Origin of the sequence: Streptococcus massiliensis DSM 18628, assembly GCF_000380065.1 — a bacterium.
GTDB lineage: Bacteria > Bacillota > Bacilli > Lactobacillales > Streptococcaceae > Streptococcus > Streptococcus massiliensis.
This window is the reverse complement of the sequence record NZ_KB904387.1, coordinates 1-55,470: the sequence shown is the minus strand read 5'-3', so window position 1 is coordinate 55,470 and position 55,470 is coordinate 1. Positions and strand designations below refer to the sequence as shown.

General features: G+C 42.5%; 63 protein-coding genes, 1 pseudogene and 1 riboswitch (1 of these 65 only partly in view). Of the genes and pseudogenes, 11 read left to right on the top strand and 53 right to left on the bottom strand.

Annotated elements, in window-relative coordinates:
- The 4 genes from A3I3_RS0105420 to A3I3_RS0105405 all read right to left on the bottom strand — a co-directional run.
- A protein-coding gene (locus tag A3I3_RS0105420; RefSeq protein ID WP_018371719.1) for a RidA family protein crosses the window boundary here: on the bottom strand, nt 1-350 show its 5' portion. It extends 31 nt beyond the left edge of the window; the window shows 350 of its 381 coding nt (coding positions 1-350); the start codon lies at nt 348-350; the stop codon falls past the left edge of the window.
- Between the two features lie 130 nt (nt 351-480).
- A complete protein-coding gene (gene asnS / locus A3I3_RS0105415) occupies nt 481-1,827 on the bottom strand; it encodes an asparagine--tRNA ligase (protein ID WP_018371718.1) in 1,347 nt (448 codons plus the stop codon).
- Nucleotides 1,828-1,845: 18 nt separating this feature from the next.
- Nucleotides 1,846-3,030 carry a pyridoxal phosphate-dependent aminotransferase gene (locus A3I3_RS0105410; protein ID WP_018371717.1) on the bottom strand — a complete coding sequence of 395 codons (1,185 nt, stop codon included), beginning with the start codon at nt 3,028-3,030 and terminating at the stop codon, nt 1,846-1,848.
- Entirely contained in the window at nt 3,030-3,515 is a 486-nt protein-coding gene (locus A3I3_RS0105405) for a cell wall elongation regulator TseB-like domain-containing protein (RefSeq protein ID WP_018371716.1), read from the bottom strand. Before A3I3_RS0105405 ends, A3I3_RS0105410 begins: the two co-directional genes overlap by 1 nt.
- An 84-nt stretch (nt 3,516-3,599) precedes the next feature.
- Here A3I3_RS0105405 and A3I3_RS0105400 point away from each other — a divergent pair, with 84 nt between their 5' ends.
- The gene (locus A3I3_RS0105400) at nt 3,600-4,046 is read left to right on the top strand and encodes a MarR family winged helix-turn-helix transcriptional regulator (RefSeq protein ID WP_174222128.1); all 447 of its coding nucleotides are present in this window, start codon (nt 3,600-3,602) and stop codon (nt 4,044-4,046) included.
- Between the two features lie 67 nt (nt 4,047-4,113).
- Nucleotides 4,114-4,668 (top strand): NADPH-dependent FMN reductase, encoded by a 555-nt coding sequence (locus A3I3_RS0105395; protein ID WP_018371714.1) that lies wholly within the window; start codon nt 4,114-4,116, stop codon nt 4,666-4,668.
- A 46-nt stretch (nt 4,669-4,714) separates the two neighbouring features.
- On the opposite strand, the gene yaaA is transcribed toward A3I3_RS0105395, so the two are convergent.
- Nucleotides 4,715-5,443: a peroxide stress protein YaaA gene (gene yaaA, locus A3I3_RS0105390; protein WP_018371713.1), complete on the bottom strand. Its 729-nt coding sequence runs from the start codon at nt 5,441-5,443 to the stop codon at nt 4,715-4,717.
- A gap of 96 nt (nt 5,444-5,539) precedes the next feature.
- Between yaaA and A3I3_RS0105385 the strand changes: the two genes are divergently transcribed.
- The 3 genes from A3I3_RS0105385 to A3I3_RS0105375 all read left to right on the top strand — a co-directional run bounded on the left by A3I3_RS0105385 (nt 5,540) and on the right by A3I3_RS0105375 (nt 7,978).
- Nucleotides 5,540-5,986 carry a DUF1836 domain-containing protein gene (locus A3I3_RS0105385; RefSeq protein ID WP_018371712.1) on the top strand — a complete coding sequence of 149 codons (447 nt, stop codon included), beginning with the start codon at nt 5,540-5,542 and terminating at the stop codon, nt 5,984-5,986.
- The gene (trhA, locus tag A3I3_RS0105380; protein ID WP_018371711.1) at nt 5,970-6,620 is read left to right on the top strand and encodes a PAQR family membrane homeostasis protein TrhA; all 651 of its coding nucleotides are present in this window, start codon (nt 5,970-5,972) and stop codon (nt 6,618-6,620) included. Before A3I3_RS0105385 ends, trhA begins: the two co-directional genes overlap by 17 nt.
- 89 nt (nt 6,621-6,709) lie before the next feature.
- The gene (locus A3I3_RS0105375; RefSeq protein WP_018371710.1) at nt 6,710-7,978 is read left to right on the top strand and encodes an aminotransferase-like domain-containing protein; all 1,269 of its coding nucleotides are present in this window, start codon (nt 6,710-6,712) and stop codon (nt 7,976-7,978) included.
- Here A3I3_RS0105375 and A3I3_RS0105370 read toward each other — a convergent pair.
- Complete coding sequence (locus A3I3_RS0105370) at nt 7,967-8,647, bottom strand: MmcQ/YjbR family DNA-binding protein (protein ID WP_018371709.1); 681 nt, start codon at nt 8,645-8,647, stop codon at nt 7,967-7,969. The two genes, A3I3_RS0105375 and A3I3_RS0105370, sit on opposite strands and share 12 nt — an antisense overlap.
- Nucleotides 8,648-8,701: 54 nt before the next feature.
- Nucleotides 8,702-9,058, bottom strand: coding sequence for a DUF1304 domain-containing protein (locus A3I3_RS0105365; RefSeq protein WP_018371708.1), 357 nt, complete (start codon nt 9,056-9,058; stop codon nt 8,702-8,704).
- A gap of 180 nt (nt 9,059-9,238) precedes the next feature.
- On the opposite strand from A3I3_RS0105365, the gene A3I3_RS0105360 reads away from it, so the two are divergent.
- Nucleotides 9,239-10,552 carry an FAD-containing oxidoreductase gene (locus A3I3_RS0105360; protein WP_018371707.1) on the top strand — a complete coding sequence of 438 codons (1,314 nt, stop codon included), beginning with the start codon at nt 9,239-9,241 and terminating at the stop codon, nt 10,550-10,552.
- A gap of 73 nt (nt 10,553-10,625) precedes the next feature.
- Nucleotides 10,626-11,099 carry a glutathione peroxidase gene (locus A3I3_RS0105355; protein WP_026129780.1) on the top strand — a complete coding sequence of 158 codons (474 nt, stop codon included), beginning with the start codon at nt 10,626-10,628 and terminating at the stop codon, nt 11,097-11,099.
- Nucleotides 11,100-11,132: 33 nt separating this feature from the next.
- Here A3I3_RS0105355 and A3I3_RS10155 read toward each other — a convergent pair whose 3' ends face one another.
- From A3I3_RS10155 to rpsP, 4 genes are read right to left on the bottom strand one after another with little or no spacing between them, the layout of a single operon-like run.
- Nucleotides 11,133-11,486 carry a GNAT family N-acetyltransferase gene (locus tag A3I3_RS10155; protein WP_240366775.1) on the bottom strand — a complete coding sequence of 118 codons (354 nt, stop codon included), beginning with the start codon at nt 11,484-11,486 and terminating at the stop codon, nt 11,133-11,135.
- On the bottom strand, nt 11,438-11,689 hold the full coding sequence (locus A3I3_RS11050; protein WP_205617687.1) for a hypothetical protein: 252 nt from the start codon (nt 11,687-11,689) through the stop codon (nt 11,438-11,440). The genes A3I3_RS10155 and A3I3_RS11050 overlap by 49 nt, the downstream gene beginning before the upstream one ends.
- Nucleotides 11,690-11,726: 37 nt before the next feature.
- Complete coding sequence (locus A3I3_RS0105345) at nt 11,727-11,966, bottom strand: KH domain-containing protein (protein WP_018371705.1); 240 nt, start codon at nt 11,964-11,966, stop codon at nt 11,727-11,729.
- Between the two features lie 11 nt (nt 11,967-11,977).
- Nucleotides 11,978-12,250, bottom strand: coding sequence for a 30S ribosomal protein S16 (gene rpsP, locus A3I3_RS0105340; RefSeq protein WP_018371704.1), 273 nt, complete (start codon nt 12,248-12,250; stop codon nt 11,978-11,980).
- Nucleotides 12,251-12,482: 232 nt separating this feature from the next.
- Here rpsP and A3I3_RS0105335 point away from each other — a divergent pair, with 232 nt between their 5' ends.
- The gene (locus A3I3_RS0105335; RefSeq protein WP_018371703.1) at nt 12,483-13,325 is read left to right on the top strand and encodes a DegV family protein; all 843 of its coding nucleotides are present in this window, start codon (nt 12,483-12,485) and stop codon (nt 13,323-13,325) included.
- 188 nt (nt 13,326-13,513) lie between these two features.
- Here A3I3_RS0105335 and metK read toward each other — a convergent pair whose 3' ends face one another.
- The 29 genes from metK to A3I3_RS0105190 all read right to left on the bottom strand — a co-directional run bounded on the left by metK (nt 13,514) and on the right by A3I3_RS0105190 (nt 39,050).
- Complete coding sequence (gene metK / locus A3I3_RS0105330) at nt 13,514-14,701, bottom strand: methionine adenosyltransferase (RefSeq protein ID WP_018371702.1); 1,188 nt, start codon at nt 14,699-14,701, stop codon at nt 13,514-13,516.
- 568 nt (nt 14,702-15,269) lie between these two features.
- The gene (gene yihA, locus A3I3_RS0105325) at nt 15,270-15,875 is read right to left on the bottom strand and encodes a ribosome biogenesis GTP-binding protein YihA/YsxC (protein ID WP_018371701.1); all 606 of its coding nucleotides are present in this window, start codon (nt 15,873-15,875) and stop codon (nt 15,270-15,272) included.
- Between the two features lie 9 nt (nt 15,876-15,884).
- On the bottom strand, nt 15,885-17,117 hold the full coding sequence (clpX, locus tag A3I3_RS0105320) for an ATP-dependent Clp protease ATP-binding subunit ClpX (RefSeq protein ID WP_018371700.1): 1,233 nt from the start codon (nt 17,115-17,117) through the stop codon (nt 15,885-15,887).
- 30 nt (nt 17,118-17,147) lie between these two features.
- Nucleotides 17,148-17,318, bottom strand: coding sequence for a hypothetical protein (locus tag A3I3_RS10835; protein WP_018371699.1), 171 nt, complete (start codon nt 17,316-17,318; stop codon nt 17,148-17,150).
- Complete coding sequence (locus A3I3_RS0105310; RefSeq protein WP_018371698.1) at nt 17,319-17,828, bottom strand: dihydrofolate reductase; 510 nt, start codon at nt 17,826-17,828, stop codon at nt 17,319-17,321.
- A 79-nt stretch (nt 17,829-17,907) separates the two neighbouring features.
- A complete protein-coding gene (locus tag A3I3_RS0105305; RefSeq protein WP_018371697.1) occupies nt 17,908-18,747 on the bottom strand; it encodes a thymidylate synthase in 840 nt (279 codons plus the stop codon).
- A 98-nt stretch (nt 18,748-18,845) separates the two neighbouring features.
- Nucleotides 18,846-19,262: a hypothetical protein gene (locus tag A3I3_RS0105300; RefSeq protein WP_018371696.1), complete on the bottom strand. Its 417-nt coding sequence runs from the start codon at nt 19,260-19,262 to the stop codon at nt 18,846-18,848.
- Between the two features lie 68 nt (nt 19,263-19,330).
- Nucleotides 19,331-19,963: an alpha/beta fold hydrolase gene (locus A3I3_RS0105295; protein ID WP_018371695.1), complete on the bottom strand. Its 633-nt coding sequence runs from the start codon at nt 19,961-19,963 to the stop codon at nt 19,331-19,333.
- Nucleotides 19,964-19,997: 34 nt separating this feature from the next.
- On the bottom strand, nt 19,998-20,681 hold the full coding sequence (locus tag A3I3_RS0105290; protein ID WP_018371694.1) for a DUF6994 family protein: 684 nt from the start codon (nt 20,679-20,681) through the stop codon (nt 19,998-20,000).
- A gap of 22 nt (nt 20,682-20,703) precedes the next feature.
- Complete coding sequence (locus tag A3I3_RS0105285; RefSeq protein WP_018371693.1) at nt 20,704-21,663, bottom strand: ROK family glucokinase; 960 nt, start codon at nt 21,661-21,663, stop codon at nt 20,704-20,706.
- 140 nt (nt 21,664-21,803) lie between these two features.
- Nucleotides 21,804-23,669, bottom strand: a complete 1,866-nt coding sequence (locus tag A3I3_RS0105280) for an ABC-F family ATP-binding cassette domain-containing protein (protein WP_018371692.1) — start codon at nt 23,667-23,669, stop codon at nt 21,804-21,806.
- Nucleotides 23,662-24,870, bottom strand: a complete 1,209-nt coding sequence (locus tag A3I3_RS0105275) for a CCA tRNA nucleotidyltransferase (protein ID WP_018371691.1) — start codon at nt 24,868-24,870, stop codon at nt 23,662-23,664. The genes A3I3_RS0105280 and A3I3_RS0105275 overlap by 8 nt, the downstream gene beginning before the upstream one ends.
- On the bottom strand, nt 24,867-25,634 hold the full coding sequence (dapB, locus tag A3I3_RS0105270; protein WP_018371690.1) for a 4-hydroxy-tetrahydrodipicolinate reductase: 768 nt from the start codon (nt 25,632-25,634) through the stop codon (nt 24,867-24,869). The genes A3I3_RS0105275 and dapB overlap by 4 nt, the downstream gene beginning before the upstream one ends.
- 14 nt (nt 25,635-25,648) lie before the next feature.
- Nucleotides 25,649-26,497: a DegV family protein gene (locus A3I3_RS0105265; RefSeq protein ID WP_018371689.1), complete on the bottom strand. Its 849-nt coding sequence runs from the start codon at nt 26,495-26,497 to the stop codon at nt 25,649-25,651.
- A 6-nt stretch (nt 26,498-26,503) separates the two neighbouring features.
- Nucleotides 26,504-26,878, bottom strand: coding sequence for a DUF1149 family protein (locus A3I3_RS0105260; RefSeq protein ID WP_018371688.1), 375 nt, complete (start codon nt 26,876-26,878; stop codon nt 26,504-26,506).
- A 100-nt stretch (nt 26,879-26,978) separates the two neighbouring features.
- Complete coding sequence (locus A3I3_RS0105255; RefSeq protein ID WP_018371687.1) at nt 26,979-28,328, bottom strand: MATE family efflux transporter; 1,350 nt, start codon at nt 28,326-28,328, stop codon at nt 26,979-26,981.
- 96 nt (nt 28,329-28,424) lie between these two features.
- Entirely contained in the window at nt 28,425-29,690 is a 1,266-nt protein-coding gene (locus A3I3_RS0105250) for a nucleobase:cation symporter-2 family protein (protein WP_018371686.1), read from the bottom strand.
- Nucleotides 29,690-30,271 carry a xanthine phosphoribosyltransferase gene (locus A3I3_RS0105245; protein WP_018371685.1) on the bottom strand — a complete coding sequence of 194 codons (582 nt, stop codon included), beginning with the start codon at nt 30,269-30,271 and terminating at the stop codon, nt 29,690-29,692. Before A3I3_RS0105245 ends, A3I3_RS0105250 begins: the two co-directional genes overlap by 1 nt.
- Before the next feature lie 98 nt (nt 30,272-30,369).
- Nucleotides 30,370-30,465, bottom strand: a riboswitch (purine riboswitch).
- Entirely contained in the window at nt 30,457-31,440 is a 984-nt protein-coding gene (gene guaC, locus A3I3_RS0105240; protein ID WP_018371684.1) for a GMP reductase, read from the bottom strand. Its footprint overlaps the riboswitch before it by 9 nt.
- Nucleotides 31,441-31,684: 244 nt before the next feature.
- Nucleotides 31,685-32,404, bottom strand: coding sequence for an acetolactate decarboxylase (gene budA / locus A3I3_RS0105235; protein WP_018371683.1), 720 nt, complete (start codon nt 32,402-32,404; stop codon nt 31,685-31,687).
- A 138-nt stretch (nt 32,405-32,542) separates the two neighbouring features.
- On the bottom strand, nt 32,543-33,754 hold the full coding sequence (locus A3I3_RS0105230; protein WP_280523019.1) for a tetratricopeptide repeat protein: 1,212 nt from the start codon (nt 33,752-33,754) through the stop codon (nt 32,543-32,545).
- A gap of 7 nt (nt 33,755-33,761) precedes the next feature.
- Complete coding sequence (locus tag A3I3_RS0105225; protein WP_018371681.1) at nt 33,762-34,937, bottom strand: AI-2E family transporter; 1,176 nt, start codon at nt 34,935-34,937, stop codon at nt 33,762-33,764.
- A 224-nt stretch (nt 34,938-35,161) separates the two neighbouring features.
- Nucleotides 35,162-35,509, bottom strand: a complete 348-nt coding sequence (gene rplS / locus A3I3_RS0105220; protein WP_018371680.1) for a 50S ribosomal protein L19 — start codon at nt 35,507-35,509, stop codon at nt 35,162-35,164.
- Between the two features lie 116 nt (nt 35,510-35,625).
- Nucleotides 35,626-35,958, bottom strand: a complete 333-nt coding sequence (gene crcB / locus A3I3_RS0105215) for a fluoride efflux transporter CrcB (RefSeq protein ID WP_018371679.1) — start codon at nt 35,956-35,958, stop codon at nt 35,626-35,628.
- The gene (crcB, locus tag A3I3_RS0105210; RefSeq protein ID WP_018371678.1) at nt 35,955-36,329 is read right to left on the bottom strand and encodes a fluoride efflux transporter CrcB; all 375 of its coding nucleotides are present in this window, start codon (nt 36,327-36,329) and stop codon (nt 35,955-35,957) included. The genes crcB (A3I3_RS0105215) and crcB (A3I3_RS0105210) overlap by 4 nt, the downstream gene beginning before the upstream one ends.
- Nucleotides 36,326-36,592 (bottom strand): chorismate mutase, encoded by a 267-nt coding sequence (locus A3I3_RS0105205; RefSeq protein ID WP_018371677.1) that lies wholly within the window; start codon nt 36,590-36,592, stop codon nt 36,326-36,328. The genes crcB (A3I3_RS0105210) and A3I3_RS0105205 overlap by 4 nt, the downstream gene beginning before the upstream one ends.
- Nucleotides 36,593-36,661: 69 nt before the next feature.
- Nucleotides 36,662-36,931, bottom strand: coding sequence for a 30S ribosomal protein S14 (gene rpsN / locus A3I3_RS0105200; protein ID WP_018371676.1), 270 nt, complete (start codon nt 36,929-36,931; stop codon nt 36,662-36,664).
- Between the two features lie 143 nt (nt 36,932-37,074).
- Nucleotides 37,075-38,457, bottom strand: a complete 1,383-nt coding sequence (gene sufB / locus A3I3_RS0105195; protein ID WP_018371675.1) for a Fe-S cluster assembly protein SufB — start codon at nt 38,455-38,457, stop codon at nt 37,075-37,077.
- A 149-nt stretch (nt 38,458-38,606) separates the two neighbouring features.
- Nucleotides 38,607-39,050 (bottom strand): flavodoxin, encoded by a 444-nt coding sequence (locus A3I3_RS0105190; RefSeq protein ID WP_018371674.1) that lies wholly within the window; start codon nt 39,048-39,050, stop codon nt 38,607-38,609.
- Between the two features lie 103 nt (nt 39,051-39,153).
- Here A3I3_RS0105190 and A3I3_RS0105185 point away from each other — a divergent pair, with 103 nt between their 5' ends.
- Together A3I3_RS0105185 and A3I3_RS0105180 are read left to right on the top strand one after the other, a co-directional pair.
- A complete protein-coding gene (locus A3I3_RS0105185; protein WP_018371673.1) occupies nt 39,154-40,095 on the top strand; it encodes a DHH family phosphoesterase in 942 nt (313 codons plus the stop codon).
- 97 nt (nt 40,096-40,192) lie between these two features.
- Entirely contained in the window at nt 40,193-40,435 is a 243-nt protein-coding gene (locus A3I3_RS0105180) for a type B 50S ribosomal protein L31 (protein ID WP_280523008.1), read from the top strand.
- A gap of 233 nt (nt 40,436-40,668) precedes the next feature.
- Here the strand turns inward: A3I3_RS0105180 and A3I3_RS10830 are convergent, their stop codons facing one another.
- The 13 genes from A3I3_RS10830 to rnc all read right to left on the bottom strand — a co-directional run bounded on the left by A3I3_RS10830 (nt 40,669) and on the right by rnc (nt 54,916).
- The gene (locus A3I3_RS10830) at nt 40,669-40,827 is read right to left on the bottom strand and encodes a hypothetical protein (RefSeq protein ID WP_018371671.1); all 159 of its coding nucleotides are present in this window, start codon (nt 40,825-40,827) and stop codon (nt 40,669-40,671) included.
- A 9-nt stretch (nt 40,828-40,836) separates the two neighbouring features.
- A complete protein-coding gene (obgE, locus tag A3I3_RS0105170; protein ID WP_018371670.1) occupies nt 40,837-42,147 on the bottom strand; it encodes a GTPase ObgE in 1,311 nt (436 codons plus the stop codon).
- A 48-nt stretch (nt 42,148-42,195) separates the two neighbouring features.
- The gene (locus A3I3_RS10480) at nt 42,196-42,324 is read right to left on the bottom strand and encodes a DUF4044 domain-containing protein (RefSeq protein ID WP_081600728.1); all 129 of its coding nucleotides are present in this window, start codon (nt 42,322-42,324) and stop codon (nt 42,196-42,198) included.
- 95 nt (nt 42,325-42,419) lie between these two features.
- Nucleotides 42,420-43,559, bottom strand: a complete 1,140-nt coding sequence (locus A3I3_RS0105160; RefSeq protein WP_018371668.1) for a macrolide family glycosyltransferase — start codon at nt 43,557-43,559, stop codon at nt 42,420-42,422.
- A gap of 123 nt (nt 43,560-43,682) precedes the next feature.
- Nucleotides 43,683-45,035, bottom strand: coding sequence for a phosphoglucosamine mutase (glmM, locus tag A3I3_RS0105155; protein ID WP_018371667.1), 1,353 nt, complete (start codon nt 45,033-45,035; stop codon nt 43,683-43,685).
- A 17-nt stretch (nt 45,036-45,052) separates the two neighbouring features.
- The gene (locus A3I3_RS0105150; protein ID WP_018371666.1) at nt 45,053-45,826 is read right to left on the bottom strand and encodes a CdaR family protein; all 774 of its coding nucleotides are present in this window, start codon (nt 45,824-45,826) and stop codon (nt 45,053-45,055) included.
- 1 nt (nt 45,827) lies between these two features.
- Nucleotides 45,828-46,673, bottom strand: a complete 846-nt coding sequence (cdaA, locus tag A3I3_RS0105145; RefSeq protein WP_018371665.1) for a diadenylate cyclase CdaA — start codon at nt 46,671-46,673, stop codon at nt 45,828-45,830.
- Nucleotides 46,674-46,883: 210 nt separating this feature from the next.
- On the bottom strand, nt 46,884-48,239 hold the full coding sequence (gene ftsY / locus A3I3_RS0105140; RefSeq protein ID WP_018371664.1) for a signal recognition particle-docking protein FtsY: 1,356 nt from the start codon (nt 48,237-48,239) through the stop codon (nt 46,884-46,886).
- A gap of 1 nt (nt 48,240) precedes the next feature.
- A complete protein-coding gene (locus tag A3I3_RS0105135; RefSeq protein WP_018371663.1) occupies nt 48,241-49,059 on the bottom strand; it encodes a Cof-type HAD-IIB family hydrolase in 819 nt (272 codons plus the stop codon).
- Nucleotides 49,056-49,853 (bottom strand): Cof-type HAD-IIB family hydrolase, encoded by a 798-nt coding sequence (locus A3I3_RS0105130; RefSeq protein WP_018371662.1) that lies wholly within the window; start codon nt 49,851-49,853, stop codon nt 49,056-49,058. The genes A3I3_RS0105135 and A3I3_RS0105130 overlap by 4 nt, the downstream gene beginning before the upstream one ends.
- A gap of 288 nt (nt 49,854-50,141) precedes the next feature.
- Nucleotides 50,142-50,609 carry an NUDIX hydrolase gene (locus A3I3_RS0105120; RefSeq protein ID WP_018371660.1) on the bottom strand — a complete coding sequence of 156 codons (468 nt, stop codon included), beginning with the start codon at nt 50,607-50,609 and terminating at the stop codon, nt 50,142-50,144.
- Between the two features lie 84 nt (nt 50,610-50,693).
- A complete protein-coding gene (gene smc, locus A3I3_RS0105115) occupies nt 50,694-54,227 on the bottom strand; it encodes a chromosome segregation protein SMC (RefSeq protein ID WP_018371659.1) in 3,534 nt (1,177 codons plus the stop codon).
- Entirely contained in the window at nt 54,227-54,916 is a 690-nt protein-coding gene (rnc, locus tag A3I3_RS0105110) for a ribonuclease III (RefSeq protein WP_018371658.1), read from the bottom strand. Before rnc ends, smc begins: the two co-directional genes overlap by 1 nt.
- A gap of 402 nt (nt 54,917-55,318) precedes the next feature.
- On the opposite strand from rnc, the pseudogene A3I3_RS10825 reads away from it, so the two are divergent.
- Nucleotides 55,319-55,470: pseudogene (locus tag A3I3_RS10825) on the top strand (ISL3 family transposase); the annotation flags it as partial.

Genomic DNA, 55,470 nt, shown 5'->3' with positions numbered 1-55,470 from the left:
ACCTTAACATCACGTGGCAGGCGAGCAACTTCCACCGCAGAGCGAGCTGGAAATTCCTTGGTAAAGGCCGTTGCGTAGATTTCGTTAAATGGCACAAAATCATTCATGTCACTAAGGAAGCAAGTTGTCTTAACAACATGGTCAAAATCCGTCCCTGCTTCTTCTAAAATCGCTTTGATGTTTGACAACACTTGTTTAGTTTGCTCCTGAATCGTTTCACCTATAATCTCACCAGTCTCTGGCGATAGTGGAACTTGACCACTGGCAAATAAAAGATTTCCAACGATTTTTCCTTGTACATAAGGTCCGATTGCTGCAGGGGCTTTATCTGTATGAATTGCTTGTGCCATATTGATTCTCCTTGAAGTAGTATTTACTTCATTATACCATAATTTTTACTCAAATAATATCTGTTTTCATCTCCTTTCAAGAGATGAAAAAATCCCAAATTTAATAGCTAAACTTAGGATTTTCTTTCTTTTATGGTTTAATTCGGTGCAGCATGCGTGGGAAGGGAATGGCTTCGCGGATATGCTTGGTACCTGCTACAAAGGTCACCATGCGCTCCAAGCCCAGCCCAAAGCCTGCGTGAGGGACAGAGCCGTATTGGCGCAGCTGGAGATACCAGTCGTAGTCTTTAGGATCCAGCCCATTTTCCTTGATTTTTTCTAGCAATTTATCGTAATCCGTCTCCCGTTCAGAGCCGCCGATAATCTCGCCATAACCTTCTGGCGCAAGGAGATCGGCACAGAGCACGCGGTCTTCATTGCCAGGCACAGGCTTCATATAAAAAGCCTTGAAACTTGCCGGGTAATTAACGATAAAGGTCGGCAGACCAAAATAATTAGAAATCCAAGTCTCATGCGGTGAACCGAAATCCTCGCCGCGCTCAATATGCTCGTAGTCGGCATCTTCGTCATTTTCATGCTCCTGAAGCAGATCAATGGCTTCATCGTAAGAGACACGCTTGAAAGGCTGCTCAAGATAGGTTTTGAGTAAGTCCGTGTTGCGTTCCAAGATGTCCAAGGCTTGTGGCGCACGGTCAAGCACACCCTGAATCAAGGCTTTGACATAGGCTTCTTGCAAATCCAAAGACTCGTCATGTGTGACAAAAGGATACTCTGCGTCCATCATCCAAAATTCGGTCAAGTGGCGACGCGTTTTGGATTTTTCAGCGCGGAAAACAGGTCCGAAGTCGAAAACCCGCCCTAGCGCCATAGCGCCCGCTTCTAGATAAAGCTGACCTGATTGACTGAGAAAGGCAGGATTGCCAAAATAGTCGGTCTCAAAAAGCTCTGTCGTATTTTCAGCAGCATTGCCAGACAAAATCGGGCTATCAAACTTGATAAAGCCATTTTGGTCAAAAAACTCGTAAGAAGCATAAATCAGGGCATTACGAATCTGCATCATAGCCATTTGCTTGCGCGAACGCAGCCACAGATGACGGTGATCCATGAGGAAGTCCGTCCCGTGCTCCTTAGGCGTAATCGGATAGTCGGTCGACTCGCCAATGACCTCAAGATCCGTCACATCCAGCTCGTAGCCAAATTTAGAGCGCTCGTCTTCCTTGACAATTCCTTTCACCAAGACAGAAGTTTCTTGGCTCAATTTTTTAATAGTATCAAATTTTGCCAAGCCTTCTTCTTCGCCAAATTTTTCGATAAAGTTGGGCTTAAAAGCGACTGCTTGAAAGAAAGCCGTTCCGTCGCGCAGCTGCAAGAAAGCGATTTTGCCCTTGCCAGATTTATTGGCGACCCAAGCGCCAATGGTAATTTCTTGACCGACATGGTCTTTGACATCAATGATTGAAATGTATTTTTTCGACACGTTTTTTCTCTTTTCTCTTTAATTTTCCATAAATTTTTTGAGGCGCTCTACCGCTTCCTTGAGTGTATCAAGGTCGGTCGCATAGCTGAGCCGCACATTTTCTGGCGCGCCAAAGCCGGCACCCGTCACCAAGGCAACACCCACTTCTTCCAAAATAGCCGTCGTAAAGTCGGTCACATCCGTATAGCCTTTCATTTCCATGGCTTTTTTGACATTTGGGAACAGGTAGAAGGCTCCCTGCGGCTTGACCACTTCAAAGCCCGGTACTTCAGCCAGCAAAGGATAAATGGTATTGAGGCGCTTCTCAAAGGCTTGACGCATGGTCTCAACGGTATCTTGTGAGCCAGCTAGTGCTTCAATGGCAGCGTATTGGGCTGCCGCTGTCGGATTGGAAGTCGTTTGCCCTGCTACCTTAGTCATGGCTGCAATAATCTCCGCATCGCCAACCGCGTAACCAATCCGCCAACCAGTCATAGAATAGGTCTTGGACACACCATTGACGACAATCGTCTGCTTACGAATTGCCTCCGACAGACTAGAAATCGGCGTAAATTGATTGCCATTATAAACCAAGCGACCGTAAATATCGTCGGCCAAAATAAGAATATCATGCTCCACTGCCCAATTTCCAATCGCCAGCAATTCCTCTGCCGTATAAATCATACCTGTCGGATTAGACGGTGAATTGAGCACCAAGACCTTGGTCTTGTCCGTCCGCGCAGCTTCCAGCTGCTCGACCGTTATTTTGAATCGATTGGCTTCCTTTGCTTCCACAAAGACTGGCTGCCCTTCCGCCATTTTAATCTGGTCGGCATAGCTGACCCAGTAAGGCGTCGGAATAATCACTTCGTCCAGAGGATTGATAACGCTCATAAAGAAGGTGTAGAGAGAAAATTTAGCTCCTGTCCCCACCGTCACTTGATTGGGCTCAATCTGATAGCCATAGTATTTGGCAAAATAATCAACGATAGCAGCTTTCAACTCAGGCAGACCGCTGGTCACCGTATAAAAACTAGCTCGCCCGTCTTCGATTGCCTGCACTGCCGCATGGCGAATATTTTCAGGCGTCAGAAAATCAGGCTCTCCCAAGGTCAGCGAAAGAATGTCTCGCCCTTGAGCTTTCAAAGCTTTGGCCCGTGCTCCTGCCGCCAAGGTCACACTTTCTTCCATATTTAAAACGCGATTTGATAATTTTAAGTTCATTATTCCTCCTCTTTCGAAGTAATGGCCTTTTCAAAATTAACGATATAATAGTGAACACCCGATTTGACTTCCCAAACCGGCTTGTCATTCAAGCGACCAAAAGTTACCTTATCAATTTGCTTAACACCCTTAGTATGCGCAATCTTTTCTGCCTCTTTTTGGCTGAGTCCTTGCTTCAAATCATAAATGTAAACCTGCTGCTGTTTTTTGTCCAAAAGAACAGCCTTTTCATGCCCCTTCACATTTTTGCCAATCAAACTAGTATAGCTCTCCTTTGCATTGAAAAAATCAATACTTTCTATCGTCTTAATACCTGCTTCTTTTCCCGCAATCCGAGTTATTTCCTGCCTTGCCGCCGCATAAGGAAGTTGAGCCAGATAGACAATCACTCCCAATGATATAATCAAAGACAACAATAGCAAGGCCGAGCCCATACTTAACTGCCAAAACAAGCTCTTTGGAGTTTTATTTCTTCTATTTTTCACCCAATCATTATACCAAAAATTCTCCTACTTTACTAGAATTTTTCTTGCTCTTGCTTTTTTACTATATCGTGATAAAATATCATTATGAAAATGATGAATGAACTTCTAAACCAAAACCAGCTATCACTCAAAACAGCTATTGTCCTCCATAAAGCTTCCCGAACCGTGAGTACACACGAAAATCTAGTTATTAAAGAGCATGGATTAACACCTACTCAGTTCTCTGTGCTCGAAACTTTGTACAGCAAAGGCAACCTTCGCATTCAAGACCTCATTGACAAAATGCTTGCTACTTCTGGCAATATGACTGTCGTTATCAAAAATATGGTAAGAGACGGTTGGATTTTTAAAACTTGCGATCCTAGTGATCGGCGTTCTTTTCTTATCGGACTTACTCCATTAGGACGCCAAAAAATTGAGGAAGTTCTTCCCTATCACATAGAAAATATTTCGCATGTTTTGGGAATTTTGAACGAGCAGGATAAGGAAGATTTAATCCGTATTTTAAAGAAATTTAAAAATTTGAGCTAAATTGTTGCTAACTAGTGATAATTGTTGTAACATATATGCATACAACAAAAAAGAAATGGAGACTCTTATGTCTAAAGTATTATTTATCGTCGGTTCATTCCGCCAAGGCTCATTCAACCACCAATTAGCAGCGCAAGCTGAAAAAGCTCTTGCTGGCAAAGCGGAAGTTTCTTATCTTGACTACAGTCAAGTGCCTTTCTTCAACCAAGACCTTGAAAGCCCGGCTCCAGCTGCTGTTGCCAAAGCTCGCGAAGAAATCTTGGCTGCTGACGCAATCTGGATTTTCTCACCCGTTTACAACTGGTCTATCCCAGGCGTAATGAAAAACTTGCTTGACTGGTTGTCTCGCGCTCTTGATCTTTCAGACCCAACTGGCCCTTCTGCCTTGAACGGAAAATTGGTCACTGTATCCTCAGTCGCAAACGGAGCTTCTCCAGACGAAGTCTTCAAGTACTACCGCGGCTTGCTTCCATTCATCCGTACCAATGTTGTTGAGCCATTCACGGGCGTTAGTATCAATCCAGAAGCATGGGGCGACGGAAAATTGGCTGTTGCCGAAGACAAATTCGCTGAATTGCAAGCACAGGCAGATGCTTTAATTTCAGCTACTGAAGCAAAATAATAAATCTGTTTATCCTACCAACAAAAAGCGACCAATGGTCGCTTTTCTATTTTTTCTTAACAAATACAAGTTCTGTCTCACTAGAAAGGTCTGGACGATAGAAAAAACCAGTAAATTCTAGTTGTTTCATCTGCTCGAGGCTGGTAATATTCTTCTCCATTAGAGCCGTCAAAAATTGTCCGCGCGCTTTTTTGGAAATGGTCGAATGCACTTTCAAGACCCCTGCCTTTTCCTCTAAAAACTTAACCCGAATCATCTTATCGCGAATAGCCTTTGGAAAAACGGTCTCAAACTCGCTGGATAAGAGAGAAAGCAGCCAGTCTTCTCCTGCCACCGCTTGCGCGTAAGGCTTTTGCCAAAATTTCTTGAGGCTTTGCCCAGCCACTTGCAGCTTGACCATAAAGTCCAAACGGTGAGGCGAAATAGGCGATAGGGCTGGAATGACACCATAGAGACTGGAAGTGATGAGAATATGCTGGCGCAGATAATCTTCCTCTGCTGCCGTCAAATTGTCCCGCTTGATATGGCGGTACATGAGTCCGTCAAACAGATAAAGAGCTGGGTAGCTGGCAGCCTGACCTTTTGCTAATTTTTCAATGTTTTTATATTCTTGCTGGGCTTTTTCTGGGCTGACCTTGTAAAGTTGGGCAAGTTCATGACTGGAATAAGCCCTCAAAGCCGCCAGAACAGCTCTGCTATTGTCCGAAAGAGGGGCTGAATCTACAACTTCTCTCTCCAAATTCATTTCTTTTGCGGTTGGAATTAAAATTTTCATATTTTCATTGTAACATATCTCAGATAAATAGTTGACATTTAATCTTTAATATTTTATAATCTAGTTATAAAAACTAGATGAAAGAAAGTTGAAAATATGAAATCATCTTTTCCAAAATGGGAGAATCTACCTCAGCTGGATCTCTATCTTGACCAAGTTCTGAGTTATGTTAACCAGACTATATTAGCAGCAACTGATCAACCTCAAGTAACCTTAACAGCCTCAATGGTCAATAATTACGTTAAACACGGTTATATTCCTAAACCCATCAAAAAAAAGTATAACTCTTTACAAGTGGCTCGCTTGCTAGCTATTACTAGCTTAAAGCCCGTCTTTTCTATTCAAGACATCTGGACAGCTATCGAAAAGCTGGAATTACCTCCCGAACAACTTTACAATAGCTTTGTCAGTGCCATGAATGAAGAAAATGCGGATATACCCGAACTCATTCTTTCTGCTTGTCACACGCTAAAAACTTACTATCAGACACGTCAACTCCTCTCACAATTAGAAAGTGAGGTTTCTCATGAATCAAACAGCTAAATTATCTATTAAACTCAGTTTTGGTGAAGAAGTTGCAAATGCTGTCACTCATGCAGTTGGTGCTGCTGCTATGCTGGCACTGCTCCCTATCACTGCTATCCATGCCTATAACAGCTATGGTATGAAAGCGGCTGTTGGCATGTCAATCTTTGTCATTTCCCTCTTTCTCATGTTCCTGTCATCTACGATTTATCATTCTATGACCTATGGTTCAACCCACAAATATGTCTTGCGAATTATTGACCATAGTATGATTTACATTGCTATTGCAGGGAGTTACACCCCTGTTGCTCTCTCATTGGTCCATGGCTGGCTGGGTTATGTTATTATTATCCTTCAATGGGGGACGACAATTTTCGGTATTCTCTATAAAATTTTTGCCAAGAAAATCAATGAAAAATTTAGCCTCTTTCTCTATCTACTTATGGGCTGGCTGGTAATCTTTATCCTTCCTGCCTTGCTCCAGCAAACCACTCCTACCTTTTGGGGTCTAATGTTGGCAGGCGGGCTCTGCTACACCATCGGTGCACTTTTCTATGCCAAAAAGAAACCCTACTTCCATATGATTTGGCACTTATTTATCATGGCAGCTTCGGCTCTGCAATATATTGGCATCGTTTACTGCATGTTGTAAAATGAAGGTGAAAAATTCGTTTCACCTTCATTTTTCTTTTCATTTTCCAATATTTGCGGTACAATGGAGAAAAATCTGTCGGGGGACACATGAACAAATACCAACAAATCATTTCAGATATTGAAAAACAAATAAAAATTGGTAAACTGCAACGAGGAGAAAAATTACCATCCATTCGGACACTAAGCGCTCAATATTCCTGCAACAAAGACACTGTACAAAGAGCCTTGTTGGAGCTGAAATTTCAGCATATCATTTACGCCAAACCTAAAAGTGGCTATTATGTTTTAGGCGACGAAAACGAATATCAAGATTTGGAAGTTCTCATAACAGATGGCCATGAGCAGGCCTATGAAGACTTCCGTCTCTGTGTCAATGAAACTCTAATTGGTCGTGAAAATTACCTTTTCAATTACTACCATCGACAGGAAGGTCTGGAAGAATTGCAACAGTCTGTCCAAAAACTTCTCACAGATAGTGCCGTCTATACTCAACTAAACAATATTGTTATCACATCAGGCACCCAACAGGCCCTCTCAATTCTCTCACAGATTGATTTTCCAAATGGTCGCGAAAAAATTTTAGTGGAACAACCGACATACAGTCGCATGAATGAACTTGTCCAATCCCAACATCTGCCCTACGCTAGCATTGAACGGACACCCGAAGGTATTCATTTAGCGGCCTTAGAAGAAATTTTCCAAACAGAAGAAATCAAGTTCTTTTATATGATTCCTCGCCTTCATAATCCTTTGGGACAATCACTTAGTCGTAAGGAAAAAGAGGATATTTTAAACTTGGCAAACCGTTATAATGTCTACATTGTTGAAGACGACTATCTGGCTGATTTCGATCGTCAAAAAAAACTTCCTTTACATTATCTGGACACTCAAAATCGTGTGATTTATATTAAATCTTTTTCAAGCATTCTCTTTCCGGCCCTCCGCGTAGCTGCCTGCGTTCTCCCTTCTTCAATCAAAGAGCCTTTCATTCGTTACAAAAATGCCATGGATTACGACAACAATCTCATTATGCAAAAAGCGCTCTCTCTTTACATTGACAATCTCATGTTTGCCAAAAATCGCCAGCTACTTTTATCAATGGAGGAAAAACAGGAACTATCTATAAAAAATGCTCTAAAACAGTCCCCATTGCCCCTACCATATCATCTATCTAGTCGCGGAATTTTGCTGGATTTACGAGGACAAACAAAAATCCCTCAACTTAAACATAGCTATTTACCACTAAATTTTTTTGAAAGTAGTTATTTAAATCCTTGTCCCTACGACTATGCTTATCTACCTTACAGTACTAATTTTGCCGATCATTTAAAAAAGGTTCGTCAGTTACTCATCTGACGAACTTTTCGTAAGTTGAAAACCATGATCCAGCAAAGATTGAATTTGCTCATCTGCCAAACCGCCGTCCAAAGGCAAGCTAAGCCAGTATTTTTTATTCATGTGATAGGCTGGATAAATACCTGACTGTTTGACCAAGTCCACTACACGATCACTCTTGACATTGATCACCTCAACCTTTCCTGTTCGTGCAGGATTAAGTTTTGACCAATCAATGGTCATAAACAGACCATACCATTTTTTACTGTGTTGATGACGAAAAACTCCCGTATGATTTGCCCGATTTTTGGAAGAATTTTTCCATAAATATTCCATCCGCCCTTGATAGGTTTGCGCCACATAATCCACTAAACGATGGCTTTGCTCATTAAGAAAACCAGCCGCTTCAAAACATGATTCTCGAATATCCAAAAGCACCTCTGTGCATGCTGCTCGTACTTGCCCAACAAATTTTCCCATCATGCTAGCTTGATGCACTTGAATATATTCATCACCCGTATCCAGATCAAAAAGCTGGTAAGTCACACGATTATTTTTCACTTGCACGCATAGCTCAAAATCACCAGCCATAATTGTCGTTTGATAGACATAAATGTCCACTTCTTTCGTAAAACCGTATGCTAATAACTTTTCTGGCACAGCCTGATATTTTTCAAATAAATTTTCCATGGGTCTATTGTAGCAATAATTTATAAAAATGCCCACTATTCAGTGAGCAGATTATTAAAACAATAAGCTGATTAAAGTTAAAATTGCGAGCCCTCCTTGCTTGAGCAGGATTTTTGGATCAGAAGTCGCTGCACCATAAGCTGCTACTAAGATGATGTAGCTCAGCAAAATTCTCGTCCAGACTAGACTTGGCACTACAAAAAGGGCAATTAAAAGCAGGACTCCAATTAAACCATTGTAAACGCCCTGATTTTTGAAAAGGGTATTGACACTTAGGCGTTCCAACTCTTCCTTAGTCATATTGAAAACACGCGCCGTTGCAGCTGAAGTTGTTGCGAAAGTTTCCAAATACATGATATAGAAAAATTCCAAAGCAACTAAACTTCCTAAAACTAATGTGATAATTGACATAACTATCTCCATTTCTATTTTCGATAAACATAGGATAGCATTTTTAGACAAGGTGTGCAAAATATTTGCTTGAAAATTAATTAATATTTTCTGAAAACAAGAAAATAAATTTCCGTAGCAGAATTAAGCAAAAAAATAAAGCCTATGATAAAATAGAATTCGAATGGAGGAAGTATTAGAATGTTAACCTATGATTTAATTGTAATCGGCTTTGGTAAAGCTGGAAAAACTTTGGCTGCTAAAATGGCCGCTGCTGGTAAAAAAGTTGCTCTGATTGAGCGCAGCAAAGCTATGTATGGTGGAACTTGCATCAATATCGCTTGTATTCCAACTAAAACCCTTTATGTCGCAGCCGAAAAAAATCTAACTTTCGATCAAGCCATGGCTGAAAAGACAGCCGTTATTACGCGTCTTAACGCCAAAAACTACGCTGGGGTTTCTGCTCATGTTGACGTGATTGACGCTGAAGCAAAATTCCTATCAAACAAAGTCATCGAAGCCACTGCTAATGGTGAACACCAAGAACTAACCGCTGAGACAATCGTCATCAATACTGGTGCTGTCTCTAATATCTTACCAATCCCTGGCATCACAACAACCAAGCATGTATATGACTCAACAGGTATTCAATTCCTTGAGCAAGCACCTAAACGCTTGGGAATTCTTGGCGGTGGAAATATCGGACTGGAATTTGCTGGCATCTTTAATAAATTAGGTAGTCAAGTGACAGTCTTAGATGCCAGCGACATTTTCTTACCACGTGTTGAACCTTCTATCGCTGCTCTTGCCAAACAATATTTAGAAGAAGATGGTGTAACATTACTACAAAACATCCGCACCAAAGAAATCAAAAACGAAGGTGATGAAGTCGTCTTGATTGCAGAAAATGAGACTTACCGTTTTGATGCTCTCATGTATGCGACTGGACGCAAACCAAATGTTGAGCCTCTTTATCTTGAAAACACAGATATCGAACTAACCGAACGTGGTGCTATCAAGGTCAACGACTGCCTCGAAACAACTGTTTCTGGTGTCTATGCGGCAGGTGATGTCAATGGCGGACTTCAATTCACCTACATCTCACTAGACGATTTCCGCATTCTCTATAGCCAATTGGCAGGTGACGGTAGCTATACGCTCAAAGAACGCAAAAATGTTCCGACTACGATGTTTCTTAATCCACCCCTTGCTCAGATCGGCTTGACTGAAAAAGAAGCAAAAGAACAAGGTCTGCCCTATGCAGCAAAAGAAATGCCAGTCGCTGGTATGCCTCGCGGACATGTTAATGCTGATTTGCGGGGTGCCTTTAAAGCCATTGTCAATACGGAAACAAAGGAAATCCTCGGTGCGACCATCTTCTCTCAAGGTGCCGAAGAAATCATCAACCTTATCACTCTTGCCATGGACAACAAGATTTCATACACCTATTTCACAAAACAAATCTTCACTCACCCAACCTTGGCTGAGAACTTGAACGACTTGTTTGCAATTTAAGGACTTTAAGGAACCTACTTGGGTTCCTTTTATGGTAAAATTGCTTTATTATCACATGAAAGCAGGTAAGACCATGTCACTTTACAAAATCCCTATTACCCAGCAAGACGGAACAGAAACCACTCTTGCGCCCTATCAAGGCAAAGTGCTACTCATTGTTAATACAGCTACTGGCTGCGGGCTGACGCCACAATATGAGGGACTACAAAATCTTTATGAGCACTATCAAGCACAAGGGTTGGAAATTCTTGATTTTCCTTGTAATCAATTTAAAGAGCAGGCGCCTGGCACGGCTGATGAAATCAATTCTTTCTGCAGCCTTCATTACCAAACTAGCTTCCCGCGTTTTGCAAAGGTTGATGTCAATGGCTCAGATACGGCTCCTATTTACCAATGGCTCAAGGAGCAAAAGGCAGGCTTACTCTCCAGTAAAATCAAGTGGAATTTTACTAAGTTTCTGGTAGACCGTGAAGGCAAAGTCATCAAGCGCTACGCTCCGACCACTGCTCCAGAAGAAATCGAAAAAGATATTCAAGCCCTCCTCTAAAACATAAAATCCATTTCATCTGAAATGGATTTTTTATTTAGCAGCGTAGCTGTCTAACTCTAGACGCATGAGGAGGGTTTCTTGGTAATTTCCCTTGCGGGTGAGAAAGGCTTTGGGATTTCTGCCGTATTCAACAAAGCCGACTGATTTGTATAAGGCAAGCGCTGCTTGATTGCTAGCCACCACTTCCAATTCTAGCTGAAGATAAGCCGCTTCTTTGGCGCAGTTGATACAGACTTCTGTCAAAGTTCGTCCGAGACCCTTGCCCCACACTTTGCGGTCAAGGGCAATGGCAAAAATAGCACGGTGCTTTAGCTTACCTTTCTTAGCCGGTCGGGTCAGGCTTGCCGCCCCCACAATCCGCTCGTCAAGAATGGCGCAAAGTATGATTTTATCGGTGCTATCTTCTGCAAGGACTGCACTTCTTTTTTCAAACCAAAATCTTTCTCATCTGAATAAGTAATCATATTGTCTGTTTGCTCATGGGTCAAAACAAAATGCTCAAAGAGAGCTTCCGCGTCGCTCGCTCTGGCATTTCTATGCAGGCAAGTTTGCCCGTCTTTTAGGATAAGATCTTGATAAAATTTCATCTTTCCTCCTTTCAAAACAAAAAGCAGTGGTCTCCCACTACTTTTCATCAATCACAATTCTGACTTTTTTATCTTCGGTTGGGACCGAGTAAACAATCGTTCTTATCGCAGAAATGGTGCGACCTTTCCGACCAATTACGCGCCCAACATCATCCGGGTCAAGATCCAAATGATACTCCATAAACTCAGGGGTATCCTCAATCTTGATTGTCAAGGCATCTGGCTGTGAAATCAAAGGTTTCACTATTGCAATAATAAGATTTTCAATCGTGTCCATCAGTCAACCTCTTATTTTGAGTATTTTGAATCGTGGAATTTCTTCATAACTCCAGCTTTTGAAAGAATGTTACGAACAGTGTCAGACGGTTGCGCACCGTTACCCAACCACTCAAGAATGCGGTCTTCTTTCAAAGTCACTTGGTTTTCAGCTACAAGTGGGTTGTAAGTTCCAACAGTTTCGATGAAACGTCCGTCACGTGGCGCACGTGAGTCAGCAACGTTGATACGGTAGAAAGGTTTTTTCTTAGAACCCATACGAGTTAAACGGATTTTTACTGCCATTTTTGCAATATCTCTTTTCTTTTTTATTTATGAATAGAACTTCTATCCATTTACCTTTAACAGTTTATCACGAATTTCACTCCTTGTCAATAGCTGTCAAGAAAAAAACTTGACAGAGTTATTTATAATTCAATTAATATTTTAAGTATCTATTTTAACTATTTCATGATATAATAGCGCTAACGACAAATTTTAAACATTTGTCTAAAAATTGACTTAATAGGAGAAGCCCATGACTTGGAAACTTGTAGCTGATTCCGGCTGCGATTTAAAAACACTAGACTTGACTTCAAAAGGGAAATTTGAACGTGTCCCCCTCACCATTCAGGTAGGGCAAGAGATTTTCGTTGATGATCTGACTTTAGACATTGACAAAATGATGGATAAAATGTACACTACTTCAACCGCTTCAAAGTCAGCCTGTCCTAGTCCAGATGACTATATAAAAGCCTTTGACGGAGCAGATAATATTATTATCATCACCATTACAGGGACATTATCTGGCAGTCAAAATAGTGCTCAAGTTGCTAAACAATTATACCAAGAAGAACATCCTAATGTTAATATCCATGTGATTGATAGTCTATCAGCTGGCGGCGAAATTGACCTACTTATGACTAAATTAGGAGAATTGATTAACCAAGAATTAACTTTTGATCAGGTTGTAACAAAGATAACCGACTACCAAAAAAAGACTAAGTTAATTTTTGTCCTTGCTAAAGTTGACAACTTAGTAAAAAATGGTCGCCTCAGTAAACTGATCGGAGCTGTAGTCGGGCTACTCAATATCCGCATGGTTGGCGAAGCAAGTCGCGAAGGAACTTTAGAATTACTGCAAAAGGCTCGTGGGTATAAAAAATCACTCTTTGCCACTTATGACGAAATGAAAAAAGCTGGTTATGCTGGTGGAAAAATTGTCATGGCACATCGTCATAATGATAAATTCTGTCAAGAGTTGAGCCAACTCATTCGAGCAGACTACCCTCAAGCAGCTATTGAAGAATTACCAACTTCTGGTCTATGCAGTTTCTATGCTGAAGAAGGTGGGCTTTTGATTGGATATGAAATTTCATAAAGAAAGAGGCTGGGACAATAGTTCTCAGCCTCTAAAATTAATTTGGATTATCTGCAAGACGCGGTAGCCTCTTGGCTTCTACGTTCGCCATTATAGGCTCCGTACAAGTCTAATAGGCATCGCGGGGGTGGGACGACGAACTATTCCTTTACAGGAAGTAGTTCTGTCCCACTCCCTTTTTTACGTCATTATAAGACTTTTTTCAATTCTTCTACCTTGTCTAATTTTTCCCAAGGCAGGTCAATGTCCGTTCGTCCCATATGTCCATAAGCCGCGGTTTGTCGGTAAATTGGACGCTTCAAATCCAGCATTTGGATAATGCCTGCTGGGCGCAGGTCAAAGATTTGTCGTACCGTTTTTTCCAAACGGCTTTCCGCCACCTTAGCCGTGCCGAAAGTATCAATCCGCACAGAGACTGGATGCGCCACTCCAATCGCATAAGCCAGCTGGACTTCTGCTTTCTTGGCAAGACCTGCTGCTACGATGTTTTTAGCGATATAGCGCGCTGCATAGGAAGCCGAACGGTCAACCTTGGTCGCATCCTTACCAGAAAAGGCTCCCCCACCGTGACGCGCATAGCCACCGTAAGTGTCTACGATAATCTTGCGGCCAGTCAAGCCAGAATCGCCTTGCGGCCCACCGATGACAAAACGCCCCGTCGGATTGATGAAAAATTTGGTCTCCTCATCCAAGTATTCCGCTGGAATGATAACCTTAATCACCTTGTCAATGATGTCTTGGTGCAGCTGCTCATTGGTCACATCTGGGTCGTGCTGGGTGGAAATGACCACTGTATCCACGCGCACTGGACGGTCGTTTTCGTCGTATTCGACCGTCACTTGCGACTTAGCATCTGGACGCAGGTAGGACAGCTTCTTTGTTTTCCGCAATTCTGCCAAGCGACGCACCAGCCTGTGACTGAGCGAAATCGGCAAAGGCATGAGCTCCTCGGTCTCATCAATCGCAAAGCCAAACATGAGCCCTTGATCCCCCGCACCAATCAAATCGAGCGGGTCTTGGTCGCTATTGCCACGTACTTCCAAGGCTTCATTGACCCCTTGGGCAATATCTGGCGACTGCTCAACCAAGGACGGATGAACGCCGACCGTTTCCGCACAGAAGCCATAAGCCGTATCTGTGTAGCCAATCTCAGCAATCGTATCGCGCACCACTCGGTTGATGTCAACGTAAGCCGTCGTCGATATTTCACCAAAAATGTGTACCGAGCCCGTATAAACAGCCGTTTCTGCCGCTACATGCGCCTCTGGGTCTTTCGCCAAAATTGCATCCAAAATCGCATCCGAAATTTGGTCTGCAATCTTGTCTGGATGCCCTTCTGATACGGACTCTGATGTAAATAGTTTCCTTTCAGACATATCCATGTCCCCCTTTTAATGAATTTGTTACGCCAGAAAAAATCAAAATCGATCTTATTTTAATTTTTTCTCAGTAAGTTTCTTAGACAATTACTATAGTAATTGTCGTAGCAAGATGAGCTAGGAAACAGCCATCTTGCTTAGAAAGTTAAAAAGTTACAAAGAACCTCCAGGTTTGAGCAAAGGTTTTTTCTCCTAGAATGTTTAAACTCCGACAACTTCTCTAGAATAATGTTGAACGAAGAAGGTGCTTTGCGAGGACTTATAGTCCGAGCAAAGATTTTCTCTTTCTAAGTAGAATTTTGCGAAAACCACTAGGTTTGAGCAAAGTCTTTTCCTACCTAGAAAATACAACAACATCTCTAAAATGATGTTGCATAAAGGAGGTTCTTTGCGAGGACTTATCAGTCCGAGCAAAGGTGTTCCTCTTTGAAAAGAAAATTCTCAAATGAGCAACATTTTCAAAACTTCTTCAGTCGCCTTTTCGGGACTCTTTTAACGTTTACTATTGTATCATTTTTTTAATAAATTGAAATCATAAAAAATTAAAAGAGCCTAGTTATTTTAACTAGAACTCTCCATTAATTGCTGCTATAATAGCGTCCCAAGACTGATCCAAACCTGTTTTATCAACTGCTGAAAAGATGATAAAATCATCGTTTTTGTCAAAATCCAGTTTATTTTTAATGGCACTTTCGTGCTTGTTCCATTTTCCGCGGGGAATTTTATCCGCCTTAGTCGCCACGATAATGACAGGAATATCGTAATATTTGAGAAATTCGTACATCTGTACATCGTCTGCACTAGGGTCATGCCGCAAATCCACCAAGCTCACCACAGCCCGCAGATTGTCACGACTGGTCAGATATTCCTCAATCATCCGCCCCCATTTGGCGCGCTCGGTCTTGGAAACTTTGGCATAACCGTAGCCAGGAACGTCCACAAAGCGCAACTTGTCATCGATATTGTAAAAATTCAGCAACTGCGTTTTCCCAGGCTTGCTGGAAGTCCGCGCCAGATTCTTCCGATTAAGCAAAATATTGATAAAACTTGATTTTCCAACATTAGAACGCCCAGCGAGAGCTACCTCAGGTAGATCATCTTGTGGATAATGACTCTTGTTGGCTGCTGACAAGAGAAGACTTGCATTGTGGGTATTTAAAAACTCACTCATGTCACACCTCTAAGCTGTTTCCAGAATAGGCTTATCTGTACCGTCAACCGCTTCTTTGGTAATGCGAACCAGCTTGACATCGTCTTGGCTCGGCACTTCAAACATGACATCCATCATCGTTTCCTCGATAATAGAGCGAAGTCCACGCGCCCCCGTCTTACGCTCAATCGCCTTGTTGGCAATCTCTTGCAAAGCATCATCGTCAAATTCCAGCTTGACATCGTCATAGGACAACAAAGTTTGGTACTGTTTGACCAAGGCATTCTTTGGCTCACGCAAAATCCGCACCAAGTCATCAACCGTTAACTGCTCCAGAACAGCAAAGACAGGCAAACGCCCAATCAGTTCAGGGATAATTCCAAATTTCTGAATGTCTTCAGAAACAATTTCTTGCATATAAGAACTTCCCTCGTCAATAGCACGGTTGTTTTGCCCGAAACCAATAACTTTCTCACCCAGACGTTGCTTGACGATTTCTTCGATGCCGTCAAAGGCGCCGCCCACGATAAAGAGGATATTCTTGGTGTCCACTTGTATCATCTCTTGCTGCGGATGCTTACGCCCGCCTTGTGGCGGCACACTGGCAACTGTTCCTTCGATGATTTTCAGCAGGGCTTGCTGCACCCCTTCACCAGACACATCGCGTGTGATTGAGACATTTTCAGATTTCTTAGCAATCTTGTCAATCTCATCGACATAGATAATACCGCGCTCAGCGCGTTCGATATTGAAATCCGCCGCCTGCAAGAGCTTGAGCAGGATATTTTCCACATCCTCACCGACATAGCCAGCTTCGGTAAGAGCAGTCGCATCTGCAATAGCAAAGGGCACATTGAGGCTGCGAGCCAGCGTCTGCGCTAGGAAAGTCTTACCAGAGCCGGTCGGCCCAATCATCAGAATATTTGATTTTTGTAAATCAACATCATCATCTTCTTCACGGCTATCGTGAAAATTAATTCGTTTATAATGGTTGTAAACCGCAACTGCTAAAGCGCGTTTAGCTCTGTCTTGACCAATCACATAATGGTTGAGAATATTGAGTAATTCAACTGGCTTTGGTACTTCTGACAGATCAGACAGTACTTCTTCAGCTAGTTCTTCGCGAATAATTTCTTGCGCTAGTTCTACGCATTCATTACAGATAAAAGCATTATTACCAGCGATAATTTTTTGAACTTCGTTTTGATTTTTACCGCAAAATGAGCAATAAATCATCGGCTCATTCGTTCGATTGTTGGGCATGATAACTCCATTTCTAATCATTTTTTATATTTAAAATAGGGTCTGATAGACCGCATGAATCGTATTTACTAAATTTGTAAAGGCATTCAACAAAAAAAGCATCGCTAAACCAAAGCGTTTTTTTCTAAACGCCTGTCCTGCACACAGGAGGCAAACAAAGGCTAAAAAAGCTGTAAATAGGCCAAATAAATTTCTTTCCATCTATGCCTCCTTTCTCAATAACTTAACAGTGAAATCATAAGGATTTTTTTCATCTTTAGCATGAAAATCTTCCTTAAGCAAAGCAAACTTCGACAAGTCAAATCTTTCTGGGAAATAAGTGTCTCCCTCCAAGGTAGCATGCACTTGTGTTTGCACAATTTCTTCTATATATGGCTCAAAAGCTGCCAAAATCTGTGCGCCACCGATGATAAAAAGTGTCTTATCTTGCTTTTCATACCAGCGCAAAACACTCTGAACATCATGAAAAACGAGAACACGCTCGTCCTCAATTTGATAATGTTTATCAGCAGTTAACACAAGAGTCGTCCGCCCTGACAAAACTCGCCGTTTCATTCCATCAAATGTCACGCGCCCCATAAGGATTGCTTGCCCCATGGTCGTTTCCTTAAAATGCTGTAGCTCGGCAGGTAAATACCAAGGCATGCGGTTGTCTTTTCCGATCAAGCCAGCCTCGTCTTGCGCCCAAATAGCAACAATTTTTTTTGACATGTACTTTTCCTTTTTAATGATACTACTATTTTACCAGAAAACTTGGAAAAAGGCTGTTTTTAACTACTATAATTACTGCTTAAATCGCCAAATCGAATTTCAACTGCGGTTTGACAGGTTTGTAGTCCAATAATTCAAAATCTTCTGGCTTGATGTCAAAGAAATTGGTACCGTCTGGGATATTTAAAACCAAGCTCGGCTGGCATTCAGCAGGTTCACGCCGCAAAAGCTCATCAGCCTGTTCAAATTGATTGTCGTAAATGTGCAGATTATTGACAAAATAGAAAAATTTCCCGACTTTCCAACCAAAATGCTTAGCAATCATCATTTGCAGCGCCACATACTGCATGGCGTTGATATGGTGCGCCACTAGCATATCATTGCTGCGCTGGGTCAGAGTCGCGTCCAGATAAATATCGCCGTCCACCCGCCGCACATCAAACATGGTCTGAAAAGCGCAAGGCAAAAGACCTTCCGTCTCTTCGAAAGCCTCATAATCCCAGAGCGAGATGATATTGCGACGATTCCAAGGATTGGCTTCTAGCTGCTTTAAAATCTTGCCAATAATATCATGCTTTTTGACAACAGCGCCGTAGCGCTGCCCAATCGTTCCGCTCTCGCCAACTTCCCAGTCATTCCAGTAGTGGACATTGTACTTGTCATTCAGCACCTCTAGGCTGTTGCTTTGGTCTTGGTAAATCCAGAGCACTTCCTTGATTGCCGATTTTATGGCAATGGGGCGCAGAGTAGTAATGGGAAATTCGCCCTTGGACAAATCGTATTCGGCGAAAGAACCTGTGATATATTTGGAGTTTGCTACATTTCCGTCCTTATAGCGCGGACGCGCATTTTCACTAAAAACGCCCTCTTCCATAATCTTTTGAATATTTTCCTTGAAAATCTTATCTGCTTTGGTCATGCTAGCTCCTTTTTGATTTCTGTCTTATCTAGTATATCATAAGTTATATACTTCATATCAAAAAAACTTCTACAAGGAAATTCTTGTAGAAATTTTTCTTATTTTATCCAATTATTAGGATGATTGAGATCGTTAGCTTCTAAATCAGTCAATTCCAAAGTAATCTCTGGAACGGCTGGGATATGAGAAATGGTGACCAGCGGATAGTTCTTATAGGTTGTAAAACGTACAGAAACACCCTCTTTTCGTCTGCTGACATCATAAGAATAATTGACTTGCGCATCGGCGGGGAGCTCGGCCAATCCCTCTCCTCTCTCGCTTTTATCCGCTTCATCAATTTCATCTAAAATTTCGTCGAACCATTCCAAAGCCTCTGTGTTTGAAGTTTGCAAAACCTGCTGATTATCACTATCAAAGACTGTAATGGTGTCTTGAGACTTCGCACGGTTTGAATGACAAGCGACGAGAAAGAAAACTGCTAGCACAAGAACGGACAATGATTTCAGAAATTTCATCTTCTTCATACCTCCTTAGAGTAAGATATGTTTGCCAAAATAGAACCAGTCGTTTCAAACAAACCAATTTAATCAATCCCAAATCTCTTTTGCAAAAAATCTTCAACGATTACCGAAAATTCCTTGGGCATTTCTTTATTGAGTTCATGCCCGCCATTCTCAAGAATAGTCAACTGAGCGTGGGGCAGCAATCGAGCCAAATCCTTCGCAGAAGCGAGATTGACCTTATCTTTACTACCACAGATGACACGCACAGGCAGATTGATATGCTTCACCTGCTCTGTCATATCAAGATTTTTCATTGACTTAAAAAACCGAACCAGGCTCGCCTTATCAACCCCTTCTTGAGCAAGGGTTTTACTAGGTAGCAATTTAAAAGCGATATTTTGCAGTTTATAAAAGAAACTATGTTTCAGGTCATATTGACCAGCAGACACAACCAAGCCTTTCAATTGAGGCAACTTTTCTTCTGCCAAAGCTAAAGCCAAGGTTCCGCCTAGCGAAAGACCAACCAAAACAAAATCTTCATTTTCTTGTTTTATGTGCTCTAGCGCATTTGCTTTTAACTGAGCAAAATCTGCTGGAAAGACGCCGCTTGGCAAGAGTTCAGGAGCTGCGCTAGGATAGTTTGCTAAATGCTCGCGAACTTGCCCCCAATCATCAGCCATCTGACCCGCTCCCTGCAAAAAGATTAGTTTCATGCTTGTCTCCTACCTAGCAATAATAATATATCACTTAATCAAAATAATTGTTTATAAGATTATTTAAATAAAAAGGTAAATTATCCTTAATTTCCTTTACAGTAAGGACGCACTCTAAGATAATCTCTTTTCCTTGACCTTTACTAATATCATAAACGTTATAATGATCATCTACAAAACGATTTAACTGCATTTTATTAACAAAATCGGGGAAATTTTCAAATCTGGCTAGCCATTCTTTTGTTGTCCCGTTTACATAAGCTTTGTTCATCGGTGTTTTTTCGCCTTGAAAAAACATTTTCAAATCATACAACAAACAATCTATACGGTCTCTATAAATTGTATAGCGATAAGTGTTGATTGTTGGTAATTTGTGCTTAGGCCAAACTAAATGAAAATCTAAATTTCCTCTTAATTTTCCATAATCTCTGACCCACTTTTCATACTCACCCTTATGAAATTGGTAAATTGGTTTTCTAGCACATATTGAGTCCGCAGCTAAACGGATTCCGTTGTCATTAAGGCAATATTTATTAGCTTTTAAGCCAAATTTCTCTCCTAGTTCTTGATACAATTCAGGATCACAAGCGTCAGGATCTTCAGATAACCTAGCAAATATTGCGGGAATATAGTCTGGTTCAGTTTCTTCTAGTATTTTGTAAAAATCACTATAATAGAATTTATTAAAGCGTTCTATATTTTCCTTATAAACTTTCATAAATATACTCTCTAATAAAATTTTATTGCAAAACCAGCGAAGCTGCTCCAATCACGCCGGCATCGTTTCCGAGGTTGGCTAAGGCCAATTTGGTTGAAGTTCTAATTTGCGGAAAAGCGTTTTTATCAAAGACTTCTTGCACGCCCGCTAAGAGAAAGTCTCCCGCTGCTGACACACCGCCCCCGATAACAATCGTTGCAGGGTTAAGGACGCTCGCGATATTGGCACAAGCAATTCCCAGATAGCGTGAAAAATTGCGATAAACGATATGCGCCAGTTCGTCACCTTCTTTTGCCAAATCAAAAACAATCTTGGCTGTCACATCTTGTCCGTCATCAATCAGCCTTTTCAACTCCGCATCGCCAGCATATTCTTCGGCATAACGACGGGTCAAATTGACAATCCCAGTCGCTGACGCTACTGTTTCCAAGCAACCAGCCTTGCCACAAGTACACTGGATTGGTTGCTCAAAGTCAACCGTGATGTGCCCCAGCTCTCCAGCTGCACCAGCTACGCCGTGCAGAAGTTTTCCGTCCGCGATAATGCCACCGCCGACACCTGTCCCCAGCGTTACAAAAACGACATCTGGATTATTTGCCCCAGCGCCGACCCACTGCTCGCCAAGAGCCGCTACATTGGCGTCGTTATCAATGAAGAAAGGAATGCCCAGCGCGCTTTCGATTTTTTCCTTGACTGGCTGCAAGGTCTTCCAGTTGAGATTATAAGCGCCGATAACCGTACCTTCAAAGCGGTCAACAACGCCAGGAGAACCCATTCCAATCCCGAGGAAATTTTCAGCAGAGAGGTTCAAAAGCCCCAAATGATGCTGAATAGAAGCAATCATGTCATCAACGATATGGCTGCCGTCATCCAAAATATTGGTCTTAATAGACCACTTTTCCTGAATTTCACCAGCGAGGGTCAAAATCGCAAACTTTATGGAAGTACCACCCAGGTCAATCCCAATAATCTTTTTCTCCATTTTTCTTTACCTCAATAGATTATTTTCATGTTCATTATACCAAATTTACAAGAAAATGAAAAGGTTTGCAAAAAGAAAACAGCCCTGAAAACCGTTTTCTTTTTATATATCTAACTCAATGATGATAGGAATGTGGTCCCCTACTCCAACTCGCTCAGATATTCATAGCGCTCGTATTTTTCCAGCAGTTGCTCATTTTTGGCATCCAAGTCCGCCTGCAAGTGCGAGAGCTTGTCAAAGTCCGACGCATGCACCTGCATTTCCGCCTCGACCTGCGCAATCTCATCCTCCAGCCGCTCAATATCCGCCTCAATGGTCTCCCACTCCTGCTTCTCAAAATAGCTCATGCGCTTCTTGCCCTCACGCACCTTGGCCGTCTTTTCTTTTTCATGCTTTTGGGAAATAGCAGAGCTGTTCTCCTCAAAAGCCTTTTCGTCCAAATAATCCGTGTAATTGCCAAAAAATTCTCGGATTTGCCCATTTTCAAAAGCCAAAATCTTGCTCGCCACCTTATCCAAAAAGTAATGGTCGTGACTAACTGTGATAACTGGACCCGCAAAACGCTGCAAAAAACTCTCCAAAACGGTCAGAGTCGCTATGTCCAAGTCATTGGTCGGCTCGTCCAGCAAAAGAACATTGGGCTTCTCTAGCAAGATTTTCAAGAGATAAAGCCGCTTTTTCTCGCCACCCGACAACTTTTCAATCAGAGTGCCATGACTAGAACGCGGAAAGAGAAACTGCTCCAGCAGCTCGGCAATGCTGACCGTTCCCGTCTCGCTCTTCACTTCCTGCGCAATTTCCTGTAGATAATTGATGACCCGCTTTGACTCGTCCAGCCCTTCCGTCTGCTGAGAAAAATAGCCCACCCGAACGGTTTCGCCGATGATCAGCTGACCGCTGGTCGCTCCTATTTTTCCAGCGATAAGATTGAGCAGACTTGATTTTCCAACGCCGTTGTCTCCGACAATCCCGATACGGTCCTTATTTTGGACAAGAAGATTAAAGTGACTGAGCAGCGGTTTGCCCTCATAGCCAAAACTGACATCCTTAAATTCGATGACCTTTTTCCCAATACGGCTGGTTTCAAAATTCATTTCCAAGTCGCTGGCCGTGCTTTTGCCCGCCAAATCTTGCTTCAAATCCTGAAAACGATTGATGCGAGCTTGTTGCTTGGTTGCTCGCGCCTGCGGTTGCCGCCGCATCCAAGACAGTTCCTGCTTATAGAGCTGTTCTTTCTTGTGCAAAAGCGCAGCATCGCGCTCGTCTTGCTCAGCTTTCAGTCGGACATAATCCTGATAATTCCCTTGGTATTCGATGAGATTTCCAGCATCCAACTCAAAAATCCGTGTAGACAAATTATCCAAAAAATAGCGGTCATGGGTGATGAACAAAACGGTCTTTTTAGCATTTTTCAGAAAATTCGCCAGCCACTCAATGGTGGCAATGTCCAAGTGGTTGGTCGGCTCGTCCAAAAGCAGCAAATCGTCATTTCCCAAGAGAACCTGGGCAAGTTGGACACGGCGACGCAAACCGCCTGACAACTGTCCAACTTTTGCTGTCAAATCCACAATCCCTAGCTTATTGAGAACCGTTTTGACTTGATTTTCAATGGACCAAGCGTCTAGCGAATCCATTTCTGCCATAATTTTTTCTAGTTTCTCTTGCTTGGCTTCGTCATAATTTGCCAAGAGCAGCTCGTACTGACGAATGAGCTCCATTTCTCGCAGGTCGCTAGATAAAACCGTATCCAGCACCGTTTTGCTATCGTCAAAATCGGGTTCCTGTTTTAAATAAGCAATCCGATAACCGCTTTTGGTGGAAAAAGGATTGACATCGCCGTCAAAACCGCTCACACCCGACAGGACATCCAGCAGGGTGGTTTTTCCTGTCCCATTGACCCCAATCAGACCGACCCGATCCAAATCATGGATAATAAAGGAAAGGTTGCGAAAAACGGTCTTGTCTCCCACCGACTTGCTCAATCCCTCAACAATAAAATCACTCACTGCTTTTCTCCTTGATAAATGTCATGATAGCTGCTTTTTCATTGCTCAACTCGCCGTCCACAATAGCCTGCTCGACCTGTGACAAGATTTTTCCTAAGTCTGGCCCCGGCTGAAAACCAAATTCCTCAATCAGCTGACGCCCCTTGACCACAATTTGCCGCTTGTCGTGAATGCTCAGGGCATCGTAGGTCTTCTGAAGGTGGTCAAAATCAACAGGCAAGCCCTGAGCCTGTCTGATTTCCTCGGCTTCTCTCAGTAAATCCAGCTCAAAGCAGTAGCAATCGCGCTTGTTCAGGGCTCTTTCCTGACGAATATAGTAAATATCCACGATTTGCTCCACTCGTTTTTGGAAATCGTTGGAGGTTTTCCAGCGCTTAAGAAAGGCTTTGACAGACGAGGGTTTCAGAGCCAAAAGTAAACTCGCCCAAGCCTGCTCAGAACTTGTGAAAAGAGTATTCGGGCTTGTTTTTTCAAGCAAATCCATGAGTGCAGCTTCTCTATTTTTCAAATCAGGTAAAAAATCATAAGCCCGACTGTTGATGAGGCTAAGCAGCCCCCGCCGCCAATAAGGCGCTGTCAAGAGCTTATCAAACTCGATAAAAATCCGCTCGACCGAAATCTTCTCAAGCAAGGGCGCACAAGCCGTCATGGCAGCAAAAGTCTCTGCTTCCAAATCAAAATCAAGACTAGCTTGGAAACGAAAACCGCGCATAATCCGCAAAGCATCCTCATTGAAACGCTCTGCCGCAAGACCGACTGCCCGTAAGAGATGATTGTCCAAATCCTCCAAGCCAGCAAACTTGTCAATGACATTGCCTGCTTCATCCAAGGCAAAAGCGTTAATGGTAAAATCGCGCCGCTTCAGATCTTCTTCCAGCGAGCGCACAAAAGTGACCTGACTGGGGCGACGATAATCCACATAGACATCTTCCGTCCGAAAGGTCGTTACTTCGTATTCTCGTTCGCCAGCCAAAACCAGAACCGTGCCGTGCTCAATTCCCACATCAATGGTTCGCGGAAAAATGCGCTTGGTCTCTTCTGGATAGCTAGAGCTGGCGATGTCGACATCGTGAATGGGGCGATTGAGAAGAGCATCTCGAACAGACCCGCCGACAAAATAAGCCTCAAAACCAGCCGCTTTTATTTTTTCTAAAATTGGTAAAGCCTCCTGAAACTCAGAAGGCAAATTCTTTAATCTCATAGTAAATGTTCCAAACCATATACGAGTTCTGCGCGTTTGACAACCTCTTTGATAGCAAGGTTGACACCCGTCATAAAGGAAACGCGATCATAGGAATCATGCCGCAAAGTCAAGCCTTCGCCCTGACTACCAAAAATCACTTCTTGGTGGGCAACCAATCCCGGCAAACGGACGCTGTGAATACGCATACCGTCAAATTCAGCGCCACGAGCACCTGCTAGGCTTTCTGTCTCGTCTGCTACTCCTTGCTGCTTGCTCGTCCGCACTTGGCTGATGAGTTCTGCCGTCTTGACAGCCGTTCCGCTCGGTGCATCCTTTTTCTGGTCGTGGTGCAATTCGATAATTTCCACATCTGGGAAATACTTGGCTGCTTGCGCAGCAAATTGCATGAGAAGAACAGCCCCAAGAGCAAAGTTGGGAGCAATCAAGCCGCCGAGCTTCTTGCTACGCGAAAGTTCGGTCAGCTCAGCGATTTCCTCACTTGTAAAACCAGTCGTGCCAACAACGGGAGCAAAGCCATTTTCTAAAGCAAAGCGAGTATTCTCATAGGCAACTGCTGGCGTGGTGAAATCCACCCAGACTTGAGCATCCAGCCCAATCAGTTCTTCCTTTTGATTGAAGACAGGCACTCCAGCCACCTCTTTTTCAGAAGTGAATGGATCGAGCAGCGCGACCAATTCTAGGTCGCTATCTTCCGTCACCATTTTGTAGGCCGCCTGCCCCATTTTCCCTTTAAAACCAGCAATAATAACCTTGATACTCATGATTTCTCCTTGCTTTAAACATTAGGTGTGTAGCAACAAGCAATCGCACCCTCACCCAGATGTGTTCCAACGACACTTCCAAGCGGCACAATCTCAATTGGACTATCAATACCTTTTTCTTCCAGTAGAGTTCTAAATACCTCAGCCTTATCCATTGCATTTGCTTCCAAAACCCGAACAGTATAATTACCAGTAGCTACATGCTCTGCTACTACATCTGCAAGGCGCTTATAAGCTTTTTTCTCTGTACGGATCTTTTCAAAAACTTCAATGACACCCTCATCATTAAAATAAAGGATTGGTTTAATGCTGAGGAGATTTCCCAGAACAGCTGCACCGTTAGATAAACGACCACCTTTAACTAAATGATTGAGGTCGTCAACCAAAATGTAAGCCGTCGTATCGGCAGCCATAGCCTCTATCTTATTTAAAATTTGCTCAAATGTAAGACCTTCTTCTGCCCACATCAAGCTATCTGACACCATCTTACCAAGCGGTGCTGAAGTGATTTTGCTATCTGGGAAAGCAATGGTTAAGCCTTCAAATTCGTCTTTGAGATACTGGATATTTTGATAAAAGCCAGAAATACCACTTGAAAGGAAAATACCCAAAACATGAGTGTAGCCTAAATCAGGTAAATTAGATAGGATTTTTTCCAGCTCTGCAACACTCGGTTGGCTAGTCTTAGGAAGTTCACTTGACGCGGCCATTTTTTGGTAGAATTCCTTAGCGGTCAGATTTTCTCCCTCAACATAGGACACACCGTCAATTATGACAGGAATATCTAAAACAAAAAGATTATCCTTTTTTTTAATAACTTCGGTCAAATAGGCGGAAGAATCTGTGATCACTGCGATTTTCATGTATTTTTAAAACTCCAAATTAATTCCCGGTAAATCTAGGGCAATTTCTGTAACTTCATACGTCAAACGATTAAGCATATTTAAAGAAGGTCGCGCTAATTGCTCAACTTCTTCTTGTAAAAATTCACTCGGTTCTTGAATGGCACGATCCAAAACATGATTGACCTGCGAAATAACACCTGAAATCACAAAAGCATCAAAAACGACCATAAAGTTAACGATAACCACCATTGAGGTAGTATGCGCTTCATTATCACGACTCAAAAGCTGAAAATTGACATCAATCTTAGTCTCAGGTGCTCCGTGTTCCTTTTCCCATTCAAAATTACGAGCATCATAGTGGTATTGACTAACAAATTCTTTTTCACGTTGTAATTCCATCGCTGTTCTCCTAAAAAGTTACGTTCTTTTTATTATACCATAAAATAATAAATGAGCCTATAGAAAAATTTCATTCAAAAATAATTCTAAAAGTAAAGCCTTATTGGTTTTTCAAACGAGTTCTTTCAATGGTGAGTAAACGTCTCTGTAACAGCAAACCACAGACAGCTATTCCGGCAATCAAACCAATCCAATAAGCATAGGGACCGAGATTGGTTCGATTTTCAAGCAAGATTCCCAACGGAAGTGGAATCGTCCAATAGCTGAACACACCAATTAGAAAAGGCATAGAAGTGTCTTTGTAGCCTCGCAAAATTCCTTGGATAGGAGCTGCAAAAGCATCTGCAAATTGAAAACAAAGAGCATAGGTTAGAAAAATAGCTGTCAGCTGAATAAAACCGCGATTGTTCCCGTACAGAGCTGCAATATTAAAGCGGAATACATAGAGAAAGGTTAAGGTTAAGCAGGCAAAGGCAAAGGCCACTAGACGACCTAATCGCGTGTATGTCCGCACGTCATGTGCTCGTTTTGCCCCGACTTCATAAGAAATGATAATAGCCATCGCCATAGAAACACTAAATGGAAAAGCGTAGAGTAGGGTTGCAAAATTCATAGCTGCCTGATGGCTAGCAATAACTTCTGAAGAAAATTTAGACATGTACAAGCCTACAACATTAAAAATTCCCGACTCTGCAAACACAGCACCACCGACAGGTAGCCCAAGTTTCACCCCTTCCCAAAACTCTGCTTTCTGAAAAGCCCTTGGTTGAAAAACCTTGTAGGGGCGAATTTTAGGATGACAAGCAAGGACCAACACAACAACAATTAATAATAACCAATAAGCTAGTGCCGTTCCTAGTCCTGCTCCCGCTCCGCCCATCTGTGGTAAACCAAATTTTCCATAAATGAGAATATAGTTAAAAAAGGCATTGAACGGCACAACAAGAAGCATCAAATACATAGAAAGTCGCGTCAATCCCAGTGCGTCAAAGAAAGAACGAAAAACACTAAAAAGCAGAAAAGGAACAATCCCTAAGACCATATAAAAAAGATAGTTGTGAGCAATCTCTACAACTTGTGTCTCCAAAGGCATCAGACCAAGGGCAAAACGCGCTCCAACAAGCACCAAGAAAAAAAGAATAGCAGCCAGAACAAGCGATAGATAGAGAAATTGCCAAAGATCCGAACTAATTCTTTCTCGATTTCCGCGTCCTAGATGATGCCCGACAATGGGAACAAGGGCAGAAACGATTCCTGTCAGAAAGGTAAAAAAGGGATTCCAGAGACTCGTTGCAATCGCCACACCCGCCAAATCAACTGTATGATACTGCCCTGTCATCATGGTATCAATAAAGGATGCCGAATAATTGGCAAATTGATAAATCAAAATCGGTAAAAAAATCACGAAAAAGAGCTGCATTTTTTCTCTGATAGAGTGCGTTTGGTACATGTCTACTCCTAAAAACTATTTCTAACTATTACTCTACTAGATGCTCCTTTTCTTGTCAATGAAAAAACAGCCGGACTTTCGTCGAGCTGCTTCCTATTATTTTTTCTCACGATTAAGAATCAGATTGAGTACCACCGCCAAAAGGCTCGCCATTACAATCCCATTAGTTACAAACATCTGCAAACCTGTTGGTAGACTTTGAAAGAGTTGGGTGTTATTAAGACCCACACCTGCTGCAATAGAAACAGCTGCAATTAACAAATTATGTTCATTGTGAGTAAAGTCTACTCGGGCTAAAATTTGCATTCCTTGAACAGAAACCATTCCAAACATGACTAACATCGCACCACCTAAAACTGGACTTGGGATAATTTGGGCAAGTGCTCCAAATTTTGGTAATAAACCTAAAATAACCAGAAAACCAGCTGCATAATAAATAGGCAAACGAGTTTTGATACCAGACAATTTAACCAAGCCAACATTTTGCGAAAAGCCTGTATATGGGAAAGTGTTAAAAATTCCACCCAAAAGCACGGCCAGACCTTCTGCGCGATAGCCATTGCGCAAACGTTGCGCATCTAGTGTCTCACCTGTAATATCAGACAAGGCAAGATAGACACCTGTTGATTCAACTAAAGAAACGACGGCAATGATACACATCATGGCAATGGAAGAAAGTTCAAATTTAGGCATCCCAAAATAAAATGGGGTAGGCACATGTACTAATGGTGCAGAAGCAACCGCATCAAAATTCACCAAACCAAAGAACGTCGCAATAATAGTTCCGGCAATCAAACCGATTAAAATCGAAATAGACTTGAGAAATCCCTTAGCAAAAATATTAACCAAAAGAATAATCAAAATGGTCAGAGCCGCCAATAGCACACTTTGTCCTGTAGGTTTATCAGCATTATCTCCCATATTGCCAATCGCTACAGGAATCAAGGTCAAACCAATAGTTGTAATCACAGACCCTGTCACGATAGGCGGGAAAAATCGAACAATCTTTGAAAATACACCTGCGATTAAGAGGACAAAAATTCCCGATACAATAAGGGCCCCAAACATGGCACCGCTGCCGTGAGCCGCCCCAATGAGCGACAGTGGCGCAACGGATTGAAAGGCTACTCCCAAAACAACAGGAAGCCCGATCCCAAAATATTTATTTAACTGAAGCTGAAGAAAAGTTGCAACCCCGCACATAAAAATATCTGTCGAAATCAAATAAGTCAATTGAGCAGGCGAATAATTAAGAGCTCCTGCAATCATGATCGGCACCAAAATAGAGCCTGAGTACATAGCCAGCAAATGCTGCAACCCTAAAACAGCTGACTGGGGATGATTTTTTTCATTGAGTTTCATTAGAGATCTGCCTCCTTAAATACTACTTTTCCATTTTCAAAATGCTCAATTCGCGCTAAAGAAACAACTTTTTGGCCAGCCTTTTCAAGTAATGTCCGTCCATCTTGAAAAGATTTTTCAATTACAATACCAATTCCTTCCACCTCAGCTCCTGCTTGCTGGATAATGTCTACCAAGCCCTTTGCCGCCTGTCCATTTGCCAAAAAGTCGTCAACGATGAGCACTCGGTCTCTGTTATTTAAAAACTTGCTTGCAATAGAAACTGTGCTAGTCACTTGTTTGGTAAAAGAATAGACCTCTGCTGTCAAAATCCCATCCAACATCGTGATATTTTTAGCTTTCTTAGCAAAAATCATCGGAACATTTAATGCTTCAGCCGTATAAATAGCAGGTGCAATCCCTGAGGCTTCAATGGTCACCACTTTTGTAATTCCTGCCGACTGAAAATATTCTGCAAAAGTCTGCCCTATCTCCTTCATCAACTGAAAATCCACTTGGTGAGTTAAAAAAGAGTCAACCTTGAGGATATTTTCTCCCAGAACATGCCCATCTTGCAAAATGCGTTCTTCTAACTGTTTCATTTTTCTCCTTTTCTAAACAGCGATACAAAAAGCGAAGCTCCATGAGCTCCGCAAAACATCTCTAATAGTATAGGAAAAAGAGACCTAGAGAAAATTTCTCCAAGTTTTTCCTTACTTATTGTGGAGCCTTAGGTGCCCCGTAGAGACGTTATGCCAAATCCATAACTTAAATAAGTAATTTATTTTTAAATCGAATCTCCATTCCAAATGGAGTTTTTCACGATAACATAATCTACACGTGTCAGCCCAGACAAATCCTTGCCACCCGCATAGGAAATAGAGCTCTGTAAATCCTGCTCCATTTCAATCAAGGTATCTTTCAAATGGCCTTTTACCGGCAGGAGAATCTTTTTCCCCTCAACATTCTTATAAGTTCCTTTTTGGTACTGTGAAGCCGAACCATAATACTCTTTGAACTGCTCACCATCTATTTCTACCAGCTTACCTGGACTTTCGATGTGCCCCGCAAAGAGCGAACCTATCATAACCATGCTAGCACCAAAACGAATGGACTTAGCAATATCACCGTGGGTACGAATCCCCCCGTCCGCGATAATTGGCTTACGTGCTGCCTTGGCACACCAGCGCAGTGCCGCTAATTGCCACCCACCGGTTCCAAAACCAGTTTTAACCTTGGTAATGCAAACCTTACCCGGGCCAATTCCGACCTTGGTCGCGTCTGCTCCAGCGTTTTCAAGCTCACGAACCGCCTCAGGTGTACCAACATTTCCTGCGATAACAAAGGTCTCAGGTAAAGTCGCCTTGATATGCTGAATCATTTTAATCACGCTATCTGCATGACCATGGGCAATATCAATGGTAATGTATTCTGGTGCATCATCTACAAGGCTTGTTACAAAGTCATACTCATTGTCTTTAACACCTACAGAAATTGAAGCAATCAGTCCCTGTTCATGCATGCGTTTGACAAAAGGCTTACGTCCTTCTTCATCAAAACGATGCATAATATAAAAATAGCCATTTTGAGCTAATTTTTCTGCAATATCCTCATCTAGTATCGTCTGCATATTGGCAGGCACCACTGGCAACCTAAATGTATGTTTACCAAAAGTGATAGACGTATCTGCCTCCGAACGGCTATTGATAATACACTTATTTGGAATAAGCTGCACATCTTCATAATCGAAAATTGGAAAGTCATTTAGCATCTTTGAGCCTCAATCTATAAAATTCCCCAACCTATGCTTGCGCATCGCTCCGTCTTTCTTGACGTTTTCACAAGAATTCTATCACAAAATAAAGAAATTGTAAAATTTTAGCAATTTATTTTAAAAAATATTCGGTTTTTACCAAATTTTACAATAAAATCCAAATAATCACACCAGTTCTCGGCCAAAATTAGAAAAGATTGAAAGACACAGCCTTCAATCTAGAGGTTCATCAGGTCAGATTTCACTCTGCCTTGTTAATATCTTCTCGTAATTCATTGACATTAAACTTGGCAAAAAGATATTTACGATCTTGAACTGGGAAACGCTGATCCAACTGATCAACTGCTCCCACTTCAACTATCCCTTCCTTGATAACAAAATCCATAACGTGACCGCCAAAAGTATGGTCGTCAGAAATGAAATGTAAATGATAGCCAGCAACGCTCACTCCATGAAAAATTTCTGGCGTCCAAATACCAACAATTGTCCCCGTTATATCATCAATCTGGTACTCTGGTTGGCTAATCGCCACCTCAGCAAACTTTCGTTCATCCGTTGATTTTGGAATCATCCTCACATGCATATGAGCAAATTCGCCATGAATTTTAATGGAACGAAAGAGATTTTCCCCGTCATAATAGGATTCAATACGCTGTTCAAGTTCTTTATCCGTCATTTCAAAACGCTGGCGAAAAATAACTTCTGACTGGTGGGGCACAACGGCTGCATAAGGAACTGTTACTTCGTCTGATACTTCAATCACCTCTGGTACCTCACCAGAACCCCTAGCTTGATAGGCTTTCCCGTCTAAGACAATCAGCTCTCCATCAATCGAATCTAGTGTTCCAATCCCTAAATCTCCATACTGCAAAAGCTCACCAACGGTCATACCACCTCCGTACAGACCTGCCATGAGGGCACCCAAGGTATTATATTGAAATAATTTTACTGGTTCTGCCATAATTCCTCCTAATTTACCTTTCTCTTACTATAAAGCACTTTTAGTATATCATACTCTAAAGCTATCGCCAAAAGAAGAAATCTTTCTAAGATTAAAATCATCTACCACATTTGACAAAGGGAACGCTTGTTAAACTTTTTACAAACTGTGATAAAATTCCTGCATGCTGGCGTCATCCGGCACTAGCTGCAAATAGCGTCCTGCTTGATTTTTGGCTTCCGCTGCTTGCCCCATTTCCCGCAGCAAATAGCTGTATTGCTCCAAAAATTCTGGATTGTCCTGCAAATCGGTCTGTAGATCCTGAAAGAGCTGCAAGGCTTTTTCAGGATTTTCCAAGGCCTCATAGGCACGCGCGATATTCCAGCGGGTCAAGATATTGTCCAAGTCCTGCTTCTCAAAAGCCAGCAAGTCCTCATAGCGCTCCTGCTCCAGATAGAGATTGGTCAAGCGCAGCGCCACTTCTTCCATATCATCGGCATTTTCCTGCGCCTGCAAGAGATAGTCTTCTGCCTTTTTCTGGTCGTGAAGCTCGTAGGACAGCTGGGAAGCAAGGAGCAAGTGCTGGGTGTCAAAGGGATTTTTTGCCAGTCCTTGCTGGGCAAGAGCCAGAGCTTCCTCGGTCTTGTGCTCGGCATGAAGCGACTGGGCATAGCCGTACTCGTAGCCCTCAAAATCGGGCGAAATCGTGTCCAGCTGCTTGAAATACAAGTTTGCCCTTTGATATTCCTTTTGGTCAGCGAGGAGCAGAGCCAGCTCAAACACCGCCGCTTCATCATACTCTAACTCCACCGCCTTTTCCAAAAACTCAATCGCCGCCTCAAATTTTCCTAAATTCGCATAGGAAATCCCAATCCGTTGGTAGGTCGAAACGCCTGTCTGCTGGTAAATCTCGCGATTGTCAAGGCTGGCGTATTCTTTGATTGCCTCTTGAAAACGCCCCAGCTCCAAGTCAATCTCTGCAAGCGCAAAGGTAATAAGCGGGTCAGTCGTAATCGAGCTTGCTTCCAGTAATTTTTCCCGCGCGACATCTGGCAAGCCCTCCATTTGGTAGAGGTCTGCCTTGGCCAATAAAGCCGCCGCATAGAAGTCACTCTCTGGCGAAATAGCTTCTAGATAGGCAAAGGCGGCCTCTATATCTCCGTCGTCGCTAGCAATTTGAGCGAGACTGATATAGGACTCTGGATAAAGGTCGGCCAATTTTTCATAGATTTGCTTGGCTTGAGGGAAAAAGCCGATACTTTCCAAGTAGTCGGCTAAATCAAGAAGTTCTTCATTTGTGTCCTCTGCTAGGGCAGTGGCAAAATGCTGTTCGGCTTTTGCCAAATCTTGTTCTCGCAGAGCGTCTAGCATGTTCTGACTATGATTGCTCACTTTCTTCTCCTGTTTCTTTCGTTTCAGCTTCATCTTCGTAGAGGCCGCTGACTTCCTTGTACCATTCAAAAATAGCGGAAATAACGACCTTGGCTGAGGCGTAGGCAGGAATTCCCAAAACCACACCCCATAAACCAAACATCGAACCGGACGTTAAGAGCACAAACAATATGGTAATCGGATGAATATTCAACTGGCTACCAAGAACTAACGGAGAAACGAAGCGTCCTTCAATCGTTTGCTCTATGATGAAAACAATAATGACCTTAATCAACATAATCGGTCCAGCAATCGCTCCTAAAACTAGAGCTGGAAGCATGGCCAAGAAACTTCCCAAGTATGGGATAAGATTGAGAATACCGGCAGTTACCCCCAAAGTTACCGCATAACGCAATCCAATAATCTTAAAAAAGATGATGAACATGACGGCAACAACTACAGCTACCGTCACCTGACCGCGCACATAGTTAGCCAGTTGACTATTCACCTCACTGAGTACATTAGCAACCGGTTCACGCAGCTTGGTTGGAAAGAATTTAGCAATATAACCTTTCAGATTTTTTCCGTCGCGTAAAAGGTAAAAAACGATAAAAGGCATAATAATAAGAGAAACAATGACTTGTGAAGTCGCGCTGAGAAATGTGCTTACCCAATTCACTGCTCTGCTAGAAACTGTGCTAGACCAACTAGCGGCTTGTGAAGAGAGGTTTTTAGTAATCTGATCCAACTGAGGCTTGATATCATCAAATCGTGGATCTTGCAAAAGGGCATCTATATTGTCACTGATTGTCTCCAAATTGCTTGGCAAATGTTTGAAAAAGCTAATAACTTGTTTTTGCAAACTTGGAATAGCTACTGCCAGACCCCAAATCAAAAGCAATACAATCAGGATAAATACCAACGAAATCGCCATTACACGATTCATTTTCTTACTTTCAAGCCAATCAACCAAAGGAACAATCAAATAATAAAGCAAACCCGAAATAATGATAGGCAGCATGATGACTTTTAGAAAATCTAAAAAGGGAATAAAAACAAAACTAATCTTACTTAACAGAAAAATATTAAGCCCCAAAAGAAGGGTCACCAGAAAGACCGTAATTGCCTTATTGTCTAAAAACCAGCGGAAAAACCAACTTAAACTAAAATCTTTTTTCTTCACTAAATCAAAACCTCACACAATATTTTATCCTTATTGTAGCATTTTTAAGGGAAAATGCCTATCATGAAGGATAAGATGTCAATTATTTTTAGCTATGACCGTCTTTTTAAGTTCTTGTATCAGATACTTCATCTCTCTATATACTCAAAAATAATACTAACTCTTTAGCGGCAGACATAGAAAAAAGCTCTCCTTGTACAAGAAGAACTTCTCTCAAAATCTGATTAACGGCGAATTTCTTTGATACGCGCTGCCTTACCTTGCAATGCACGAAGGTAGTAAAGTTTAGCACGGCGTACTTTACCGTAACGAACGACTTCAATCTTATCAACACGTGGAGTGTGAACTGGGAAAGTACGTTCAACACCTACACCGTTAGAAATTTTACGAACTGTGTAAGTTTCTGAAATTCCGCTATTTTTACGCGCAATAACGACACCTTCAAAAATCTGGATACGTTCGCGGTTTCCTTCGACAACTTTCGCGTGAACGCGAACCGTGTCACCAGGGCGGAATGCAGGGATATCAGTGCGAAGTTGACCTTCTGTCAAACTTTGGATCAATGGATTCATATTTCTTCTCCTATCTTACTAATCATCAAGCAAGTTGCCCAGCGGATTAGTCGTTTTCTGTGCGTCCATTACACACAGAGAATATTATACCAGATTTCCGCTAAAAGTAAAGATTTTTAGAGCAGAATTCCTAAAAAAATTGCTAAAAAACCAAGGAGATAGGTCAAAAGCAAGTAAGAGAGAAACTTTTTCTTATTTTCTAGCAGGGCAAGGAGCTCCGCATTCAAGGTAGAAAAGGTTGTCAAACCGCCACAAAAACCCGTTGCTAGAATGGCGTAAACTTGTTTATCGGCAACAGATTTATAAAAAATACCAATCAGAAAGGCACCTAAAATGTTAGCAACAAGAGTGCCTAGTGGTAAAGCATAGCGGCTATTTAACTGTGAAAAGACAAAACGTATCAGAGTTCCTAACCCACAAGCAGTCATCAAATATAGAACCATACTCATGATTGCACCCGCTTTTCTGCGATAAGAGCAATTGCAAATCCACCTAAAATGCTCAGAGAAAGATAGATTAGTAGGCTGAGTAAATCACCTTTGTCTAGTAATTTAACACTATCTAATAGCAAGCTCGAAAAAGTTGTCAGGCCGCCACAGAAACCTGTACCCAAAGCTAAAACCAAACGCCTTGCAGCTCCGCGACTAGCTAAATATCCTTTAACAAACCAAACGAGCAACCACACTCCTAGCCAGTTAACTAACAGCGTGCCCCAAGGAAAAGAAAAGTCTACCAGCAAACTCATACTGAACTCATACCGGCACAAACCGCCTAGCGCACCAGCTGCAAAAACTGCAAGATTATCTTTGAATTTTATCATGATAGGTTCTTATTTTGATACTCACGTGAGTGTCTCATCAAGTCCGCAAAAGAGTCTACAATAGTTTCGACATACTGTTTATTTTCAACATGTGCTGCCACCTTATCTAAAATCGCTTGCTCACGCGCTCGATCTAAAATTGCCCTTCCGCTAGATTGTTTATAGGCAACAACCTGACTTACTAGCTCCATTCTTTTTTCTAAAAGATTGACCAGTTCATCGTCCACTTGATCAATTTCCCGCCTGATGTCTGCTAAGTCCATGATTCTCTCCTTGTGTTTGTGCTGATTCTATCATATCAAAAGCGAGAAAAATTTTCCAGCTCATTTCTCTTACCAGCTGGCTTTTTTAACTCCTGGAAGCTGCCCTTTGTGCGCCAGTTCACGAAAATGAATGCGGCTCAATCCAAACTTCCGCATATAGGCATGCGGGCGCCCGTCCAGCCGATCGCGGTGCTTCAAGCGATTAGGGTTGGAATCACGCGGCAATTTGCGCAAGGCTTCATAATCCCCCTTATCCTTGAGCTCTCGCCGCAAGTCGGCATACTGCTCAATGAGTTTTAACTGTTTGTGATAACGTGCCATTTTTGATTTTTTAGCCATGTTCGTCTCCTTCGATTTTACTTAACTAGTTAAGTTTATATCTATTATACTATTCTTAACAAATATTTCAAGCAAAAAGGTCAGGAAAAATATATCCTAACCTTATCTTGTCATTTTAAAAGATGAAAAAACTTGTCTATTGATTAACCAACCGAGCCTTCCATGCTCATATTGATGAGCTGGTTGAGTTCAACGGCGTATTCCATAGGAAGTTCTTTGGTGATTGGTTCCATAAAACCATTGATAATCATGGCTGTCGCATCTTCTTCACTAATGCCACGGCTCATAAGATAGTAAAGCTGGTCTTCTGACACCTTGGACACCTTGGCTTCATGCTCCAGCGCCACATTAGAATTATGGATTTCATTGAAGGGAATGGTGTCGGAACTTGACTCACCGTCCATGAGAATGGTGTCACACTCGATATGCGATTTAGAGCCTGCGCTATCTTTGCCAAAGCGAACTTGCCCACGATAATCGGTCTTGCCTCCGTCTTTAGCCACCGACTTGGAAATCAAGGTGCTAGAAGTCTTAGGGGCATTATGGTAGACTTTACAACCTGCATCAAGGTGCTGACCTGCATTTGCAAAGGACATGGACAAGACAGAGGTTCTAGCATTACGGCCATTCAAGATACTGCATGGATATTTCATATTGACCTTGCTGCCGAGATTACCGTCAATCCACTCCAGTGTCCCGCCCTCTTCGACTGTCCCTCGTTCGGTCACTAGATTATAAACATTATCTGACCAATTTTGAATAGTGGTGTAGCGGAAAAAAGCATCCTTTTTGACAATAATTTCTACATTCGCCGCATGAAGACTATTGGCTGTATAAGTCGGTGCAGTACAGCCCTCAATATATTGGATAGAAGCTCCCTCTTCTATAATTATAAGAGAACGCTCAAATTGTCCTGCATTTTCACCATTGATCCGAAAATAAGTCTGCACTGGAACTGTACACTGGACATTTTTGGGAACATAGATAAATGTCCCTCCTGACCATACTGCACTATTTAAGGCTGAAAATTTGTGCTCTGCATTAGAAATGACCGTTCCAAAATACTTTTTAACTAGCTCGGGATACTCCTGTACCGCCGTATCAGTATCTGTAAAAATGATGCCCATCTTAGCAAATTCGTCCTTCATATTATGATAGACGACCTCTGACTCATACTGGGCGACTGCCCCAGAGAGAAACTGCCGCTCCGCCTCTGGAATGCCCAGACGATCAAAGGTTTTTTTAATCTCATCTGGTACCTCGTCCCAAGTGTTGGCACGTTCTCCGCTTAATTTTTGATAATAAATAATATCATCAAAACGAATACCTGACAAATCTGGTCCAAAATCAGGCATGGGTAACTTGTGGAAAAGCTCCAAAGAGCGCAGGCGATAGTTCAGCATCCATTCTGGTTCATTTTTGATTTCTGAAATATTACGAACTATTTCCTCTGTCAGTCCTTTCCCTGTTGAATAGAGGGGCTTAATGTCATCGTGAAAACCAAAAGCATAATCTCGTTCTTTCATTTGGCTACCCTTCCTTTCTGCAATTCATAATACCGTTTTCCTTCATTATACTCTTCTTTCTGAGAAATGTCAGAAAATAAGACTGAAAATCAAAAAGTGGAATTAGAAACAAATTCTTTTCAGAAAATATTTCTATCCCACTCTCACTATTATTGAACTTTGGCTGCTACTTCTTCAGCAAAACGTTCTAAGTTTTTAATATCTTCATCTTCTGCTGAAAGATCAACCTTGACATTTTCAGAAGCCTTTTCTGCTCCGATAGCCGCAAAAACGGCATCAAAATCATCAACTGCTTTACAAAATTCATCGTAAAAAGTGTCACCAGATCCTACAACTCCATAGAACTTACCTGACAAATCTAGCCCACTCAAATCTTCATAGAAGTCCATCATCTCATCAGGCAATTCTCCATCACCATATGTGTAAGTTGCGATAATAGCCACATCTGCTTCCAGAAAATCCTCTGCATCAACAGTGGTACATTCATCAACATCTACTTCTAGTCCTAGTTCTTTCAATTTATCTGCAACAATATCTGCAATTTCTTCGGTATTTCCAGTCATACTAGCAAATACAATCTTAGCTAAAGCCATAATTTCCTCCAATAATTCACTCTCTTCATTATATCATAAGTTTAGGATTTTTAAAATAAAAAATCTTATGATACAATGAAAGGAAAACCAAAGGAAGAATAATATGACCATTCAAACTCAAATTTTACAAAAAATCAAAGAATACGATACTATTATCATCCACCGCCATATGCGCCCAGATCCTGATGCGATTGGAAGTCAAGTTGGTTTGCAGAAACTTCTGCAACACAATTTCCCCGATAAGCACATCCTTGCTACTGGCTATAATGAGCCTACTCTAACTTGGTTAGCGCAGATGGATCAGGTGACAGATAAGGACTACGAAGGTGCTCTTGTCATCGTTTGTGATACAGCTAATACTCCAAGAATTGATGATGCTCGCTACTCTAGTGGAGACTTTCTGATCAAAATTGACCACCATCCTAACGACGATAGTTACGGTGACCTTATGTGGGTGGATACAAAATCCAGTAGCACCTGCGAGCTCATCGCTCTCTTTGCTTTTGAAAATGATCTCAAAGTCACAGAAACCACAGCTAGACTTCTTTATGCAGGTATTGTTGGCGATACAGGACGTTTTCTCTATCCTGCAACAACTTCAAGAACATTTGCTATTGCTAGCAAACTTCGCGAAATTCCATTTGACTTTGCCGAGATAGCACGAAAAATGGATTCTTTCAGTTATAAGATTGCTAAATTACAAGGTTATATCTACGATCATTTAGAAGTTGATGAGAATGGCGCTGCACGCATCGTCTTGACACAAGAATTTCTACAAACAAAAGGATTGACTGACGCGGACACTTCTGCTATCGTGGCTGCTCCTGGTAGGATTGAAGATGTCAAACTCTGGGGAATTTTTGTTGAGCAAACAGACGGGCATTATCGCGTCCGTTTACGTAGTAAGTCCATTCCTATTAATGAAGTCGCCAAAAAACATAATGGCGGAGGGCATCCATTGGCTAGTGGTGCTAACTCTTACTCCAAACAAGAAAATGAAACCATTTATCAAGAATTGCAAGCACTAATTTCTGGAAAAAAATAAAGAAAAAGCTTGCCAAAGTGTTGATAATTTGGTAAACTATCAAGGTAACAAAACTATGGCTCGCAAAGAGCGCATGGCAGAAAGGAAATTTTTTAAAATGAGAAAAGATATTCATCCAGAATACCGTCCTGTTGTCTTTATGGACACTTCAACTGGCTACAAGTTCTTGAGTGGTTCAACAAAACGTTCAAACGAAACTGTTGAATTTGAAGGGGAAACTTATCCATTGATCCGTGTCGAAATTTCATCAGACTCACATCCATTCTACACTGGACGTCAAAAATTCACCCAAGCAGATGGACGCGTGGATCGTTTCAACAAAAAATACGGTCTCAAATAAGAAACAAAATCAAAACTACTTCCAAATCGGAGGTAGTTTTTGTAATTGTGAAACCGACATGTCGCTGTGATCAACACGCAGATATTTTTGTACCCTCAAGATTTAAGTAACTGTAAAACTATATGCTACCTTTAACGATAGAGTTTAGGTTTTTGTACTCTCAAGATTTAAGTTTTTTAAATTTAGCAAAATATGAATATAATGAAAGGCTAGGAAATCTCCCAGCCTCATTTTTATTTACCTTCTTTTGCTAGTCGTTCTCTTTCTAAACGAAACTTACGGTTAGGATTCAAACGATTAAATAGCTCCTCTAATTTCTCAGCATTCCAGACATCGGCTGCTGAGACAAAATTTCCATTTTCATCTTTGAAGGATATTGGTTTATCACCCATAAGCTCCTCCTAATCTACAAATTCAAACTCAAATTTGCCAATGCGCACCAAGTCGCCGTCCTTGGCTCCTCGATCACGCAAGGCTTCGTCAACGCCCATGCCGCGCAGTTGCCGCGAGAATTTCATAACAGCTTCGTCACAGTCAAAGTTGGTCATGGTAAAGAGCTTCTCTAGCTTGTCGCCCGACAAGACCCAAGTCGCATCGTCATCGCGCGAAATTTCAAAAGCTGGCGCGTCGGCATCAAAGCCGTAGTAGGCCTCATCTTCCATGTCCGTCTCATCATAGAGCAGAAATTCTGGTGTTTCGTCCAATAGCTGCGCTGTAGCGTCCAAAAGCGGTGCTAAACCTTGCTTGGTCAGACTGGAGATAGGAAAAATAGCTGGCAATTCTTCAAATTCGTCATAAGAAGCTGCTAATTTTTCCTTGAAAATCTTGAGATTTTCTGCACTATCAGGCATGTCCATTTTATTGGCCACGATGATTTGTGGGCGCTCCATGAGACGCAGATTATAGGATTCCAGCTCCTTGTTAATGGCTAGATAGTCTTCATAAGGGTCGCGCCCCTCGCTCGCAGACATGTCCAGCACATGGAGAATGACCCGCGTCCGCTCAATATGGCGAAGAAACTGCGTTCCTAGCCCCACGCCCTGACTAGCCCCTTCAATCAAGCCCGGCAAATCAGCCACAGCAAACGACTGGCCAGACTGGGTGCGAACCATGCCCAGATTGGGCACAATCGTTGTGAAATGGTAGGCTCCGATTTTGGGCTTGGCAGAGGTGATGACGCTGAGCAAAGTTGATTTCCCGACAGAGGGAAATCCAACCAGACCAACATCTGCCAAAACTTTCAGTTCTAGGAGCAAGTCGCGCTCTTGGCCGGGTTCTCCGTTTTCAGAGATTTCTGGAGCGGGATTTTTGGGAGTCGCAAAGCGAATATTGCCGCGGCCACCGCGGCCACCGCGCGCCACGATGAACTCTTGACCATTTTCAATCAAGTCGGTGATGACCTTGCCTGTCTCCGCATCACGCACCGTCGTCCCTTGCGGCACACGAACAATCAAATCTTCTGCCCCGCGTCCGTGCATGCCCTTGGTCATGCCTTTCTCACCCGCCTGTGCCTTAAAATGACGATTGTAACGGAAGTCCATAAGGGTGCGTAAGCCTTCGTCTACCACGAAAATAACATTGCCACCACGACCACCGTCACCGCCCCAAGGACCACCATTAGGAACGTATTTTTCTCGCCGAAAAGCGACCATGCCGTCGCCGCCACGACCAGCCTTGACCTGAATCTTGGCTGTATCTAAAAACATACTCATTTTTTTACTTTCTTTCTTCAAAAAAACGCTTTTACAAGCGTTTCTGCCTTACATCAATGCTCCGACTGCACTCATGACAATCGCACCAACAGTGACAACTAGCATGATCAAAACGACAATCAAAGTCAAACGTTCAAAACCTGTTTTTTTTCGTTGTCCATTATCTCCAAAAGCCAATTTCATTACCTCTTTTTCTTGAATTACTGCTTTCATTTTATCATGAATACGCAGATTTTACAAACAGTTTTCATGATAAAATACAGCTTAAAGTTTTAAACTTCCAATTGATCCAAAATCAGCTGGGCTATCTTCTGATTGCCACCTGCGGTCTGACACTTGTTTTGAAAATCCTGCGCTCGTTTTTGATAAGACTTGTCCTCCAATAACTCTCCTGCTGCTTCTTGAAGCTGCTGAACTGTCAAGCCACGCTTATTTAAGCGTTTCCCCACATGCACATCCGCCACTTGCTGAGCAACTCTAGGCTGGTCATTGCCCATAGGAACCACCAGCATAGGCACGCCATAATAAAGCGCCTCGTTGACACTATTCATACCGCCGTGAGTGATAAAAAGGCTGGCGCGCTCCAAAATCTGCAACTGTGGCAAAAAAGGCGCCAGAAAAATATTATCTGGAAGATTTCCGAGCTCCTTCACATCAATCTTATCGCCCACTGACATGATAACAGACAGTTTTTGATTGCCAAAAGCCTGGATGCACTTTTTGAAAAAATCAGGCGAGTTATTTAAAAGTGTTCCCAAAGAAATGTAGACAATCGGATCAGGAAAATTTGAAAAATCAAAATCACTTTCTGTTCTGTGCCCGATAGAGGGACCTACAAAATGATAGTGCTCGGCTGGAAACTGGTCAGGATAAACTTGAAACTCTTTCACCGTATAAACAAAATTAAGCTCAGGCGCATTGTCAACCATTTCACGCACCATATCAGCATAGCGCCAAGCAAAACGTCGCGCCAATGGACGCGACAAAAGGCGCTGCAAAATTGGAAAACGAAAAATCAATGTCAGATAAAAGCCGCCTGTCCGACCAAAATCGCTTAGCACCTGTTCATTCAAAGCAAAGGTCGAAAACAGCCGAAAAGAAGGAAGTCCTAGTTGGTCAGCCAAGGATTTCCCTGCCGTAAACAGCATTTCATAAACCAGACAATCAAAATCCTTGCCAATCCTCTTTACCGTTTCATAAGCCCAAGCCCAGCTTTTTATATCCGCCGACTTTCCTGCTCTATAATTGTCATAAGGCACAAAAGTCGCACCAGTCGCTTCTATCTTGTCGCGCCAAGCGGGCGAATGAATGTAAGTCACCTCATGCCCCAAACCGACAAAAGTCCGAGCCAAGTCCAGAGTCGGATTAGTGTGCCCAGAAAAAGGCAAATTTACCATTAAAATGCGTTTCATCGCGACTACTCCTTTTAAAATGTAAAAAAGATGTTTTTGTCAGACCAGAAAAATAGAATCGCCAACACCCATTAAAAAGTGTATGGCGAAAAATCTTCTTTTCTAATTCTTTGCTGGTTATTTTTACTCAATTCCAATCACATTACGAACCACATCAGCAATGGTGTCCACATAGTAGTCCACTTCTTCGTCGGTCGGTGCTTCTGCCATGACACGCAAGAGCGGCTCTGTTCCGCTTGGGCGAACCAAGATACGTCCGTTGCCAGCCATTTTAGCTTCCATTTCTTGGATAATCGCCGCAATCGCAGGCACTTCCATAGCCTTGTCTTTCATGCTGTTTTCAACGCGGATATTAACCAATTTTTGCGGATAAATGGTCACTTCTGCCGCTAATTCTGACAGAGCTTTGCCCGTTTCTTTCATGACCTTGGTTAGTTGCACAGCGGTCAACTGCCCGTCACCTGTGGTATTGTAGTCCATGATAATCACGTGCCCTGATTGCTCACCGCCCAGATTGTAGCCAGATTTTTTCATTTCTTCGACAACATAACGGTCACCAACGGCCGTGACAGCCTTGTTGATGCCTTCGCGGTCCAAAGCCTTGTGGAAACCGAGGTTGGACATAACGGTCGTTACAATGGTATTTTGGGCTAGCTGACCTTGTTCAGCCATGTACTTACCGATGATGTACATGATCTTGTCGCCGTCCACCAGCTGACCTTGTTCATCAACGGCGATGAGGCGGTCGCTATCACCGTCAAAGGCAAGTCCAATGGCTGCGCCAGCTTCCACAACCGTCTCTTGCAATTGCTCTGGGTGAGTCGAACCACAGTTCAAGTTAATATTGAGGCCGTCAGGAGCCTCACCGATGACGGTTAATTTTGCCCCCAAGTCTGCGAAAATTTGACGAGCACTAGTTGAAGCAGCGCCATTTGCCGTATCAAGCGCCACATGTAGCCCTTCCAATTCAACACCAGTAGAAACCAAGTATTGTTGGTATTTGCGCAAGCCCTCTGGATAATCAACCAGCGTGCCCAGACCTTCTGCACTTGGGCGAGGAAGGATGTCTTCTGCCGCGTCTAGCAGCGCTTCGATTTCTAATTCTCTCTCGTCGTCTAGCTTGTAGCCGTCACCGCCAAAGAATTTAATCCCATTGTCAAGAGCAGGATTGTGACTAGCTGAAATCATCACCCCAGCGCTTGCTTTTTCAGACTTGACCAAGTAAGCCACTCCTGGTGTTGCAATCACCCCTAGCTTATAAACGCGAATACCGACCGACAAGAGACCCGCCACCAAGGCGCTCTCTAGCATTTCTCCTGAGATACGCGTGTCGCGTCCAACGAAGACCCGAGGCACTTCGCTTTCGTGCTGACTGAGAACATAGCCGCCGAAGCGTCCTAATTTGAAAGCCAATTCTGGCGTCAATTCTACATTAGCCTCTCCGCGGACTCCGTCCGTTCCAAAATATTTACCCATTATTTTAAAATCCTTTACTAATTTCTTGATTCACTACTTGATGTGCTCGTGCTGCTGCTCGTACTTGATGAGGAACTAGAGCCGCTGCTTGAACTATGTTTAGACTTCACAGTAATTTTCAAATTAACTTCTGCTGGCGTGATAACACTTGGAAGAACCGTACCATTCTCATCAACCGCTTGTAAGGGTACACTGATAGAATAGTTGCCGGTTATCTTGATATTGCTTGGAAGACTTGCAATAACATGATCAACCCGCTCCAATGTCTCTTCATCGCTTGTTACCGTTGCTTTGCCAGTACTGATTGTTGCCTCGTCTACTGTAACATCTTCATCAATTTGACTATTTGGTATTAGCGCTTTTACCTCAACTGTTTTGCTAGCTTTTTTACCAATTTTTACAGTAATCTTGGTCGGATTAATCGTTGCAGTCAACCCTGTTGGTAGATTTTCAATAGTCAATCCCACTTCATGTGTCCCTGGCTGGAGTTTTGATAAATCTGCTACAACACGAAAACTTCGAGTATTTTCCTGCATCTCACTTGCTAAGGTTACCCGATTAGAACCTGTCAGCTGAACGGATACTTCAGATGAAAAACCACTGATAAAATAGTCATCACTGTCATATTTGATATCAATTGGCACACTTTGGATTGTATTTGTATAAGTTTCCGAGGTAATTTGACGTGTATTGATATTTTTTTGAAAACTGTTAGTTGTAGCGTACACAAAAAGTATCAAAGCAAAGAAAATGGATGAGACAATGTACCAAATTTGTTTACGTTCTTTCATACTACTTTCCTCCTTTGAAGCGACTAAGGAGCGTTGGTGTCTTCCTAGGTTGGGCTACAAAGACCTGCTCCAATTCCGCGCGCAATTCTTCAATAGTCAAATCATGTTTAAAGACACCATTATGAGTAATAGAAATCGCTCCTGTTTCCTCAGAAACAACCACAGTCAAAGCATCGGATACTTCAGAAAGACCGATTGCAGCTCGGTGACGCGTTCCAAATTCCTTAGAAATTCCTGATGACTCCGTCAAAGGGAGGTAAGCGCAAGAAACTGCGATTTTATTTTCACGAATAATAACAGCTCCGTCATGTAAGGGCGTATTAGGGATAAAAATATTAATCAATAATTCGCCAGATACATCTGCATCTAAGGGAATACCTGTTGCAATATATTCTTGCAAGGTGCGCGCCCCTTCAATAGCGATAAGGGCACCAATCTTTCGAGGGCTCATGTACTCAACTGCCTTGATAAAGGACTGAACCATTTTTTCTTCTGTGGTAAGATTATTTGTGGAAGTAAAAAAATCTGTTGCTCGTCCCAAACGCTCTAGCCCTGTCCGAATTTCTGGCGTGAAAATCACCACGGCTGCAATAACACCGTAGGTGATCACTTGACTCATAAGCCAAGAAATTGTTGTCAGCCCTAAGCTATTAGCAATAATTTGTGCCAAAACAAAGAGCAAGACCCCTCGAACCAAAATCATAATCTTGGTTCCAGCGATAGCCTTAATTACATAATAAAGTAGAAGAGCTACCAGGGCAATATCCAATAAATTAAAAGCTAGTTGCCAAGGACTAGCAAAAAGATTTTCCCAATATTGAGAATTGGTTAACTGTTGATAATTCATGTCACGACCTTCTCTGTCCAAAAACGTTCCTATCCATTATACCATGTTTTGACTAATTTTACAGGTGGAAATTTATATTCAAGTGGCAAAATGGCTGGAAGAAAATTCCAGCCACTAAATTTTGTTTTGCAGATGCGATAACTCCGTAATATCTTCAGTTTACTAGACTGCAAAGCAGAATAGGTACATGAGAGTGAAATAAAACTATCTTCACACCAAACCTTCCAGCAAACCGCGCATGAAGTTTTCGGAGTTAAATTCACCGATGTCGTCGATTTTTTCACCGAAACCAATTAGCTTGACTGGAATGTCCAATTCTTCGCGAATGGCGAGCACGATCCCACCGCGCGCTGTGCCGTCAATCTTGGTCAGCACGATACCAGTAACTGGCGTGATTTTTGAAAATTCCTTAGCCTGAACTAGCGCATTTTGCCCAGTCGAAGCATCCAGAGCAAGGAAGGTTTCATGCGGAGCCGCAGGCTCTACCCGCTTGATAATCCGCCCAATTTTTTCCAGCTCCGCCATGAGGTTGTCCTTGTTTTGCAGGCGTCCAGCCGTATCAATCATGAGAATATCCACATTTTCCGCCTTAGCCCGCTCCATGCCGTCAAAAACAACACTGGCTGGGTCGCTCTTTTCAGGCCCTGTCACAATGGGAACATCAACCCGCCGCGCCCATTCCTCCAGCTGAGCAACTGCCCCCGCACGGAAGGTGTCCGCTGCAACCAGCATGACTTTTTTGCCTTCTTGCTTATATTTATAGGCTAACTTGCCGATAGAGGTGGTCTTGCCGACCCCGTTGACCCCGACAAAGAGCATGACTGTCAAGCCGTCTTGAAAATTGATCGTTTCCTTGTAAGAACCGTCTTTTTCGTAAATATCAACCAGCTTTTCAATAACTAACTGCCGCAGCAAGTCTGGTTTTTTGGCATTTTCCAGTTTGGCTTCTTGGCGCAATTCCTCAGTCAAGTTAGAAGCGACCTGCACACCGACGTCGCTCGTAATCAAGACTTCTTCTAACTCTTCAAAGAAATCCTCGTCCACTGTCCGAAAATTGGCGAAGAAAGCATTGAGGCGAGCACCAAATCCAGTCCGCGTTTTCTTCAAACTGCGGTCGTATTTTTCTTGGACGGTCTCAGGCTGGGCTGGCTCTGGGCTTCTTTCAGCCAACTGTTCTGCTTCTGATGCAATAGGAGTTTCTTCCACTCTTGTCTCTACTTCCTCTTCCACGCTTGGAGCCGCTGCTTCTACCGTCTCAACGGCTTGCGCTTCTACTGGACTTGCCTCGTTCAAAACAGGCTCCATTTCTTCAGGAGCCGGCTCGCTTTCTTCTGCCGCAAACTCTGCTGGTTCTTGCTCTACACGCTCTTCTTCTGACGCGCCAGGCTCAGCTTGCTGGCTATCGGCTTCATCAGCTACTGGTTGAAGCTCTTCTTTTACAGCTTCAGCTGCTGTCGGCTGTTCTTCTACCTGAACTTCTTTTTGAACGAGCTCTTGGGTAGCTGCTTCCTCTTTCTCTTCTTGCTTGTCTTTTTTCCGACCAAACAAACGGTCAAATAATCCCATATCATTCCTCCTCTAAGACATATTTTTCAATCGCCCAAGCCACACCGTCTTCGTCATTGGTCAAAGGTGTCACCACCTTGGCCGCCTCTTGGACAGCAGGCACCGCATTTTTCATAGCCACTCCAAGCCCCGCCCACTCAATCATGGTCAGATCGTTGGCTTCATCCCCCACGGTCATGACTTGGCTTTGCTCAATGCCTAGATGCGCAATCAACTTAGCCAAACCGTTGGCCTTGTGAGCTTCTTTAGGACAAAACTCTAAAATTTGTGCACGAGATTTGAAAATACCATATTTATTTTTCATTTCCTCGGGAATTTGAGCCAGAGCCCTATCCAAAATCTCTGCATCAAAAGCAGATACACATTTGTTGTAGGAAATTTGGCTAGAGAGATCTGAAAAATCAACAGAGGTAAAATTAAGAGCTGGATTAAATGTTGCGTAGCGTGATTCTTGATCAGATTGGATCTGATAAACGTCTCCTTCACAAATTGCATCAAGTGGAATCCTTAGCTGTTCTGCAAGATCATAAAGGTCATGCACATCGCTATAACGAAATACCGTTTTGTCCAGAACTTCCCCTGTATTGCGCTGCACCAGACCGCCGTTAAAAGTAATGGTGTACTCGTTTTCTTGGTCAGCGATGCCAATTTCTTTCAAGAAAAAGTCCATGGCCTTGAGCGGACGCCCCGTTGTCAGGACAATTTTGACGCCTCGAGCATGAGCCGCCTTGAGCGCTGCCAAGTTCCGCACCGAAATCTTTTTGTCATGGGTCAGCAAAGTCCCGTCCAAGTCCAAAGCAATCAATTTAATATTCGTCATGATAAGCCCTCCATGTAAGTCATAACGGAGCCCGCCGCATGGTGTCCAATCACCTGTTTTGCGACCGCCAAAATCTCTGGTCGTGCATTTTCTGGCGCAATAGGTTGCCCTGCCACCTGCATCATGTGCAGGTCGTTGAGATTGTCACCGAAAACCATGACTTGATCCATGTCAATGCCCAGCTTTTTCGCTAACTCGACCACAGCCACGCCTTTATCCACATAGTCCAGCACGATGTCAATAGAAGCAAAGCCCGTCGTCATCGCTTTTACGCCGTCAATATGCTCATTGACCCAGCTTTCGCCCGCCTCAATCGTCTCCTCGGTGAAATTGGTCGTAAATTTGAAAATCTCGTCCTCAATTTCAGCCAAATCAGCAACTTTTTGGATATTTTCATTGTAATGCGCGCTAAAAGATAGGTAGGTCGGATTGACCGTATCAAGCACATAGCAGCCTTTTTTACCAGTCAAGAGCAGCTGGTTGATGTCCATGTAAGGCGATGTCTTGAGCTTGTCAAAGACCTGCAAGTAAAAGTCCTTGGGCATGGTTGCTTCATACAAATCCTCACCGTGAAACTGAACAACGCTGCCATTTTCAGCAATGAAAATAATCTCGTCGCGCACCTCATCAAAGAGCTTTTCCAAGGACAGAAGACCGCGCCCACTTGCCACCGCAAAATACATCCCTTTTTCTCTAAAATCTATCAGCAAGGCCTTGAGACGGTCCATATCAAACTGACCCTTGTCGTCCAAAAAAGTCCCGTCCATATCTGTTGCTACTAACTTTGGATACAATTTAATCTTACTCCTTCTAAAGGGGGATTGATAAACTTTCCCGCTTTTTCATTCTTTCTTATTATATCATAAAAGAGAAAAAACAACCGTATCAGATTGATAAGGTTGTTTAGTTTTACTAACAGCTTGATGTAAAATCTCCAGCTCATCTTCTTTCTTGTCCCAGTGTCTGTTTTACATGCTGCTGGTACTGGAGAAAGCCTTTATGAGGAGTATGAAATAACAGGAGTGTTGACGAAGAAAGAAGTCCAGAAACGGTATTCCCAAAAACTAATCTATAATCTTTAATTACCTTTCTATTGGACTGTTATTTTCAAAAAAATCTTTAATCATATCTTTATGTTGTTGATTAACAATGGTTATATTTTGTATCTCATCATAATCAAAAAACGCTAATTCTAAGGTTTCATCACTGCTGAAATTATTATTAAAAACATCAGTCTCAGCTTGAACTAAATACAAAATAGTAATTACTTGCGCTTCATCACCATTGGGATAAGAATCCGTATACTTTGTATAAACATTTTGAAGTTTCACAGGTCTCACTTTTATTCCTGTCTCTTCATAGAATTCCCTTATTAGCGCTTCTACAGCTGATTCACCTAACTCGATAGCGCCGCCTGGTAAACCCCAAGTACCCTTATCTGACCTTTTTTGTAAAAGTATTTTCCCAGAACTACTTAGTATCCCACTAGTAAAGTTCAAAAAAATTTTATCTTTACCAACTTTTTTTCTTATTTGTCTTATATAATCCACTATTTTCTCCTAAAATACAGTCTGTAGATGAAATCTGATCCATTATTCCAAAGTATGCTTTCTCCGATTTTTGGGGGCATGACATTACACACTTTCTAAATCTTTTAATTTCACTGACACAATCTTGGAAACGCCTGACTCCTGCATGGTCACACCGTAAATGGAGTCTGCCGCAGACATAGTTCCCTTGCGGTGAGTGACCACGATAAACTGGCTTTCCTTGTCAAAGCGGTTGAGATAATCCCCGAAACGCTTGACATTGGCCTCATCAAGCGCCGCTTCCACCTCGTCCAAAATGACGAAAGGAATAGTCTTGACGCGGATAATGGAAAATAGCAGAGCCAGAGCCGAAAGCGCCTTTTCGCCACCACTCATGAGGTTGAGTGACTGGATTTTCTTGCCCGGCGGCTGCACCGAAATCTCAACACCAGCTGTCAAGAGGTCGCCCTCGGTCAAAATCAGGTCGGCTGACCCACCACCAAACATCTGCCTAAAGGTCACTTTGAAACTCTCGCGAATAGCTTCAAAAGTTGATTTGAAGCGTTCTTTGACCTCATCGTTCATCTCCTCAATCGTCGCAAGAAGCAGATTTTTAGCCGACAAGACATCGTCGCGCTGGGTATTTAGGAAATCCAAGCGATTTTTGACTTCGTCGTATTGCTCAATGGCCTCCAGATTGACCGGCCCCAAAGCACGAATCGCTTTCTGCAGTTCCTTATGTTGACTTTCAGCTACTGGCAAATCTGCTAGCTCATCAGCCTGTTGATTTGCTTCTTCAAAACTCATCTTATAGTCTTCTGTGAGAGTCAATACCAGGTTTTGCAGTTGCTCAACAATTTTTTCTTTTTGTGCTTCAAATGTCGCCTGTTGACGGATCCAATTTTCGTTTTGAGAGCGTGAATGTGCTAATTGCTCTTGCAAGTCATCACTCTGACCTTCTACATCTTCTAGTTCAAAACGGAGACGAATCATAGCTTGATTGAGACTTTCTTTACGCTCCTTAGCATCTGTTAACTGTTCCTCTAAATGCGCAATGTCAACCGGTTCTTCAATACTATCACCCTGTTCTAAGCGGCTTTCAAGTGCTGCAATTTGCTGAATTAATTCTGCTTTTTCCGCTTCGATCCGTTTCTTTTGGCTTTCTTCAAAGCCTTTACGGCTGGCAAATTCTGTCCGTTCTAATCGAGCTGCTGACAAGGTCTCATTGAGTTTATCAAAACGTGCTTGAACAGCTTCTTTATTTGACTTAACCTGCTCAATCTCCTCTGTCAAATCCATTTTAGCTTGCTCAATTTCAGACAAGCGTTGTGCTAAAGCTTCTTTCTTAACTTGTAATTCTTGTCCAGTACCAATGCTCTCTTGTTCTGCACTTGCATCAAGCAGGTCTTCTAGCTCTCCCAAACGCTCTTGAGTCTGTTGATAAGACAAGTTTGCCTTCTGCTCTGCTAGACGTGCAAGATCGCCTTCTTCCTTAAGTTCTTGCATTTGCTGACTTAATCTCGTCAACTGTTCTTGCAATTCTGCTACCTTATTTTCACGTTCAGCTAAGGCTTTCTCATCCGCCTCAATCTGACTAGTCAGAACTTCCAACTCAGGTTTGACAAAAATAGTTTGTTGATTGCGGTTTGCACCACCGGCGTAAGAACCGCCCGGGCGAAGTTCTGTCCCATCCAAGGTCACAATCCGTACTTGATAACGAACCGCACGCGCCGCACGCTGAGCATTTTCTGTTGTATCAAAAACGGCTGTCGTCCCTAGTAGATTTTTATAAATTGTCTCAAAATCTTGATCAAAACGAACCAACTCACTAGCAACTCCTAAAAATCCCTGACTTGATTGGATTGTTTGCCGATGATGACTAACGATTTCTCTAGGTTTAATCGTAGTCAATGGCAAAAGGGTCGCACGACCTAAACGATTCTGTTTAAGATACCGAATAGCACGCTTTGCAGCTTCCTCATCAACGACAATAATATTTTGGCTACTTGCTCCGAGAGCTATTTCAAGTGCTGTCTGATACTTAGCATCAAAAGATAGATTTTCACTGACTGCACCTAAAATTCCTCCAATTTGTTTAGCATTCTGCAAAATAGCCTTAACACCTGCATAGAGGTTGCTATGATTTTGTAAAATATTTTCCAGACTGGTTTTTCGTGCTTTTTTATTTTTAAGCTCATCCATGCTATCAAACATAGATTTTTGTGCTTCCTGATAATGATTTTCAGTTTTGACATGTTCGTTGCTCAGAACTTGGTAATTTTTCAACAACTCCTCTAGGTTTGTCCTAACTTGTTCAAGTTCTTGCCTTTGCTCATCAGCTTGTTTTCGCACTACATCTAAATCATTTTCCAACTTGCGCCGGTTCTCTAATTTAGACTGGTTTTCTTGCTCTTGAGATTTTAACTGCACTTCTAAAGCTGTCAAATCGTTTGAAAGTCCCGCTTCTTCCTGCATCAGTTTGACATAGCGCTCACGCAATCGTTCAATCATCTGATCAGGGTCATCAGAAAAATCTCGCAATTCTTCCTCCAAATTTGCGATTTTCTGATCTAAAGAGGTTAAATTAGCAGATAAATTAAGAATTTCTTCCTGATTCGCCGCCTGTTCACCCTCTGCTTGCTCTTTTTTAGCAGTTAGTGTTGCTATCCGCTCTAAAATTTCTTCGCGATTGGCAGCCTCCTGATTAGCAGCCAGTTTTGCAACTTGGATTTTTCCTTCCAAGTCACTGATTAAGCGAGTTAAGTCTAGCAGAGCATTTTGACTACTCTCTTGCTCGTGTAGGCATTTTTGACGCTGTGCTTTTAGTTCCTGACTTTTAACTTCTAGCTCATCTCTTTTTTGATAATAACTTTTGAGTTCTTCCTGAACAATTTCTAAATTTTTCTCCAGTTCGGTTAGCTCTTCTTTGTTTTTATGAATTTGCGCCACCAAAATATCCAGATACAGTCGCTTACGCTCTTTGTCCAATTCCAAAAAACGTTTTGCCGTTTTTGCCTGTTTTTCTAGAGGTTTAACTTGGCTGTCCAACTCATAGATAATGTCCTCTAGACGGTCCAGATTATCCTGGGTCTGATTGAGCTTGCTCTCTGTCTCTTTTCGCCGCGTCTTGTACTTGAGCACCCCTGCGGCTTCCTCAAAAATCGCTCTGCGCTCTTCGGGCTTGCTGTTAAAGATTTCTTCGACCTTCCCTTGGGAAATAATGGAAAAACTATCCCGCCCCAAGCCAGTATCCATAAACAAATCATGGATGTCACGCAGCCGAACTTTCTTGCCGTCAATCTTGTATTCGCTGTCGCCACTCCGATAAATATGGCGCTCCACGCGGATTTCTGCCCCAGCATTCTTGATAAATTGGTCTTTATTGTCCAAAAGAACGACAACTGAAGCATAATTCAAAGGCTTGCGATTTTCCGTCCCTGCAAAAATAACATCGGGCATCTTGCCGCCCCGCAGGCTTTTGACACTGGACTCACCCAGCGCCCAGCGCAGGCTTTCGGTAATATTGGACTTGCCAGAGCCATTTGGCCCCACGACCGCAGTCACCCCTTGGTCAAAGACGACCTTGGTCTTATCAGCAAAGGATTTGAAGCCCTGAATTTCAATTTCCTTCAAAAACATTAGTAATTCCCCTTTTCAACTGCCCTTTTGGCAGCTTCCTGCTCGGCTAGCTTTTTGGATCGACCTTTCCCTGTTCCGAGAGTTCGCCCATTGACCAAAACAGCCACCTCAAAACGTTTGGCATGGGCTGGACCAGACTCGGCTACCACTTGATAATCAATGTCCACATCGCCATTGACCTGCAGAAGCTCCTGCAGCTTGGTCTTGTAGTCTGTGACCCGCTCAAAATCGCCCGCTTCCACCTTGGGAATCATGACCTGATAGAGAAAGTCCTTGACCGCTTCCACATCCTTGTCGAGTAGCAGAGCGCCTAAAAAAGCCTCAAATAAATCCCCTAAAATCGTATCGCGCTCACGCCCGCCTGATTTTTCCTCACCCTTGCCCAGCTTGATATACTGGTCAAATTGGCAATCTCTAGCAAAACCAGCCAAACTCTCCTCGCGGACAATCATCGAGCGCAGTTTGGACAAGTCGCCTTCTGGTTTCTTAGGATACTTGCTGTACAAATATTGCGAGATAATCAGTTGCAGAACAGCGTCTCCTAAAAATTCCAAGCGCTCATTATGTGAAATTTTTAAGAGGCGGTGCTCATTGGCGTAAGAAGTGTGAGTAAAAGCCGTTTCTAGCAGCTCTTGCTGAGAAAAAACAATGTTGAAACGCTCCAGCAGAGCTTGATGTAATTTTTTCATGAAAGTCTCCCTCATTTTGTTAATGCACAGTCTATTATATCAAAATTTTACTACAAATAGGCAATTAAAGGGGAAAGAAAACAAACAAAGAAATTTTAAAATTGCTTAAGTTTCATTTAAGCTTGAAGGGGTATACTTAATTCATCGGTTAAGAAAATATTGTTTCTTACTGATATTCCTAAATAACTTTTCTTTTTCATAATAATCTCCCTATAAGGCTCGCCAAATCAGGCGGGCTTTTTTTGCGAAACAAAAAGAGAGCTGAAAGCTCTCAAATAGGGCTCTATAATTTCTGTAGTGAGTAAAATCACTTTAGGAATTATGGAGCCTATTTTGTTGTAGAAAAAAAGTCCCATAAGACCTATAATGAAAAGCGATCAAACCATCATTAGAAAGAATCTTATGGAACAATTAAATTTTATCACAAACTTACTCGGAATTAAAGACCCTAACATCACTATTTTAGATTATGTAGATGCTGGAACACATAAAGAAATCATGGCTAAGCTAGATTATCCCGCTCCTAAATGCCCTCACTGCCAAGGACAAATGGC

What these genes read in the sequence shown, in the direction of transcription:
- cdaA (WP_018371665.1), bottom strand. Translation starts at nt 46,673, where the DNA reads ATGAATTATCAACAGTTAACCAATTCTCAATATTGGGAAAATCTTTTT.
- A3I3_RS0105370 (WP_018371709.1), bottom strand. Translation starts at nt 8,647, where the DNA reads ATGGAAAATTTATTTGAAAAATATCAGGCTGTGCCAGAAAAGTTATTA.
- smc (WP_018371659.1), bottom strand. Translation starts at nt 54,227, where the DNA reads ATGTTTTTGAAGGAAATTGAAATTCAGGGCTTCAAATCCTTTGCTGAT.
- A3I3_RS0105230 (WP_280523019.1), bottom strand. Translation starts at nt 33,754, where the DNA reads ATGCTAGACGCTCTGCGAGAACAAGATTTGGCAAAAGCCGAACAGCAT.
- A3I3_RS0105375 (WP_018371710.1), top strand. Translation starts at nt 6,710, where the DNA reads ATGAACAAATACCAACAAATCATTTCAGATATTGAAAAACAAATAAAA.
- yaaA (WP_018371713.1), bottom strand. Translation starts at nt 5,443, where the DNA reads ATGAAAATTTTAATTCCAACCGCAAAAGAAATGAATTTGGAGAGAGAA.
- yihA (WP_018371701.1), bottom strand. Translation starts at nt 15,875, where the DNA reads ATGAGTGAGTTTTTAAATACCCACAATGCAAGTCTTCTCTTGTCAGCA.
- metK (WP_018371702.1), bottom strand. Translation starts at nt 14,701, where the DNA reads ATGTCTGAAAGGAAACTATTTACATCAGAGTCCGTATCAGAAGGGCAT.
- A3I3_RS0105160 (WP_018371668.1), bottom strand. Translation starts at nt 43,559, where the DNA reads ATGAAACGCATTTTAATGGTAAATTTGCCTTTTTCTGGGCACACTAAT.
- rplS (WP_018371680.1), bottom strand. Translation starts at nt 35,509, where the DNA reads ATGAATCCATTGATCCAAAGTTTGACAGAAGGTCAACTTCGCACTGAT.
- clpX (WP_018371700.1), bottom strand. Translation starts at nt 17,117, where the DNA reads ATGCCCAACAATCGAACGAATGAGCCGATGATTTATTGCTCATTTTGC.
- trhA (WP_018371711.1), top strand. Translation starts at nt 5,970, where the DNA reads ATGAATCAAACAGCTAAATTATCTATTAAACTCAGTTTTGGTGAAGAA.
- rpsN (WP_018371676.1), bottom strand. Translation starts at nt 36,931, where the DNA reads ATGGCTAAAAAATCAAAAATGGCACGTTATCACAAACAGTTAAAACTC.
- A3I3_RS0105300 (WP_018371696.1), bottom strand. Translation starts at nt 19,262, where the DNA reads ATGAAATTTCTGAAATCATTGTCCGTTCTTGTGCTAGCAGTTTTCTTT.
- A3I3_RS0105285 (WP_018371693.1), bottom strand. Translation starts at nt 21,663, where the DNA reads ATGGAGAAAAAGATTATTGGGATTGACCTGGGTGGTACTTCCATAAAG.
- A3I3_RS0105395 (WP_018371714.1), top strand. Translation starts at nt 4,114, where the DNA reads ATGTCTAAAGTATTATTTATCGTCGGTTCATTCCGCCAAGGCTCATTC.
- A3I3_RS0105245 (WP_018371685.1), bottom strand. Translation starts at nt 30,271, where the DNA reads ATGAAACAGTTAGAAGAACGCATTTTGCAAGATGGGCATGTTCTGGGA.
- A3I3_RS0105185 (WP_018371673.1), top strand. Translation starts at nt 39,154, where the DNA reads ATGACCATTCAAACTCAAATTTTACAAAAAATCAAAGAATACGATACT.
- A3I3_RS10835 (WP_018371699.1), bottom strand. Translation starts at nt 17,318, where the DNA reads ATGGAAAGAAATTTATTTGGCCTATTTACAGCTTTTTTAGCCTTTGTT.
- A3I3_RS0105150 (WP_018371666.1), bottom strand. Translation starts at nt 45,826, where the DNA reads ATGAAAGAACGTAAACAAATTTGGTACATTGTCTCATCCATTTTCTTT.
- A3I3_RS0105385 (WP_018371712.1), top strand. Translation starts at nt 5,540, where the DNA reads ATGAAATCATCTTTTCCAAAATGGGAGAATCTACCTCAGCTGGATCTC.
- A3I3_RS10830 (WP_018371671.1), bottom strand. Translation starts at nt 40,827, where the DNA reads ATGGGTGATAAACCAATATCCTTCAAAGATGAAAATGGAAATTTTGTC.
- rnc (WP_018371658.1), bottom strand. Translation starts at nt 54,916, where the DNA reads ATGAAAAAATTACATCAAGCTCTGCTGGAGCGTTTCAACATTGTTTTT.
- A3I3_RS0105135 (WP_018371663.1), bottom strand. Translation starts at nt 49,059, where the DNA reads ATGACGAATATTAAATTGATTGCTTTGGACTTGGACGGGACTTTGCTG.
- dapB (WP_018371690.1), bottom strand. Translation starts at nt 25,634, where the DNA reads ATGAGTATCAAGGTTATTATTGCTGGTTTTAAAGGGAAAATGGGGCAG.
- A3I3_RS0105310 (WP_018371698.1), bottom strand. Translation starts at nt 17,828, where the DNA reads ATGTCAAAAAAAATTGTTGCTATTTGGGCGCAAGACGAGGCTGGCTTG.
- crcB (WP_018371679.1), bottom strand. Translation starts at nt 35,958, where the DNA reads ATGAGTATGGTTCTATATTTGATGACTGCTTGTGGGTTAGGAACTCTG.
- A3I3_RS0105305 (WP_018371697.1), bottom strand. Translation starts at nt 18,747, where the DNA reads ATGACCAAAGCAGATAAGATTTTCAAGGAAAATATTCAAAAGATTATG.
- A3I3_RS0105355 (WP_026129780.1), top strand. Translation starts at nt 10,626, where the DNA reads ATGTCACTTTACAAAATCCCTATTACCCAGCAAGACGGAACAGAAACC.
- A3I3_RS0105250 (WP_018371686.1), bottom strand. Translation starts at nt 29,690, where the DNA reads ATGAAACTCAATGAAAAAAATCATCCCCAGTCAGCTGTTTTAGGGTTG.
- A3I3_RS0105205 (WP_018371677.1), bottom strand. Translation starts at nt 36,592, where the DNA reads ATGGACTTAGCAGACATCAGGCGGGAAATTGATCAAGTGGACGATGAA.
- A3I3_RS0105335 (WP_018371703.1), top strand. Translation starts at nt 12,483, where the DNA reads ATGACTTGGAAACTTGTAGCTGATTCCGGCTGCGATTTAAAAACACTA.
- A3I3_RS0105360 (WP_018371707.1), top strand. Translation starts at nt 9,239, where the DNA reads ATGTTAACCTATGATTTAATTGTAATCGGCTTTGGTAAAGCTGGAAAA.
- rpsP (WP_018371704.1), bottom strand. Translation starts at nt 12,250, where the DNA reads ATGGCAGTAAAAATCCGTTTAACTCGTATGGGTTCTAAGAAAAAACCT.
- A3I3_RS0105260 (WP_018371688.1), bottom strand. Translation starts at nt 26,878, where the DNA reads ATGGAATTACAACGTGAAAAAGAATTTGTTAGTCAATACCACTATGAT.
- A3I3_RS0105180 (WP_280523008.1), top strand. Translation starts at nt 40,193, where the DNA reads ATGAGAAAAGATATTCATCCAGAATACCGTCCTGTTGTCTTTATGGAC.
- ftsY (WP_018371664.1), bottom strand. Translation starts at nt 48,239, where the DNA reads ATGGGATTATTTGACCGTTTGTTTGGTCGGAAAAAAGACAAGCAAGAA.
- A3I3_RS0105400 (WP_174222128.1), top strand. Translation starts at nt 3,600, where the DNA reads ATGAAAATGATGAATGAACTTCTAAACCAAAACCAGCTATCACTCAAA.
- glmM (WP_018371667.1), bottom strand. Translation starts at nt 45,035, where the DNA reads ATGGGTAAATATTTTGGAACGGACGGAGTCCGCGGAGAGGCTAATGTA.
- crcB (WP_018371678.1), bottom strand. Translation starts at nt 36,329, where the DNA reads ATGATAAAATTCAAAGATAATCTTGCAGTTTTTGCAGCTGGTGCGCTA.
- A3I3_RS0105365 (WP_018371708.1), bottom strand. Translation starts at nt 9,058, where the DNA reads ATGTCAATTATCACATTAGTTTTAGGAAGTTTAGTTGCTTTGGAATTT.
- A3I3_RS0105290 (WP_018371694.1), bottom strand. Translation starts at nt 20,681, where the DNA reads ATGAAAGTTTATAAGGAAAATATAGAACGCTTTAATAAATTCTATTAT.
- sufB (WP_018371675.1), bottom strand. Translation starts at nt 38,457, where the DNA reads ATGAAAGAACGAGATTATGCTTTTGGTTTTCACGATGACATTAAGCCC.
- A3I3_RS0105410 (WP_018371717.1), bottom strand. Translation starts at nt 3,030, where the DNA reads ATGAACTTAAAATTATCAAATCGCGTTTTAAATATGGAAGAAAGTGTG.
- A3I3_RS0105345 (WP_018371705.1), bottom strand. Translation starts at nt 11,966, where the DNA reads ATGGACACGATTGAAAATCTTATTATTGCAATAGTGAAACCTTTGATT.
- A3I3_RS11050 (WP_205617687.1), bottom strand. Translation starts at nt 11,689, where the DNA reads ATGAAATTTTATCAAGATCTTATCCTAAAAGACGGGCAAACTTGCCTG.
- A3I3_RS0105255 (WP_018371687.1), bottom strand. Translation starts at nt 28,328, where the DNA reads ATGTACCAAACGCACTCTATCAGAGAAAAAATGCAGCTCTTTTTCGTG.
- A3I3_RS0105295 (WP_018371695.1), bottom strand. Translation starts at nt 19,963, where the DNA reads ATGAAACTAATCTTTTTGCAGGGAGCGGGTCAGATGGCTGATGATTGG.
- obgE (WP_018371670.1), bottom strand. Translation starts at nt 42,147, where the DNA reads ATGAGTATGTTTTTAGATACAGCCAAGATTCAGGTCAAGGCTGGTCGT.
- budA (WP_018371683.1), bottom strand. Translation starts at nt 32,404, where the DNA reads ATGGCAGAACCAGTAAAATTATTTCAATATAATACCTTGGGTGCCCTC.
- A3I3_RS0105275 (WP_018371691.1), bottom strand. Translation starts at nt 24,870, where the DNA reads ATGAGATTAAAGAATTTGCCTTCTGAGTTTCAGGAGGCTTTACCAATT.
- A3I3_RS0105265 (WP_018371689.1), bottom strand. Translation starts at nt 26,497, where the DNA reads ATGAAAATCGCAGTGATCACAGATTCTTCCGCCTATTTGACCGAAGTT.
- guaC (WP_018371684.1), bottom strand. Translation starts at nt 31,440, where the DNA reads ATGCTAAATGACTTTCCAATTTTCGATTATGAAGATGTGCAGCTTATT.
- A3I3_RS0105190 (WP_018371674.1), bottom strand. Translation starts at nt 39,050, where the DNA reads ATGGCTTTAGCTAAGATTGTATTTGCTAGTATGACTGGAAATACCGAA.